This window comes from Pseudomonas sp. LB3P25 (assembly GCF_054897985.1).
Window position 1 is genome coordinate 4518653 of sequence record NZ_CM142711.1, and the last position, 55874, is coordinate 4574526.

Here is a 55874-nt window from a genome sequence, read left to right on the forward strand (position 1 = left end):
GCGACGGCGAAGATGATTGGTGTGGTGTCTGATCCGCGCGGAGGTCAGTTCTTTGCCGCGCTGGATCAACTCAAAGTGCCGCAGGATTTGCCGCGGATACTGGAGATCGCCGAGAGTTTCGGGGTTACGTTTCTGGTGCCGAAAAACGCCTGAAACCCGGCCTTCGCAGGGTAATGTAGCAGCTGGCGAAGCCTGCGTTCGGCTGCGCAGCAGTCGTGAAATCAGACGATGCGGTGTTTCAGGAAGACCGCAAATTCATGTTTTACGACTGCTGCGCAGCCGAACGCAGGCTTCGCCAGCTGCTACGGATTGTGTCGCTCCTAAACTGATTGGCATTAGCCTTCGCAGGGCCGTGATGATCGTTAGGCCACACCACCTTTGGCCTGCTGCTCCAGATGCACTTGCAGCTCCGGATCGATACTCAGCGCCGCAGCCAGTTCATCCAGATAGCTACGTTCGGCATCTTGCTGATCGTCCACCAGCATCACACTGGCCAGGTACATCTCCGCCGCCATGCCGGAATCCGTGGCCGACTGCGCCACATCGGCGGCGTCCAGTGGCCGTGCGACTTCGTCATCCAGCCATTGCTGGAGCTCTGGGTCATCCGTGTGGCGGCCGATTTCGGTGCTGATCATCTGCTTCTCGGCGTCATCAATCCGGCCATCGGCCTTGGCCGCCGCAATCAATGCACGAAGAATCGCATGGCTGTGGTCCTCGACTTCCGGGCCGGACAACAGGTCGACAGTGCGCGGTGCCTGTTGCGGCGCCGAGGCCTGGCTGCGTTGCCAGGCTTGATAGGCCTGGAATGCCATCATTCCGAGCGAAGCCAGCGCCGCATAGTTGGTGCCGCCACCCGAGCGAGTCTGGGTCGACCGGGTTTGGGTCGAACCGCCCATGGCGGAGCCACCGCCCAGCAGACCACCGAGCAAACCACCCAGGCCACCGCCCCCGGCGCTTGAACCGGCACCACCGCCCAACAGGCCACCGAGCAATCCACCGAGACCGCCGAGACCACCTTGGGCCGACGCGCCACCGCCGCCGCCACCCTGTTGCGACATTGAGCCTTGGCCGGCCCTTAGTAATTGTTCGAGCAAATCGCTGGTGTTCATGACGATGTCCTCATCGGTTGGAGTGATCCAGTCAGGCAACGATAGTCCTCGCCGGCAAATGCGCCACCACCGTTTGGCTGACATGAAACCCTTATTGCCCTTGACCCTGATGACCCTCGGCTGCGAGTGTTCTACCCTCGCTAACCCGATGCCCACAGGATCAACGAACACATGGACCGCCACCTGATTGTCGTCAGCGACGTCATCGAACCTGAAGTCGAGCACGTACTCAGCGCCGGGCTGAGTGCCTTCAATGGTCAGATGACCGGAATCAACGACCGTCAGTCGCTGGCGGTCACGGTCCGCGATCCGGATACCCATCAGGTGCTGGGCGGTATTACCGGCCGTACGTCGCTCGGTCTGCTGTTTCTTGATCTGTTCTACTTGCCCGAATCACTGCGCGGCTCCGGGCTCGGTTCTCGGCTGCTCAAAGCGTACGAGGACGAAGGCCGTCGTCGCGGTTGCCGCTCGGCGGTGCTCTATACCCTCAGTTTCCAGGCCCCGCAGTTCTATGAAAAACATGGTTGGCAGCGCTTCGGGGAAGTGCCCTGCGACCCGCCAGGCACCTGTCGGGTGTTCATGAGCAAGGCGCTGTGATTGAGCCTGTCTGCACCCGATCAATCCGGCAATCGCCACGTTTGAGTAATAGGTATCGCCCTGCGCCGATGTTTCATTTAATACCCCGAATTTATCCGGGGTATTTTTTTGCCGCACAGCTAAGATTTACAGAGGGTGAACCTTATCCCCGGATTCCCGGTCGATACATGCAACCTGACTTGGTTTGCCGACACCCCCCATTGAAGGGGTGATAACAGGCTTGCTTCACTTTCTGGAGAACGCCCCCGTGATATCGACCCTACACATTGCCAGGCTCAAAGCATGGGGCGCCCATGGTTTTACCGCTACCGGCGTGGTCACTGCCTTCCTCGCGACCCTCGCCCTGCTGGAAAACCAGGCCACAAACTGCCTGCTATGGCTGGGCGTCGCCCTGATCGTCGATGGACTGGATGGCGCGTTGGCACGCAAGGTCAATGTCCAGTCGGTGCTGCCAAGTTTCGATGGCTCGGTCCTCGATCTGGTCATCGACTACCTGACGTATGTGTTTATCCCCGCGCTGTTCATTTATCGTTACATCCCCTTGCCGGACTACACGCTGCTGCTGTCCGTGTCGCTGATTCTGGTCTCGTCGCTGTTTTGCTTCTGCAACGTCAATATGAAGAGCAAAGACAACTACTTTCAGGGCTTCCCTGCCGCCTGGAACGTGGTCGCCCTGTGTCTGTACATCATCGCCCCGTCGCCGTGGATCACCTTTCTCACCGTCATCGGCCTGGCGCTGTTGACCGTGACCCGGATGAAGTTCCTCCACCCGTTCCGCGTGCGCAAGTTCATGCCGATCAACATCGCCGTAACGGCCATCTGGCTGCTGTGCAGCTTGTCGCTGGTGGTCAACCATCCGGTGATCAACCCGATGGTGATGGGGCTTTGGCTGCTGATGTCGGCTTACTTCCTGGGGATCTGCATCTGGCGCACGGCGCTGGAGTGGTTCGAAAACTCGCGCGGATAAAGGACTGTAGAGCGTGGCCGATTTCTCCATCAAACTGCAGAAATCGGCCATATCCCGCCGGGTCTGTGGTTTTCAGTATAAGAAAAGAACAATCTCAGGGCTTTCTGCCAGATTTGAGAGGAAACACATCGACCATGCCCATCCATATCGTACGACTCGGTTCACCGCGCGTCGCCAATGAAGGCCTGCGCCTGGGCACGGTGCGTCGCCCGCCGCGTGGCGTGCCGAAGGCCGAGTTTGCCAGTCGTGATTTTTATGACGTGTGGCAGCCGCTGCTGTCTCCCAGTGCAGAGCTGGTTGCAGAAGCCAAAGCGGCGGAAGACGCCAAGGCGTGGGAAGCCTTCAAGCGCAAATTCAAGACCGAAATGAACCACCCGGCGCCCAGCCAATTGCTCGATTTGTTGGCGGCGTTGTCCCATCAAACGTCACTGGCCATTGGCTGTTATTGCGAAGATGAAGCGCATTGCCATCGGTCGGTATTGCGGGCGTTGTTAGAGGCGCGTGGTGCGCAGCTCAAATAGTCGCTGGCGCAGGCTACTCTGGCTCAAGATCGGGCTGAAGGATGTTGTTTAGGCATAAGACACAAGGATTGGGGTCTTCAAATGAATAACCAGATTCGACTCGCCACCCCTGACGATGCGGCAGCCATTAGCCAGGTCATCATTCAATCACTGCGCCAGTCCAATGCCCTGGACTACCCACCCGACGTCATCACACGGGTAGAGAAAAGCTTTTCTACCGAGGCCATCAGCGCCTTGTTGAGCCAACGCAAGGTCTTTGTCGCCACCATCGATAAGCGTGTAGTCGCCACGGCCAGTCTTGATCAAGACGTTGTGCGCAGCGTATTCGTTGACCCAAGCCATCAGGGGGGCGGACTCGGCAGGCAGTTGATGGCAACGATTCAATCTGTCGCCCAAGAAGCAAAAATCGAGGTACTGCGCGTCCCTTCCTCCATCACCGCAGAAGCCTTTTACTTCAAGCTGGGTTATCGAAAAATCCGCGACGAATTTCACGGGGCCGAGCGCACGATCATTATGGAGCGGCGTCTGGCGTCCATTGTCGACGCGTCAAACTAACGCCAGCGAATGCCCGCCACAGACCTTACGAAGCGCTCCTAAACAGCCTGTTGCGCGAACAATAGACATGTTCACGAACAGGCTAGCGAAAGTGACGACACTCAGGGCGATTCACTTGGTAATGAAGATGAATGACCCGGCCCGGTTGATGCCGTACCTGAAGCTTAGGCTGGCTTGAAACAGTACGCGGCCAGCTTATTACCGTCGAGGTCGCGGGCGTAAGCGGCATAGGCGTTGGGTGCCCAGCCTCGTGGGCCCGGCGCACCTTCGTCAGTGCCACCGCTGGCCAGGGCTGCGGCGTGGAACGCGTCAATGGCGGCTCGATCCGGCGCTTCAAAGCTGACGGTGACGCCGTTACCCACACTGGCCGGGGCGCCGTTGGCCGGTTTCAAGACGAAGAAGGAGGGAGCGCTCTCCCCCCAGATTGAACCATTGTCGTCAAGATCGGCAATGCGCTTTTGGCCCAGCGTACCGAGTACGTTGTCGTAAAAGTCGCGGGCTTTTTGCAGATTGTTGGTACCGACGGTGACGTGAGTGAAGATGGTCATCTAAATGTTCTCTTTAGTAGAAGCGTGGTGGATGGGTATTGCAGTTTTGCCAGGGCGAGACTCGCCCTGGCGGCTATCGCCAGGCAGGTTGAGTCAGCGATCGAAATGAACAACGGTGCGAATGCTCTTGCCTTCGTGCATCAGGTCAAAGGCCTTGTTGATGTCATCCAGACCCATGGTGTGAGTGATGAAGATATCCAGCGGGATTTCACCCTGTTGAGACTTCTCGACATAGCTGGGTAGTTCGCTGCGTCCTTTCACCCCGCCAAATGCCGAGCCGCGCCAAACGCGGCCGGTCACCAGCTGGAACGGTCGGGTACTGATTTCCTGGCCGGCGCCGGCGACCCCGATAATGACCGACTCGCCCCAGCCCTTATGACAGCACTCGAGGGCCGCACGCATCAGGTTGACGTTACCGATGCATTCGAAGGAGTAATCCACACCACCCTCGGTCAGCTCGACGATCACCTCCTGGATCGGCTTGTCGTAGTCCTTCGGATTGATGAAGTCGGTGGCGCCCAATTGCCTGGCGATGTCGAACTTGGCCGGGTTGATATCGATCGCGATTATTCGGCCGGCCTTGGCCATGGTGGCGCCGATAATGGCTGCGAGGCCGATGCCGCCAAGACCGAAGATGGCCACGCTGGCGCCCTCCTCCACCTTGGCCGTGTTGAGCACCGCGCCAATACCGGTCGTTACACCGCAACCGAGCAGGCAAACCTTCTCTAGCGGTGCTTCCTTCGGGATTTTGGCCAACGATATTTCTGGCAGTACCGTGTACTCGGAGAACGTCGAAGTACCCATGTAGTGAAAGATGGGTTGGCCCTTGTAGGAAAAACGACTGGTGCCATCCGGCATCAGGCCTTTGCCTTGGGTCGCGCGAATTTTCTGGCAGAGGTTGGTCTTGCCGGACGTGCAGAATTTGCACTCCCCGCATTCCGGGGTGTACAGCGGGATCACGTGATCGCCCACCGCCACTGAAGTGACACCCTCGCCGATGGCCTCGACGATACCGCCGCCTTCGTGACCCAGAATGACCGGAAAGAGGCCTTCAGGATCAGCGCCGGACAGGGTAAAAGCATCGGTATGGCAGACACCGGTTGCGATGATACGCACCAGCACCTCCCCGGCTTGTGGTGCAGCCACATCGACTTCGACAATTTGCAGGGGTTGGTTGGCTGCAAAAGCTACGGCAGCTCGTGATTTGATCATATTCATAATTCCCGGGCGCAAAGAGGGGCCGCCTCTTTGTAGAAACAAGAAAAATCGGTCTGAGATTGTGTTTACGCAGATGAAGCTGAGGGACGTTACACCGGGCAGGCGTCCTTGCCCTTTTGCCGATTAGAGCGATGCGTCGATTTTTTTCGCGACGGCTTCACTGACCCAGGCGTGCCACACTTCCGGGTGTTCCTTGAGGAAAATCCTGGCCAGTTTGGGGGATTCGATGCGTTCCTTGGTCATCCTCGCCAGGTTCTGATTCAACAGATCGATGGGGATGTTGACCTTCTCCAGAACCGCAACCAGTTCTGGCGCCTGCTCATGAAAAGCTTTGGAGAGTCCGACTTTAGTGATGACGTTTTTGTCGACCCCCGGTTTCTCTTCCAGTCTTATCGCATCGATCTGCCCCATCAGCGGCGTCGGTGACCAGTAGTAGAACAGCACAGGTTCACCACGCTTGTAGCTGGAGAGCACGGCCGCATCCAGTGCAGCGCCGGTCCCCGGGCGAAAGTTGGTGTAGGTGCTTTCAAGACCGTATTCTTTCAGCATCTCGGTATTGTCCTGTTCACAAATCCAACCCGCGGGACAATTGTAGAAACGTCCTTTGGAAGGCTCCTCCGAGTCTCGAAAAACCTCTGGGTATTTGCTCAGGTCGGCCACCGTCTTGAGGTCTGGAGCGCGAGCGGGTTTATTGCGTTTAGCATCCCCCTCAACCACATAGCGCGGCACGTACCAGCCCTGGACTGCACCGATGATCGGTGAGCCAACGGCAATGACCTTTCCGGCGGCCGCGGCTTTCTTCCAGACTTCGCTACGTTCCATCCACTCTTCGCCAAATACTTGAATGTCGTTGCTGGCCAGAGCGGTCTCAAGAATGATGGTGTTACCCACCAACTGGTCGGTTTCGCAGCCGTAACCATCCTTGAGAACAATCATCATGATGTCGGTGAGGAGCATCCCGCTCTCCCAATTCAGACCGGCAAATTTCACCGATTTGCCTGACTCACACCACCCTGAAGCCTGACTTGAAGCGCTACCGACGAGTAAGCCTAAGGTGAGTAACGAGGCCAGCAAGTTCTTCTTGTATTTCATGATCAGACGCTCCGAAACAGTATTGGGGGCAGGGAGCTCTTGCTTGCTACAAAAGAGGCAAGCGAGTGCCATCAGATCTAACGTGGACAGGTGCCTGTGCATACACGTGAAGCGATGGAGTGAGTGAATAGCTTTATTGTTGATTGGGTAACTTAATTCAAAGGCTCTACCGTGGTACGCCCGTAGAACAATTGACGGGCATAGGCGCTGAACTCGACATTGGGCTGATCCACATAAGCAAATACAGCGTTGAGTCTTAACCTGTCACCCACCACCGGCGTAACACGATGCAGTGAATAGCGGCCGCGAAACAATGTCAGTGTTCCAGGCACTTGAGGCAGAACCTCTATCTGCTGGGTGTCGGGGTTATCAAGGAATTTCCTGACCGCGTCATAACAGTCGTCGCCCTCATTGCGAAGCATGCGTACATATTCAAAATCCCCGCCGGCGCTGGCCGCCTGGAGTGACAGCGTGACGCTGAAGTCGGACCGATCAAAGTGCCAACCCAATTGCTGTCCTGCCGTAAAGCCCTGCAAGTTAAGCGCTGCTAACGGATCTGCATGGCGATAGAGCGTGTCCAGACCCAACACATCTTTGATGAAAGAAAGCACTTCGTCCGATTCATAGATCTGCCTGATCAAGTTGTCGGCAGGAATATCCGCGTAGGCGACAGTATCTTTTTCAGTTTTCATCAAACGTCGCAGGGGATGCTCTGAATCAACGCTTTCCTCTTGAGGTTTGAAATAAACCGTGTGGTTTTCCCGGAAGTGAAACATACGCGGGTGCAGTGCAAGCGTTTGATCCGCCATCGTCGCAACCGGCTCATCACGGACAAATCCCGGGAAGATCGCGACGCCTTCCTGCCCGAGCAATGATTGGCTATGAGTGACCAGCGCCCGATAAGCAGGGTCGGTTCGATCGGTAATGGGATAACGCTGGAGGTCGATGACATCGCCCAGGGTTATGGCGGGTGTGAGAGGCAGCATAGGCATGATTATTGGTCTCCGGTGGCTCTTGCTGGAGTCAGATTGCATCGGAGGCAAAAACAAGTCACGCTCATATTTTTACGCTATTTTGTGAATTATTTTCAGGTCGTGCCCTATGAGACTCACCCTGGATCACCTCGTGATGCTGCAAACCCTGTCGGAAGTCGATTCGGTGACCGCTGTGGCCGAGCGTCTATGGCTGACGCCTTCAGCCGTCAGTCATCGCATGCGGGAGGCGGAACGCCGGCTTGGCGTGACCCTGACAGAGCGCTCAGGGGGAAAGTTGCGACTCAGCCCTGCGGGTGTGCGCCTGGAGCGAGCAGCAAGAGACATCATCGCGATTCTTAACGAAGCGGAGGCGGAGGCCAGATCCATGGCAGGTGGGGTCACAGCCTTTGTACGTATGGGGGTCACCTCATACGGGCCGTTTCGCTGGATTCCAAAATTTATCAAGCATTACTCCAGTCTTCGTCCAGACATCGAAATAACACTGGTGACCGTGCCCCGTAACGACGTTTATGCCAGCCTGATGCAAGGCAGGCTCGATGTATCGATTATTGATGACGGTATGGTGCCTAGTGGCGTAGCCAAGTTGCCGCTTTTCCGTGACGACCTCATTGCGATCATGGCAACGGATCACCCGCTGGCGCAGAGGAAAAACATTTATGCCGAAGACTTCAAAACTTATAACCTGGTGACGTATTCAACGGACCGCGCAAGCGGCTGGGAATATGACCGGTTCTTCGCGCCCGCGAGTATTTTGCCGCGCCGAATGATTACCGTGGAATTGATTGAAGCCATCGTCGAACTGGTGCGCTCGGGATACGGAATCAGCATATTGCAACGCGACTTGGTGACGCCCAGCCTTGAGCGCGGAGAGCTTGCATGGGCAGCCCTGAATGACGGCCTGGATATCGCCTGGAACGCTATTATTCGCCCCTCCGAGCCCGAAGGCAGTGAAGTCAATCAACTGGTCACCGAGCTGACCAGCTGGATTAAACAGGCAGGGAAATCCGAGAATGGCTATGCATAGCCAGAAGCCCGAGACGGGCGTGGGCAAAATAGTCAGTGGCCGGTCTCCTCCACCGGCACCTGCAACCATGACGATTGAAGATGAGGATGCCGTCAACGCCATGCGCATGCTGGCGCGAGGCAGTGATCGGGACGTTCCGCTGGTGGCCGGTGAGTCGGCGGTGGCCGGGCTCGCGGGGTTGATCCAGTTGCTCAAGTCGCCACACCTGGCCGCTGAAGTGGGTATTGATGAACACTCACGGATTCTGCTCATCAGCACCGAAGGCGCCACGGCTCCGGCCGTTTACAACGAACTGGTGGGAGAGACGGCTCAATCGGTGCTGCAACGCCAGCACATCTGGCTGCAACGAAAATAAGGTGATGGCAGGGGGTTATCAACTTGTCAGTAGAATGGGGTGCCATTCAAAACAGGTAGGAGTTGATCGATGCGCATCGCCTTGCTGTCAGACATCCATTTGTCCGTCAACGCGTTACCTTTTCCCGATGTGGATGCCGATATTGTCGTCCTCGCCGGAGACATCTCCCGACCGACTACGGCCATTGAGTGGGCCAAATCGTGCCCTGTTCCGATCGTGTACGTGGCAGGGAATCACGAGTTTTATGGCAGTGACTTGATCTCAACCTACGAGCACTTGAACAGGCTGTCGCAAGGTACACAGATCCACGTATTGGAACGCTCGGAATATGTCCACAACGGCGTGCGGTTTTTGGGTTGCACGCTGTGGGCTGACTATCGTCTTTTTGATTCTGCAGAGGATCGGGCACAGGGTATTGATCTGGCGACGAAGCTCATGCGGGACTTCACCCACATAAAAATCTCGCCCGATTTTCCAGACCTGTTCAGCCCGGCAATTTCCCAACTCATTTTTTTACAGACTGTCGCCTGGCTGGAAGACTGCTTCACCCGCAACAGAACCATTCCCACGGTGGTGGTTTCCCATTTCGCACCGACACGGTTAAGCATCAGCCCGTTTTTTGAGGGTTCACCGATTAACTCGAGTTATGTTTCAGACCTCGAAGACCGGATCAAAGACTGGCAGCCGGCACTGTGGCTGCATGGCCATACCCACGGGAGCTTTGACTACCAGGTGGGCAAAACCCGCGTCATTTGCAACGCCCGGGGCTATGCAAAAGAGGGCATCAATGAAAACCCTCAATTTAATGACTCATACGTGATTGACCTGGATATCTGAGGCTACGCGGCCCTGCGTCCTGGAAACCGGCTGCAGAAAACCGAGCAAGGCCTGCCGGGTGTCATGCCAGGCCGCCGGGTGTTCCATATCGAGGAAGTGCCCAGCGTTCTTGATGGTATGGAACCGGGACTGAGGCGCGTGATCGGCAAAAAGCCGGGCGTCTTCCACCGAGGTGTACTCATCCCATTCGCCGTTGACAAACAGCAGCGGGATTTCGATGGCATTGGCACAGGCGACATAGCAATGGGTGTCTTGGGTCAGCACCTCATTGACGTGGAAATGCATCTGCCTGTACTCGTGTTCGGCCAGACTGCTGATATGGCGGTCATTAAAGCGTTTGAACAGCGATGGCAGGTGCTTGCCGATCGTGCTGTTGATCAAGCGACCGACATTGAGGCGGTCGCAGGCCTGGAGATGGTTCAGGCCGCTTTCCAGGTAATCGCGCATCGGTGTATTGATCCGCGCTGAGAATGAATTGATCACCGCCTTCTCGATTCGTCGCGGCCGCTGGGCCAGCGCCAACAAAGTAGCCGCGCCACCCCAGGAAAAGGACAGCACGTGGTGCACACCAAAGTGTTCGATTAATTCCAGCAGTATCGCTGCCTCGTCTTCCTTTCGGATCGGTTGGCCGTGGAGGTTGTGTTGCTTCGACTGACCGGCGTAGGGCTGGTCGTAGAGAACCACATTGAATCGCGGCTGCAGGTAACGCACCGTTTGGGCAAAGGATGCGGTTGTTGCCAGTGAGCCGTTGACCAGAATGATGGTCTTGTCAGCGGCGGTGTTGAGATAGTGCTCGGTATAAACCTTGTACTTCTTGCAGGTCTCGACGATGGCAGTTTTCGGCATCATATCTTTTTCTTCCTTGAACCCATTGGACTAAGCGCACAGCGTGAGGGACGTCCACAGGGCCATATCGCAGAAAGCAGAACACGCGAACCTGACCGTGAAGTGCCAGGCCAATACATTAATAATTCAGGGCGATTTTCAAGCGTCAACGCATAGGCCTCCTCGGGTTTAACCTGGCAACACGGACAAACAACAACAGCGCGAGGGTGCCCGGATGGCTACCGTGACCACTTAGTCACTGACTGACCATAGGCTCAGAGTTAAGCAGGAATTTCCCCGTCTGCAAGAACGAAGACGAGTTATTGCGTCGAACCGCAAGCGCTGAACTGGCTCAGATCCCGGTATTCATGCACCTCTGACCCGCAGATCCCATGGACGACCATTGAACGCGTGCCCTCGCTCCCCAATTCTCGCCTTCAAGCATTCGCCACCTGCTCCGGCAGCGCGGTCGTCGATGGCGTGGCGGGCCAGTCCTGGCGAACCTACCCTTCGCAAGCGACACGCTACACTTCTCTGGTTGCGCCGCAGCGCCTGAGCGGCCAAAGCCCCTGTCTCCTGATCTGGAGGTGTCCAATGAGCGATAGCACCGAACTCACGACTTTCACCGGCTGGGCCGCAACGGCGGCCGGCGCTCCACTGGAGCGCTATAGCTACGATCCCGGTCCATTGGGGGACGAGGAGGTGGAAGTCGCCGTGGAATATTGCGGCGTCTGCCACTCCGACCAGTCGCTGATCGATAACGACTGGGGCATTAGCCACTACCCCTTTATCCCCGGCCACGAGGTGGTCGGCAGTATCGTGCGAGTGGGCGCGCAGGTACGCGGTCTCGAAGTGGGACAACGGGTGGGCATTGGTTGGTACAAGGGCAGTTGCATGCATTGCTCCTCGTGTATCGGAGGCTCCCACAATCTGTGCAGTACAGTTCAACCCACCATCATCGGCAGCAACGGGGGCTTTGCCGACCGCCTGCGTTCACACTGGGCCTGGGCCCTTGCGATACCGGACGGACTCGACCCGGCTATGGCCGGGCCACTGTTCTGCGCCGGCTCGACGGTGTTCAACCCGCTGGTGGAATTCGACGTCAAACCCACTGACCGGGTCGGTGTGGTGGGCATCGGTGGCCTCGGTCATCTGGCACTACGCTTCCTCAACGCCTGGGGCTGCGAAGTCACGGCCTTTACCTCGTCGTTGAGCAAGCAGGACGAAGCCAGACGCCTGGGCGCGCACAACGTAGTCGCCTCGACCGACAGCAATGCGCTGAAATCCATTGCCGGCACCCTGGATTTCCTCTTGGTCACCGCCAACGCCGACCTTGACTGGCCGGCCATGCTCGGCACCCTGCACGGCAAGGGGCGCCTGCATTTTGTTGGCGTAGTGCCCGGTGCTATTCCAGTGCACGTGTTCGACCTGCTTCCCCAACAAAAGAACTTGTCCGCCTCCCCGGTCGGCTCGCCCGGTACCACGGCGACCATGCTGGAATTCTGTGCACGCCATCAGATCCTGCCGCAGGTTGAGCACTTTCCCATGAGCCGGGTCAACGAAGCCATCGATCACCTGCGCAGTGGCAAGGCGCGCTACCGCGTCGTGCTGGACGCCAGCAAATGACAGACTGGCGCGTCGGATAACGCCGCACGCGCCTTCTACTGCTACGACAGCAAGCCCCCCCCTTCATCGTCCCAAGCGGAGCAGGCCCGACCTCATCGGCTACTCGCAAGATGCCCGATCACGGACATCTACGTCCGAAATGTTCGGACCTCTAGCGCAATTTTTCCCGACTGCATCTATTCCTACACTGGGTCCATCACTTTTCCGCAGTTGGAACACCATGGACTCAACCCAATTCATCAAGGGCAAACGGCCGCTGTATTGGCTGGCCTTAGGCACGTTTGCCGTCGGTACCGAAAGCTTCATGATTGCGGGTTTGCTTCCCGGCATGGCGACAGATCTTGACGTTAGCGTCGGCGTGGCGGGCCAGTTGGTCACTGTATTTGCACTGGCCTATGCACTGAGCTCTCCGGTGCTGGCTGCGCTGAGCGGGAACCTGAATCGACGCAGGCTGCTGATCGGTGCCATGGCGTTATTTGCGGCGGCCAATCTGCTGGCGTTTGCGGCCAGTGGCTACTGGTCGTTGATGGCCGCGCGGGTGGTATTAGCACTCGCGGCGGCGGTGTATGTACCCGGTGCGAATGCGCTGGCCAGCGTGGTTGTGCCACCCGAGCAGCGTGGCCGCGCCATCGCTATCGTCAACGGCGGCCTGTCGCTCGCCATCGCCCTCGGTGTTCCGGCGGGCACCGTGCTGGGTGCAGCAATGGGCTGGCGTGCCACGTTCGCCAGCGTCGCGATCATTTCCGCGTTGGCCGTCGTCGGTTTGCTAATGGGACTTCCACGTGAAATAGGGGCCGGCCTTGCCACCGCCAGCCTGCGCCAACGCGTTTCAACCGCGGCTCAGCCAGCGGTATTGCGTACGTTGCTGATCACCACGTTGTGGGCGATGGCCAGCTACACCACTTACACCTACCTCGCTCCGCTTTTGGAAGCCACCACCCTCATAAATGGCCCGGCGATAGGTTTCGTGCTGTTTGGCTGGGGTGTTTCAGCCGCAATCGGCCTGGCCATCAGTGGCCCGGCGGTAGACCGCAAAGGTCCGCGCGCAGTGATCCTGCCGGCGTTGGCGACATCCACTACGGCCTTCATCGTCTTGTCACTGGCGCCGCACGTTGTCGGCAAGCAGATCGTGGTCGTGCCGATTGTCCTCGCTATCGCTGCCTGGGGCGTGGCGCACTGGGCTTTTTATCCTGCCCAGCAAACCACGCTGGTCGGTGTGGCTGGCGTCGCGAGTGCGCCGGTGGTGTTGTCGCTCAATGCCTCCTTCATGTACCTCGGCTTCTCACTGGGTGCGGGTCTCGGCTCCCTGACTTTGCGCTACAGCTCGTTGGCCAACCTTGGCTTCGTCAGTGCCTTCTGCGCGGCGGCGGCCTTGACCTTGGCCTATGCCTCCGGCCGCCGGCCAGCACCGCAACCTTACCCTTCAAACTAAGCTCAGGAGCTTTGCATGACCATGTCATCTAAAATTCGAGTGGGTCTCATTGGCGTCGGTCATTGGGCCGAGTACGGCCACTTACCTGCCCTCAAGCTGCTTCCCGACTACGAACTGACGGCAGTCCACAGTCGCGACCCGGCCAAAGCCGCCCAACTGGCGCAGCGCCACGGCATCCGCTTTGCGCTCGATTCCGTGGAAGCGCTGGTGAACCATCCGGAAGTGGACCTGGTAGTCGTGCTTAACACGGCACCGCAGCACGAGATCACCGTGCGGGCAGCCATCGCAGCCGGCAAAGATGTGTACTGCGAATGGCCGCTGACACCCAGCAAGGCCGTGTCGCAGGAACTGATGGCGCTTGCGCAGAAAGCCGGCGTTCGGCATCTCATCGGATTGCAGCGGCGACTGAACCCGGACTATCGCTACGTGCGCGATCTGTTAAAGGACGGCTACATCGGGGAACTGCGTTCGGTGCGGCTGCATATCAGCGTCGAATACTTCCAGCGGGAACGCATGGCCGCCCTGCACTTCACCATCCCCCCGGAGAACTTCTCCAGCCTGCTCTCCATCTATGGTGGTCACTATTTCGATGCGGTGTTCACCCTGCTGGGCCATCCGGACAGCATCAGCGCTCTCACTGTCAACCAATTCCCGGAAGTGACACTGATCGAGACGGGTGAAGTGTTAAAACATACGACCGCCGACCAGATCGTGGTCAACGGAACCTTCTCCAATGGCGCGGTGCTGACAGTGCATATCGAAGCCGGGAAGCGAAATAACTATGGCATGCAACTGGACCTGACCGGCACCCAAGGCGATCTCAAGATCTGGAACACCACCAGCTTCGGCAACGAATTCAACATCATCGATGCGGCCCAGGGAGACTCGCAGCCCATGCGCACCCTCAAGGTCCCGCCGCGCTACAACTGGTTGCCAGAGAACAACCTGGGAGGCAGCCAGCAGGAACTGGCCAATTTGTATGCCGCCTACGCAAAGGATGCGCGCGACGGTACACACCTGGCGCCCACCTTCGCAGACGCCTTGCGCATGCACGAATTGATCGACGCCATCGAGATCTCTAACCGCGACGGCGTGCGCCTAAGGCTGGAGGCGTGAGGAATCAGATGCGCAAGTGCGCACTCATGTAGTCAATGAAAACGCGCAGCTTGGGCGAGGCATAACGGCTGGCTGGCCACAGCATCCAGAAGACGACTTGGCGGTCCATGTAGTCGTCCAGCACGGTGACCAGTTGGCCGCTTTCCAGCGCTTCGCGCACCAGGAAGGTAGGCAGAAAGGCAATACCCCTGCTCTGGATTGCGGCATAGGCAAGGGGCTCGACGGTGTTCGCAGTCATGGTCGCGGGTAGCACCAATTCGGACTCGGAGGCCACGAGCTGCAGCGGCCAACGCTCCAGCTTTCCCGTTGCGGGAAACTTGTGTTGCAGGCAGAAATGGCTTTCCAGTTCACGCGGATGGGCAGGTACACCATGGCGCTTGAGATACGTGGGCGACGCCACCAGCACATGTGCGCAAGAACCCAAGCGACGCGCGGACAAGCGTGAATCGGTTTGCTCGCCGGTCCGAATCACCGCGTCGAAACCTTCTTCGATCACATCGACCATACGGTCGGACATATCGATATCCAGCTCGATCTCTGGATACCGCTCCATGAACCCGTCGAACGCCGGCATTAGCAGGTCGCCCAGTTGCGGCGTGCCCACGCGAAGCCGACCACGCGGGTTGCCGGCCAGGCCTGACAACTCGGATTCGGCAGCGGCCACTTCGCTCAGGATGCGGCGGCATCGCTCCAGGAACAGGGCCCCCTCGGCAGTCAGCGTGACACTGCGTGTGCTGCGATGAAACAGCCGTACACGCAACCGCTCTTCCATCCTGGCGATGGCCTTGCCCACGGCCGAGGAGGAAACCCCCAGCTGCCGACCGGCCTCGGTAAAGCTGCGCGTTTCGGCAACTTGCACGAACATTGAGATGCTACTCAGGCTGTCCATCACATTTCCTGTCGGCAAAACCGTCGATTTTTTAGCCCCACATAGTGCTCCCCCCACAACGCTGGATTACGGAAAAACTGTCCGAAATGTTCGGCATCGCGAGATATTTTTCTTCAACCGTCGTGCGCCTATATTGCTCACATCCCACCTCAGACAGGAATTGATGACATGTCCAAGCTGCACACGAATATCCAAATAGGCCCTTATCAAATTGCCCATCGCGTCGTTTTAGCGCCGCTTACCCGCATGCGTGCCGAGCCGGGCGACATCCCTGGCCAGTTAATGGCCGAGTACTACGCCCAGCGTACCACCGCCGGTGGCCTGCTGATCGGCGAAGCCACTATCGCCGCACCCAATGGCAATGGATACCTCGGTGCTCCCGGTCTGTATGACGACAGCCAGATCGCTGGCTGGAAGCTTGTGACCGACGCCGTCCATGCCAAGGGCGGGAAAATCTTCCTGCAGCTCTACCATGCAGGGCGACAGTCCAATAGCCAACTGCAGCCGGACGGCAGTCAACCGGTGGCCCCTTCCGCCGTGGTCCACGGCGGTGTGGCCTACACCGAAGCCGGTTGGGTGCCCAATACCCCGGCGCGCGAACTGACTATCTCTGAAATCCGCGGGCTGGTGGACAGCTTCCGCGCCGCGGCCGAACGCGGTGTTGCGGCGGGTTTCGACGGCGTGGAATTGCACTCGGCCAACGGCTACCTGTTTGACCAGTTCCTCCAGGACGGTAGCAACAAACGCACTGACATCTATGGTGGATCATTCGAAAACCGCAGCCGGTTCCTGTTGGAAACGGTAGATGCCGTGACCTCCGTCTGGGGAAACAACCGGGTGGCCGTTCGTCTCGGTCCGAGCGGTACCTGGGGTGATATGTCCGACAGCGACCCGGATGGCCTGTTCACGTATGTCGCGCGCGAACTGGACAAACTGAATCTCGGCTACCTGCATCTGATTGAGCCGCGCATCGCTGGCAACGTCGAGGACGAGAGCAAGAACCAGAATCCGCTGGCGGCCCAACTCATCCGGCAGCACTACAAGGGCATCATCATTGCAGCGGGCGGCTTCGCTGGTGAATCGGCGAAGGCGATCCTGGAGGCCGGCGATGCCGACCTGGTTGCTTTTGGCCGCCACTTCATCGCCAATCCTGACTTGCCAGAGCGCCTGCGCAACGGCTGGCCGCTGAACCCGTACGACCGCGAGACGTTCTTCGGTGGCACGGAGGTGGGTTACACGGACTATCCTTTCCATACCGAAGCTGCCTGATAATCCGCACCGCTGACAGCTGGGGTCGTAGTACCCCAGCTATCCAAAAAACCTGTCCTCCAACCCCGTTCCAACTGAATAGCAGGCCTCCCAATGAGTACTCCTGTTTACCCCGTAGAAACGTCCGCTCTTATTCTCGTCGATGTTCTGAACGATTTTCTGGCTGACGACGGAAAGCTGAACGGCATGATCGAACCCATGTTGAAACAGTTGAATCTCAAGGAAAACCTGCAACGCCTTCTTGAGGGAGCAAGAAGCGCCGGAGTGAAGATTTTCTTCTCTCCCCATGGCCTTGATGAACACAGCTTCGATGACGTCAAGCACCTCCATCCCCGCTTCAAGCAAGCGCTCGAGAACAAGGTCTTTTGGAAAGGCAGCATTGGAGGACAGTTCTTCCCCCCCCTGCGTCCACGCCCCAATGAGTTCGTGGTCAGCCACCACAGAATTTTCAGTTCCTTTCATGGCACTGACTTGCACAAGCAACTTCAGGAGCAAGGGATCGAGAAAGTCATTATTGCTGGACTGACGTCACAGACCTGCGTGGAAGGCACTGGGCGAGATGCCCTGGAGGCTGGTTATCACGTGACCTTTCTTAAGGACGCCGTGGCTGATTTCACTGAGGAGGCACATCGCGCAGCTCTTGAGATTTCCTACCCCACTTTTGGCCACGAGACATTGACCATCGACGAGTTTCTGAATGCAGTCCAGGGCGACTGATCTCACCTCTTTTATGCCCTTCGTTATGCCGGCCGTACTACCTATCTATTCAGTAAGGAATGTCCCATGCCATTAGCCAGAATCGATGTTGCTGCCCAAACCACACCGGAAACTGTCGCGGCCATTGGTGATGTCGTTTATGAGGCGATGATCAACACGGCCAGCGTTCCTGAGCACGACAAATTCCAGATCATCACTCGCCACGCCAAGGATGAATTGGTCTACCCGCCCGAGGGTTATCTCGGCCTGACCTACACGCCAGGAATTGTTTTCATCCAGGTCACTTGGGTTGGCGGTCGGTCGATTGAAGTGAAAAAGGCTTTCTACAAGGCGATCGCAGACGGAATTCATTCAAAAACCGGACTGCGCAAGGAGGACGTCTGGATCAGTTTGATCGATGTGAAGCGTGAAGATTGGTCGTTCGGCAATGGAGAGATGCAATACGCACCGAAGGATTGATCCGGATCTTCAAATAAAGGGGATGTAGCATCGAATGCTGCATCTCCTTTTACGGCTGAAGTTAATAATGAGCTGGAATAGCAAACCTTTTTCGTGCCACCAAGCGGGGGCTTAAGGCCAATGCTGCGGGACATTGCACCGCCGGCAACCGGGGCCATAGTGCCCCAGTTGTCCAGAAAACCTGACACAACGGGGCCTGGCGGGCCCAAGGTGCATTCTGGCTGATGGGAGGTGCCAGGTATATGAAGGACCTTTTCACCTACAGGCTTTTCACAAGGGTGGCGCGACTGGGCAGTTTTTCGGCCGCGGCACGCGAAGTGGGTCTTTCTCAATCCCAGGTTTCCAGGGTTGTGGCCGAACTCGAAGCCGATCTCGGCACCCTGCTTTTGGCGAGATCGACACGCGCGGTCGTGCCCACTGAGGCAGGGGCGGATTTTCTGTCGCGCATAGAGCCCATCCTTGCAGCGGTGGAAGAAGCTGAGCAGAGCGTTCGCGGAGGTGGAGAGCTGCGTGGTGTCGTGCGGATCAGCATGCCAACGAGCATCGGCGTCAGGGAAATCATTCCGCGTTTAGCGCCGTTCGCGGCAATACATCCCAACCTGCATATCCAGGTCCTGCTCGCCGATCACTGGCAGGATCTGGTCCGCGAAAATATCGATGTTGCGATAAGGCTGGGGCAGCTCTTGGATTCCAGTGCAACGAGCCGTCAGATCATGACAATCAAGAGATTCATTCTCGCCTCCCCCTCCTACTTGCGCGCCGCTGGAGAGCCGACCACACCGGACGACTTGCAATCACATCGAATCATTGCAGGTCCGGCCTCGACTGTTCCGAGTGGCTGGATGTTCACGCGCAATGGAGAGACCAGGACCATTCAGCTCGAGGCTCACTTCTCGACCGACGAAAATGAGGGCGCTGTCGCAGCCGCGGCCGCTGGGTTGGGGATCACGTCGACAACGGCCTGGGCGTGCCGGCGTGAGCTTGAAAGTGGTGAACTCGTCACACTGCTCACCGATTGGGAGACCGAATCCGTACCTGTTCATGCCTACTTCCCCCATGGCTCGCGAACCCGGAGTGCCGGCCGTGCCTTGATCGAGCATCTTGTTGCCAATCTTCTTGGTGAGGGCTGTAACACGTCGAGCGTGTAGGTTGATGACGTTCGATTTATGCATCCCTTGCATAGAAGATAGCGAAAAAGAGTGGCTACTCAGATCCCGCCGAAGTTGCCAATTTAGTGCCACCACCCTGCACGACGCATCGGTCGACCTGTTCATCCGGGCGGCGCGCTGGACGGCCTTTATTTTCATCCATCCAGGAGAAGTGTCATGCGTATGACCGGCAATACTATCTTCATCACTGGCGGCGGCTCCGGCATTGGCCGAGGCCTGGCCGAAGCCTTCCACACGCTCGGCAATCAGGTGATCATCTCTGGCCGGCGTATGGAGCGGCTACAGGAGACGCTCGGTGCCAATCCGGGTATGGCCGCCATTGAACTCGATATTACCGACCCGGACAGCATCCAGGCGGCAGCGCAGAAGCTCATTTCCAATTACCCGGACGTGAATGTGCTGATCAACAATGCCGGCGTCATGATGCTGGATCACGCAGACAAGCCAGTGGACGATGCGCTCGCACTGTCGACCGTCACCACTAACCTGCTCGGCCCGATTCGCATGACCTCGGTCCTGATTGAGCATCTGAAGGCGAAGCCTGATGCGGTGATCGCCAACGTCTCCTCAGTTCTCGGCTTCGTGCCGATGGCAGTGACGGCGGTCTATTCGGCGACCAAGGCAGCCCTCCATTCCTACACGTTGTCACAGCGTTATCTGCTGCGCGAACAGGGCATCCAACTGATCGAAATCGCGCCGCCTTGGGTACGCACCGAGTTGCTCAATAGCAGTGAGGAAGAGCGCGCCATTCCTCTCGACCAGTTCATTACGGAAGCGATGAAGCAGTTCGAGAGCGGCGTGGACGAAATCCTCGTCTCACCAGCCGAAGCAATGCGTGCCAACCCTGGCCCGAATGAGCATGTCTGGATTAATCAGTTCAACGACATGATCGCAAACGGGCCGACTCTCGGCTGACCGCTACCGCGTCGGGCGGCCTCAGCGGTCGTCTACCCCTCATATTGCTAACAGGACCAAGACTATGACCGCACGCACACCAACCGAGAACAAGGCAATCGTTCTCGAAGGATTCGACACCCTATTCAACCGCAAGGATTTGGCTGCGGCCGAACACTTCTGGTCGCCCTCTTATATTCAACACAGTGCTCATATGCCCCCAGGCCGCCAGGGCCTGTTCGATCTGGTCGCCGCGGGGTCGCCCACACTGCGTTACGAATGCCAGCTCGCGGTGGCGCAAGGCGATTTCGTCATGCTGCACGGCCGATTCTCTGGCCTCGGCCAGCCGGTGAACTGGGTCGTGGTCGACATCCTCCGCCTCGAGAACGGCGTGATGGTCGAGCATTGGGACGTCATCCAGGACGAGGCCACGCGCGACAGCTCCGCGGGCGGCCATCCCATGTTCGGAGATCACTTCCCGGGCTGACGCTCCCCCGAACAACCACTCGGTGGTTTTTTCGGCGATTGGCCCGAGCCTTGCTTTGGCATCTTTTGCGTGATGGGCATTACAGGGCGTGTAACTCAGGATGTTCAGCCTCTGGACGCTCTGGCATCTACACCAATCCATAGGGTGCTGATGGTGCTGATGCAGACCGCAAGCCTGGCGACGATCTTGGAGTTTATGCTGCACCTGAACAGGGTGTTGATTGTGGCAAGCCTATAGGCAACAGGCCGCCCCACTTTCAGGAATTCCCCCAAAGTTGGGGACTTTCATCCTCTAAGGCTAGCAGGCTTATTAATTGCCAAACTTCAATAAGGGCAGGTTGACCGCGCTCCACGCATTAATCAAAAAAAATAAAAAACAAGGGGAATCCAACCTTGAAAATTTCAACACTCTGCGTCGCGGGCAACCTTTTGGTTTCGTTCGCGGCTTTTGCTACAGGGACTATTCCCGCCATCGACCTGGACTTCACAAGGTCAGCTGCTGAAACGCTGAAAAAACGGGGCATCAACGACGCTTGTATTGTTGCCGCTTCAAACCCTAAAACGTTCACCTATTGCCGAGAAGGATCGTCAACGCTCTGGAAGTATCAGGCTTTAGATCTGGAACAACAGGCGGCGATCCTGAATGGCGAAAAGCAGCACTTGACAGACTACGGGCAAATCACCGTCGCGCAAGTCGATAGCGCAGCCTGCCAGCAAGATAACCCGATGCCATTCGTTAAACCGGCTATTACTCGTGGGCTGGCCCTCGGCCTGATCACCCTGTTTCTGTTGATTGGTTTGCGATCTACCTACCGGGCAAGTCGCCGCCCCTAACCAAAACATGATAGGCAAAGCGTCGAAAACGGACGCTTTAGCTCCCTTAATACGACTTAATGATGACGGCTTAAATCTGCGCAAATCACGAGTAGGCACAGACTCAAAAAGTAGCTTTATTTGACGAGTCGCGTTTCCTTGGAAGGTCTGTATCCGAAGTACGAGCTATAGCACTTGCTGAAGTGGCTGGGCGATACAAAGCCACACGCAACCAACACGTCCACCTGGGACAGCTCCGTGTGCTGGAGCAGTCGACGCGCTTCGGTAATTCGCAGCTCCATGTAATACCGTTGCGGCGTTGTGCCCAGTTGCTCCTTGAACAAGCGCTCGAGCTGTCGACGAGAACGGCCTGCGTAGACCGCCAACTGCTCCAGCTCCAGAGGCTCTTCGAGGTTGGCATCCATCAGCTTCACCACCTCGCGTAATGGCGCGCTCACGCAGATATTTTCAGTCGGCTTTATGCGCCGATAACGCGACTCCTCGAAAGCAAGGATGTCCTCAATCCCCTCGACGAGGGCTTTGTCGTGCAATCCTTTGATCCAGTCCAACGCCATGTGGAATGCCCCCGAGGGACTGGAAGCCGTAAGCCGGTCTCGATCAATGACGTAGGGCTCACTGGTGACATGCGTCGCCTTGGAGATTTCCGCGAGTGCGGGGCGATGTTCGGGGTGAATCGCGCAACGATATCCGTCAAGCAAGCCGGCCCTCCCCAGGAACCACGCACCATTCCACAACCCGGCCAGACTGACACCCTGGTCTGATGCAGCCCTCAATAGGGAGATGAGTTCATCCGTCGCTTTGAGTTCTGTCCTGTAGCCGCCGCAAATGACCAGAAGATCCAGGTCCTGGATCGTTGAGCCATCGAAACGGGTATCTGGCCGAATGACCAGGCCCAGGTCACTGACGACCTCCTCATTGGTCAAGCCGAACGTTCGGGAAGAGAACAACCCGGGTCGCAGAAGATTCGCGGTGACAATCGTATCCAGTGCTTGCGTGAATGCGGGCAGCGAGAAATGCTCGAGCAACAGAAAGCCTGCCCGGACCATTTGAGTCTTCTCGTTGGGGTTCTCATTCAGATAGCGGAGATTTTTCCCCTTCATGCCTCCGCTAAATTGGCGTCGCTCGATCAATGTTCGACCTACTCGGTTACGTTACCCAACAGCTCGTTGGGTGCGTTGATAAACCTCAATGCTAACTGCAGAAGTTTCAAAACCACTAGCGCCATTTTGCGATTGATCAGGTCAACTGAAAGCCGTGACGCCGGGTAAAAAACCAAGAGGATTACTCCTCGGCGAGCCGTGTCACTTTCGCTACGGCTCGCAACTGAACCACCTGTGATTCCTCGCTCACCGTCGAGGTGACCATCGTTGCAATAATTGACTTGAGCGCCAACTGCCCCACCGGCTGACCTTGATTGTCAGTGACCACCAATTCGTCGAGTCCCGCTTCAACCAGTCGCTTGACCGCCGACTCGAGTGACGTCCCCATGGTTACTGCCAGCGTTGCTCCAGCCTTCACCCGAGCAAACGGCCGCATGATGGCCTCGACGCTGATCACCCGGCCCCGGTTCACTTCCTTGACGAAGTTGGCAATGTAATCGTCGGCAGGGCTCATGACGATCTCCTGCCGGGTGCCTTGTTGCACCACCTCACCGTCACGCAAGATAGCGATGCGATCACCGATGCGCAGCGCCTCATCAAGATCATGGGTAATGAACACGATGGTCTTCTTGATCTCTTTTTGCAGGTCCAGGAGCACCGATTGCATGTCCATGCGGATCAGCGGATCAAGGGCCGAGAAGGCTTCATCCATCAACAGAATCGGCGCATCACTGGCCAGTGCCCGGGCCAGGCCGACTCGCTGCTGCATGCCGCCGGAAAGCTGATTGGGATAGTGACGCTCGTAACCTTTGAGCCCTACCCGATCCAGCCAGCCCCTGGCGATTTCTTCTTGTTTGCCACGGGGCAATCCCTGGATCTCCAGCCCATAGACCGCATTGTCAAGCACGGTCCGGTTCGGCAGCAGCGCGAACTTCTGAAACACCATGGAAATTCTATGCCGGCGAAACTCTCGCAGATCGTTCTGGCTCATCTTGAGCACATCCACACCACCGACGATGACTTCGCCGGCCGTGGGTTCGATCAATCGATTGATATGTCGGATCAGGGTCGATTTGCCCGAACCGGAAAGCCCCATGATCACCTGAATGCCCCCGGACGGCATGCTGATATTGATGTCCTTCAAACCCAGTACATGACTGTGAGTGGACAGCAGTTCAGCCTTGCTCATGCCCTTTTTGATCCGTTCGATACTCGCGTGCGCCTGGTAACCGAAGATCTTGTAGAGATGCTTGATCTCGATGCCGAAATCGTTGGTCAGATTAGTGGCCATGAACCCTCTCCAGGTGCTTTTGCAATCTTCTGCCGTAGGCTTGGCTGACCCGATCGAAGATCACCGCAATACCGACAATGGCCAGGCCGTTGAACATGCCCAGGGTGAAGTATTGGTTGGAAATGGCCTTGAGCACCGGTTGCCCGAGCCCCTGAACCCCAATCATCGACGCGATGACCACCATGGCCAGGGCCATCATGATCGTCTGGTTGATGCCGGCCATGATCGATGGCAACGCCAGCGGTAACTGGACATTTTTCAGTTTCTGCCAACTGGATGAGCCAAAGGCGTCGGCGCACTCCAGCATCTCGGCGTCGACGTGGCGGATACCGAGATTGGTCAGGCGGATCATTGGCGGCAAGGCGTAGACCACGACCGCAATCAGCCCCGCGACCTTGCCGATTCCCAGCAACATCACCACCGGAATCAAATAGACAAAACTCGGCAGGGTCTGCATCACGTCCAGTACCGGGCTGACCAGGTTCTGCAGACGATTGGAGCGGGCCATCGCGATACCGGTCGGCAAGCCGATGACAACGGAGATCACCGTGCAGACGAAGATCATCGACAGGGTCTTCATCGTGTCGGACCACATGTCCAGATACCCGATAGCCATCAGCGTGAACACGCAACCCAGGACAATTTTCCAGCTGCGGCTGGCGAACCAGGCAATCAGGGCGACCAGCACAATGATGATCGGCCATGGCGTCGTGGTCATGAACCTTTCGGATTGATTAAGGAAAACTTGCAACGGCTGGAAAAACGCTTCGAAGCTATCGCCGTAGGTACTGGTGAAATTGCGAAAGGCACCGTCGATGGCCTTTTTCAAGGCCCGGAGTCTTTCGTCCTCCATATGTGGAAAGCTGAGTAACCACTCCATGACATTCCCCTTTCGTAGAAGACCGTAAGAACGCTGGCAGGTCATTTCAATACATGGGTGTTTTTATTGTTGTCTGCGCGCAGGGGTCGATGCAGCCTGTCGCAACGGGCTGCATTGACCCCTGGGATTAAAGCGCAGCCTTGATCTTGCCGGACGCTTCAGGCGTGACCCACTGACTCCAGAGCGCTTCGTTGTTTTTCAGGAAGTACTTCGCGCCTTCCTCACCGGTGGCCTGGTTATCGGTCATCCAGGCAATCAATTTGTTCACCGTCTCGTTGGACCAGGCGCGCTTGTTCAGGTACGCCATGACGGTTGGCGAACGAGCCGCGAAGGACTTGGTGGTCAAGGTATAGACCCGATCGACCGGCCAGCCATTGGGTTTTGGATCAGGACAGTCGGCGACCGTATTGCAACGTTTCCACTCCGCCGGATCGACAGCATGACCATTTTCCAGTTTCACCATCGGGTACTTGCCCAACAAGGCGGTCGGCTCCCAATAAAACCCCAACCAGGGCGCCTTGCGCTCGTAGGCTTTGGCAATGGAGCCGTCCAGCGCCGCTGCCGAACCGGTATCCACCAGCACAAACCCGGCCTTCTCGAAACCATAGGCCTTGTAGAACTGACTGGTCACCACGGTGCCGCCCCAACCTTGCGGGCCGTTGTAGATCGCGCCTTTTTTCTTGTCGTCAGGGGCCGGGAACAGTTCGGGATGCTTCTTCACATCATCGAAGCTCTTGATGTCGGGATGGGCGTCAGCGATGTACTTTGGAATCCACCAGCCTTGAGAACCGCCGTCGGATAAGGAGCTTGCTGCCTGAACCAGGTTACCGCTTTGAATACCCTTCTTCGCGACCTCTGGAACCAGGTCGATCCAGCCCTCGGGGGCGATATCGGGCCGACCCTTTTCAGCCATCGAAGTAATGGTTGGAACCGTATCGCCAGATACCAGATCGGCATTACAACCGTAGCCGGCATTGAGGATCAGCTTGTCGACATTGGCCATCACTTCGGCCGATTGCCAGTTCATGTTGGCGATCGTCACATCACCACACTCAGACGCTGACACCCAACCAGTGAAGGCAACAATCCCCAGTGCAAGTCCCGTCTTCGAGAAAGACTTTATATTCATAAACGCTAACCTCGATTGCGGCCAGAGTTGTGAAGGGCCAACTACCGCGTCATTGGACCTTCTTTCGTGTCAGCAGAATGGGCAAATGGACTCATGGAACTGGCGACTGAAGTCGCTGAATCCAGACCTGCTTTTATTGTTTTATCGAAGCCGCCGGCGATCATGGCTTCGAGGCCCGCCGCCGTGACGCCGCGGTAACTGATGAGCGCCTGCAAGAGTTCGTCGACGGAGTGCCCATTGCCGATCAGCTGGCTGGCATCCACTACCACCGCATTGGCTGCGCGGCGGGCAATGGCGGGAGGCAAGCCGCTGCTCACTGCCTGTTGGAACAGGCTGCGAGCCAGCAACGCCGGGTAAGCAGGTCCTGTTCCTACCAGCGCTGTCAGGTAGTTCAACTGGTGTTCGGTGAAGACTTCATCGGCGCTGCCGAAGGTTTCAAACAGCCGTTGGGCGAACGCTTTTTGCCCGTCGGTGACCTCTTGCGTGACCAACCAGGGCGTATAGGACTTACCGATTTCTGCGGCGGCATTGGCCATGGCGCGAATCACTTGCCGACTGCCCGTACGCTGCACCACTTCTTCCAGGGGCACGCCGGCCATCAACGAAATCACCAGCCGGTTTTCAGCGAAAATCTTTACGTCGACAAACTGCTCGGGGCGTACTGACACGATGACCACATCACAACGTTCCACCAGCGCCTGGTTGTCCCGCGTTACCGATACCTGCGACCACTTGGCACTCGGTAACGGGTTGCTGGCGCTGCGATTCGAAAGCACCAACGCACCGGGCTGGACAAAAGCCTTGTCGAGCATCGCCAGAGCAATCGAGCGGCCAAGCCATCCCGATCCACCGATAATGCCTATCGTGGGTTCGTCGAACATTTGAACCTTCCTTCGTCAGTCAGAAGTCGCGGTCAGTCAGGGGTTGGCGGTGAAACTTCATCCATCACATACCCATGGCGGGAGTAGAAGCGTTTCAATTCGCGCTCCAGGGGTTCCTGGCCGGTGAAGATCTTCACGTACTCGGGAATCCGCCGCATTCGCTCCCCGACATCCTCTCGGGTGTTGGTGCTGATATAGCCAATCTGCGTCAGGTAAATCGTTCGAGCCCGCACATCGGCGGCGTCAAATGCATAGTCGAAACGCACGAACATCCGGATAAGGGCTTCGCGCCTGGCAATGTCGGCCACCCGGATATGTTCGGCCACTTCAGCGGACTGCAAGGCCCAGCTGCGCATCGCAAATTCAAACTGTGAATCGAACAGTTCCGGGTTCAGCCAACAGTCGAAAACGTTGAGCATCGCCTCGGCAATGCTTTCGGCATAACACTCCGTCTGGGCGATCAGATTGCCGGTGTTCTTCACTCGCCAGCGCTCGATCAATGCGGCGAGCAGCTCTTCGCGATCCTTGAAAAACCAGTAAAAACTGGTTCTCGACAGCCCCAGTTTTTTGGCCAGCGGCATCACCCGCACCGTGTCGACACCGCACTCGGTCAGGCTTTCATACGCTGCATCGAGCCACCCTTCCAGGGACCCTCTCCAGCCGGTTTCTGCTGCTTTGGTGTGTTCGTTCATGGCTCGATCCTAGTCGCTCACCCGACACCGCGCAAGCTAAATGTACACCTGTGTCCAGCTTGTTGACACAGGTGTACATTTCGCCCTAACGTAATTTCAACGTAGGTCCTTGCCCTCTTCCGGAGAGTCTTGACGATGCTGAATGATCCGCTCCTCCAGCCCTATCAGTTGAAGCACCTGACTCTCCGAAACCGCATCATGACCACCGCCCACGAGCCGGCCTATCCCGTAGACGGCATGCCCAAGGACCTCTATCGCGCCTACCACGTTGAACGGGCGAAGGCTGGCGTGGCCTTGACCATGACGGCTGGGTCTGCTGCGGTTTCGCGGGACAGCCCACCGGTGTTCAACAACATCCTGGCCTACAAGGATGAGGTGGTCGGCTGGATGAGAGACCTCACCGACGCCTGTCATGAACATGGCGCTGCGGTCATGATCCAGTTGACCCACCTTGGCCGGCGCACGCGCTGGGACAAGGGTGACTGGTTGCCCGTGGTCTCGCCGTCATTCGAGCGCGAGGCCTCCCATCGCTCCTTCCCGAAAAAGATGGAAGACTGGGATGTCGAACGCATCATCAAGGACTATGCCGACGCCGCCGAGCGGATGAAGTTTGCAGGCCTGGACGGCATCGAACTGCAAGCCTACGGGCATCTGATGGATCAGTTCTGGTCGCCGCTGACCAACGACCTCGATGCCCCATATGGCGGCTCCATCGATAACCGACTGCGGTTTACCTTCGACATCCTCAGCGCCATTCGCCAGCGCGTCGGCCATGAGTTCATCGTCGGCGTGCGCTATACCGGCGACGAACAACTGCCCGGTGGACTGACCTCGGCCGATGGCCTGGACATCTCCAGGCGTTTGAAAGACAGCGGCATGGTGGATTTTCTTAACGTTGTGCGTGGACACATCGACACCGACGCTGGCTTGACCGACCTGATTCCGATCCAGGGCATGCGCAACTCACCGCATCTGGACTTCGCGGGAGAGATTCGCGCCGCCACCGACTTCCCCACCTTTCACGCGGCGAAGATCCCGGACGTGGCCACCGCCCGCCATGCCATCGCCTCGGGCAAGATCGACATGGTGGGCATGACCCGCGCGCACATGACCGATCCGCATATCGTGCGCAAGATTATCGAAGGGCGCGAAGAGGACATTCGTCCCTGTGTCGGCGCCAACTATTGCCTGGACCGGATCTACCAGGGCGGTGCTGCCTATTGCATTCACAACCCGGCCACCGGCCGTGAAACCAGCATGCCCCATGACATTCCGAAGGCGGCGAGCAAACGCAAAATCGTGATTGTCGGCGCCGGTGTCGCCGGGCTGGAAGCGGCGCGAGTGGCGGCCGAACGCGGTCATGAGGTGGTGGTGTTCGAAGCCGCCAACCAGGCCGGCGGCCAGGTTCGGCTCACCGCGCAATCGGAGCGGCGACGGGAAATGATCAGCATCGTCGAGTGGCGCATGGCCCAGTGCATCGCCCGAGGCGTCAGCTTTCGATTCAATACCTGGGCCGAGGCCAGCACTGTCTACGACGAAAACCCGGACGTGGTGATCATCGCCACCGGCGGCCTGCCCCACACCGAGATTCTCACCGCAGGCAATGAGCTGGTGGTCTCGGCCTGGGACATTATTTCCGGGGATGTGAAACCCGGGCGCAATGTCCTGCTGTTCGACGACGCGGGCGATCATGCGGGCCTGCAGGCCGCCGAGTTCATCGCCAAGAGTGGCGCAAAAATCGAGATCATGACGCCGGACCGGACCTTCGCACCGGAAGTCATGGCGATGAACCTGGTGCCCTACATGCGCTCACTGCAAGCCCTGGATACCACCTTCACCGTCACCTTCCGACTGCTCGCCGTAGAACGCGACGGCCAAGATCTGTTGGCGACCATCGACAGTGACTACGGCAATGCGCGCAAGGTCCGACGCGTCGATCAAGTGGTGGTTAACCATGGAACCCGACCGCTGGACGAACTGTATTTCGAGTTGAAACCCGTCTCCAGCAACGGCGGCGTGGTCGAACACCAGGACTTGATCGTCGGCAACCCACAAAGCGTGCTGACCAACCCGGACGGCCGATTCCAGTTGTTCCGCATTGGCGATGCAGTGGCTGCGCGTAACACCCACGCCGCGATCTACGATGCCTTGAGACTGGTCAAAGACTTGTAAACGAACCCAGGTGAAGAATCATGCCAAGAGATGAAACACCCTCGTGGAGAATTGCCGGAAAAAACGGCATTCAGGGACCGGTCGACGGTTCTCTCTATTACTCGTCCTCGATGGATGACTGGTTGCCGACAAAGGCTGAAGGCTTCTGGATCAAACCCCTGTTTGAGGACAGCGAGCGCGGTGAAAAAACCCTGTTGATGAAAGTCGACCCTGGTGCCCATGTCGCCAGCCATACCCACGAAGGAGAGCTTGAGCAACTGTTCGTGCTGCAAGGCTCATTCTTTGATCAGGATCGAACGCTGAACGTCGGCGACTACTGTTGCCGTGCCCCCGACGCGGCACACAGTGCGGGCTCGGTACAAGGGGCCATCCTGATGGTGATCTACACACGCCGATGATCAGAAGCCACGTGTGATGGACAGAAAACCTTCGATCGTTGTGTGTCACTCGCAAGCTGCGCCTAAACGATGGCGGGATACCCATCGACACTATCGGGCCAACGGGTCAAAACCTCGAAGCCGTCGTCAGTGACCGCGACCATATGCTCCCACTGAGCCGAAAGTGAGTGGTCCTTGGTGACCACGGTCCAGCCATCAGCCAGCGTTTTCACATGGCGTTTGCCAGCGTTCAACATGGGTTCAATGGTGAAGATCATGCCGGTTTTCAGTTTCAGGCCCTGGCCTGGGTAGCCGTAGTGAAGGACCTGCGGCTCATCGTGATAAATCTTGCCGATACCGTGACCGCAGTATTCACGCACGACGCTAAATCCGTCTCTTTCGGCCACCGTCTGAATGGCATGGCCAATGTCACCCAGCGTAGCGCCGGGGCGGACGACGCGAATACCGGCGCACATCGCTTCATAGGTCGTCTCTGCCAGGCGTCGGGCATCCGGGCCGGGCTCACCCACGAAGTACATGCGGCTAGTGTCGCCGTACCAACCCTCCTTGATAACGGCAATATCGATATTCACGATGTCGCCATCCCTCAGTGGCGTGGCCGAAGGAATACCATGGCAGACCACCTGGTTGACCGACGTACACACGGTTTTCGGGAAGCCGTGATAGCCGACATTGCCTGGAATGGCTTTCTGCACGTTGACGATGTAGTCGTGGCAGAGCTGATCAAGCTCGTCGGTGGTGACCCCCGCTTTGACGTGGGGAGCAATCATGGCCAGGACCTCGGCGGCCAGTGTGCCCGCAGCGCGAGACTTGGCTATTTCTGCCGGGGTATTGATAGCAACATTGGCCTTCATTGCTGGGCTCCTGGTGTTGCATCAACCTGGGCGTTTTGCGAAAAATCGGCGAGTGCGCACAGCTGCTTTAGATCAAGGCCTCCCGCCAGTTCGGCACGAATCAACAAACGACAGATGGCGCTGTGGTCCAGGTTGGGATGTAACTCCGCAAGCATTCCTATGCGCATCCAGTGCTCGGCTTGGGCGTTGATCGAGCGACTCAGCGCATCGCTGGCGACGCGCAGATTCTCGTGCATGGCTTCTGAAATTTTTACGATACCCACTGACTCATCCAATATGAAATGTATATGGACCGTATATTAGTCGGTAGGCGTGTGAGATTGCAATTTCACGATTTGTAGCCACGCCTGTAGCGCGGCAGCATAAAAAGTCACTGGGTGACTTGAAGTCCGACTTCAATAGCTGAGGGAATGAAGTGCTGAGCAATCATCGTTTGTACCCCTACTCGATGATGCTCAGAATTCGTGGCGCAGACGTTAGCCGTTGTTCTTCCAATTGATCGAGTCAGTACCTGCCAGAAAGAGAGCGACTCACCCTTTCACACCGCACCATTCGACTCAGGAGATAACAATGAATAAAACCATTTCTCGTCGTAGCGGAGGTCAGATATTGGTGGATGCCTTACGCATCCATGGCGTCAAAAGAGCTTTTTGTGTTCCGGGAGAAAGCTACCTTGCGGTTCTCGATGCATTGCATGACGTGCAAGAAGAAATCGACCTGGTGGTGTGCCGCCAGGAAGGTGGGGCGGCCTATATGGCGGAAGCCTACGGCAAACTCACTGGAGAGCCAGGCATCTGCTTCGTGACCCGAGGCCCGGGGGCAACAAACGCCTCTGTTGGCGTTCACACCGCGTTCCAGGATTCAACGCCGATGATTCTGTTCATTGGCCAGGTGGCTCGCGATCAGCAGTATCGCGAAGCCTTTCAGGAAGTTGATTTTCGCCAGATGTTTGGCCCCTTGGCAAAATGGGTCGTCCAAATAGACGACACCCGCAGAATTCCCGAACTGATCAGCCAGGCGTTCCACCGAGCGGTCAATGGCAGGCCAGGGCCAGTCGTGGTCGCACTGCCAGAAGACATGCTGACCGAAATGGCGGAAGTCAGTGATGCCGGGCCTTTCAAACGTGTGTTGATGACACCGGCAGCCGAGCAAATGGCCGCCCTGCAGCAACTGCTTGAGCGATCAGAGCGGCCATTGATGGTGTTGGGTGGCAGCGGCTGGGATACCGAGTCAGTGCACGACATTCGGCTTTTTGCTGAACAACAAAATATCCCGGTTGCAGCTTCTTTTCGCTGCCAGGACTTGTTCGACAACCGACACCCAAATTATGTCGGTGATCTTGGTTTCGCCGCGTCAGCGCAGCTGTCCTCAGCGGTAAAAAACGCCGACCTGCTATTGGTCGTGGGCTCCAGAATGGGTGAGGTTTCAACGGGCGGATATGCGGCCTTGGAGATCCCGGTCCCCAAGCAAACCTTGATCCATATTCACCAAGGCATCGAGGAATTGGGACGGGTTTACCAACCTGCGTTAGCGATCAACAGCAGCATGTCGACCTTTGCCAGATCAGCCGCAAAACTTCCGGCGGTGACCAGCCAAATAAAGAGTGAATGGACGAGCACCCTGAACAAAAACTACCGCGAAAATCTGCAACACTTGCCCTCCCCAGGCGATGTCCAAATGGCCGACATCATTGAGTGGTTGAATCGCAGACTTCCGGACGACGCGATCCTGACCAATGGCGCCGGAAATTATGCCGTCTGGCTTCAACGCTTCTATCAGTTCCGGCAGTACCGCACCCAGTTAGGCCCTACCAATGGCTCAATGGGCTACGGCGTTCCTGCGGCGGTGACCGCCAAACTGACGTGCCCGGATCGAGTCGTGGTTTCGTTTTCCGGGGATGGCTGCTTCTTGATGAACGGTCAGGAGATAGCGACTGCAGCGCAATATGGAGCCAATGTGATTTTCGTTGTGATCAACAACGGAATGTACGGAACCATCAGAATGCACCAGGAACGCAATTACCCTGGACGCGTTTCGGGCACTGAATTGCTCAACCCGGATTTCGCCGCACTTGCCCAAGCCTATGGACTGCATGGCGAGGTGGTCACAACGACGTCGGAATTTGCGCCAGCGTTTGAACGCTGCCTTGATATGTCCCGGCCATCCTTGATTGAGGTCAGAGTCGACCCTGAAGCATTGACCCCTCGACTTAGCCTGACCCAGATCAGGGAGCAATCAAGCAAGAAGTGAGCGGCAACCGTTTCTTCTGTTTTGGGCGCCTGATTCACGATTAAAAAGGCGCCTTTTTTTGATTGTTCCTCGCACGTCATTGTTCGTTTGCCCCCTACTGAAGTGACAACGTAGCGTGACCATTTCAGCGCAAAACCAGAGATTGCTGCTTGTGACTCGTGAGTTCATCGACCTGTCCCACCTACAACAGCAGTCGATCAATGGCCTGAACAGCATGCATCCGCTAAGACAAACCCTGCACAACGAACTGCACGCGCGCCCGTCACTGTATTTCGACGAGCCGGCCCATGTGTTTCATCTGGCCTTTCTCGGCGCAGACGCGCAGTGCAATGCGCTGCTGGAGCGCTGCTGCCCTGCTTCGATCGATCCTCATGCCGCCCAAGGCATTACCCAACTTGATGGCCACGCCCTGAAATGGGAACGCCACGCCGAGTTCTTCACCCTGACCCTGGTGGTCACTTCATCCAGTGATGAACTGTCCTGGACATCGCTGCCCGAAGTGCTGGCGCAAAAGGTCGAAGCGCATTTGCCGCAGCTGATCAACTCGGTGCAGATCGTCGTGCGTGGTGAAGCCGGCCTGGACCTCGCCGGCTACGGCTTCAAGGACCCGTGCGGTTCCTGCGTGGGCGGTGGCGATGCGGTGGTCTGGAGCGATTTTCGTCTCAGCGAGGACGGCAACAACCACATCCTGTTCATCAACCGGCGCCTCAACGCCTACCGCCAAGGGCGGATGATCCGCCGCCTGCTGGAAATCGAGACCTACCGCATGATGGCCTCGCTGTCTTTGACCACGGCCAAGACCTTGAGCGCGCAACTCGATGTCTTTGACAAGACCTTGGTCACCCTCTCCGAGCGTAACGCCGACGCTGACAGCGGCAACGCGAAAGCCCTGCTGGCGGACATCTCCAACCTGTCAGCCCAAGTGGTCAGCAGTACCGCGAAAACCCGCCACCGCTTCAGTGCCACCCAGGCCTATGCCCAACTCGTGTACGAACGCCTGGGCGAATTGCGGGAAAGTCACGTCGGCGATTGCCAGCGCCTCGGGGTGTTCATCGAACGCCGCTTCAAACCCACTGTCAGGTACTGCACCGCCACCGAACAACGGCTGGAGCACTTGGCCAAAAGCGTGGCCAACCTGGGCGACCTGTTGCAAGCCCGGGTTCAGGTAGAAATGGAAGAACAGAACTCGGAAATTCTCAAAAGCCTTAACGCCCGCGCCGATGCCCAGATCAAGATCCAGCGCGCCGTGGAAGGTCTGTCGATTATCGCCATTACTTACTACCTGCTGAACCTGCTCAAGCTTGGCTACTCAGGGTTGCACCTGCTCGGCGCCGAGGTGGCCCCGCGGGAGGCCATGCTGGCGATGACGCCCCTCGCGATCGCGATTCTTGCGCTGATTATTTTCCGCATCAAGAAGGTCAAAGAGCACTGAAACGGCGAATCGCAGGGATGCTGAATACCGCAAACAAGGGCTCTAGCAAGCGTCAGCGCCCGAAGCCTTTAACGCAGTGACTGAGTCAGTGCTTGAAGCAGAGACATTAAGAAAGGAATTCCACATCTCATAAGCATCGTGATGCCGTTTGGTTGCCTCTTCCCATTCTGGCCCTGAAACACGTTTGGAAGAGACCAGCGTCATCATGCCCATCGTTGCGGCGTCCAGCTCGATTAGGAAAGCGTGAGATTGGATCCTGAAGTCTTCGACCGATGGCATTACGTGTTCCCCCGGTGGATTACACCGCTATTCAGGAGCGACTGCTCCTCGGACGGTGGAGTATCGCCATCTGGAGAAATTCAGGCAGTCTGACCGCCGGTACACTTCGTCAGGTAATCGAGGAATGCCGACAAAAAATCTCGAACTCAAGCCATAGCGTTGAATCCAATGTTCAGGTCAATGGAGGTCAGCGATATGAACAGCGATGACAGTGTTAATGACGTCAAATCAAATGAAACGTCAAACGCCGAAAGAGATCTTGAGGACAGGGACACGGACGCCAAAGGTGTGGATGAAACCGTTACGCCCTCTTCAACTCGAACCACGGAACAGGAAGCTGAGGAACTCAGTCGGAAAATAGCGGAGATAGAACGGAAAGTGGCGGACGGTAACTAGCAAGATGCTTGACGTCAAAAGCGGCCATAGACCTAGATCGAGTTGGCCGCTTTTTCCATTGTTGGTGCGCGTAGCCGCTACAGATTTCCGTGATGCTTTGACGTCAACTCATCCAGTTCCCACCGTCGACATTGTAGGTCTGAGCCACTACATATTCGCTCTCGGATGAAGCGAGGAATATGGCCATTCCCGTCAGATCATCAGCCGTCCCCATCCGCCCAAAAGGCACCTCTTGACCCACGAGCCGTTTCTTTTCACCCAATGGCCGATTCTCGTATTTGGCGAACATCGCATCGACACCATCCCAGTGCTCGCCGTCTACCACACCTGGAGCGATGGCATTCACATTGATCCCATGCTTGATCAGATCCAGACCGGCTGATTGTGTAAGGCTGATCACTGCGGCTTTCGTCGCGCAATACACACCCACGAGCGCCTCCCCTCTGCGACCTGCCTGGCTGGCCATGTTGATGATTTTGCCGCCATGCCCCTGCCTGATCATCTGACGAGCCGCCGCCTGAAGGGTAAACAGTGCTCCTGCGACATTGATCGAAAACAAACGCTCGAAGCTGTCGCGGGTGATACCGACAATGGGCGCGAGATCAAACAACGCAGCGTTGTTGATCAGGATATCCAACTTGCCTGTCTGCGAAATCACAGCGGCAATCGCATCATCGATAGACGCTTGGTTGGTCACGTCCATCTCGACTGCGTAAGCGTTTGGCCCGAGCTCGGCAGCCGTGGCGCGGGCGCGTTCAAGGTTGATGTCAGCGATGGCTACCGTTGCCCCTTCATTCACATAGGCCTGAGCAAAAGAACGGCCAATGCCTCGGGCGGATCCGGTGACAAGCGCGCTTTTACCTTCTAGTCGTTTCATTGAGTGCTCATCCGTTTTCTTGAATGTCGGGTACGCCCAATCGAGGGCATTGGTGAGACTTGGAGATCAGGCGGCGAGACGCACCAACGGGGCGACAGCCTTCCCGTGCTCGTCGAACAAATGGCAATGCGCAACGTCCAGCGCGACCCACCGCTGCGCTCCATAAGCGACGTCGCAGTCGCCATTGACTCGTACGGTAAGTGCTTCACCGGACTTGGCGACGACGTGGCAGAAGGTGTCGCTGCCCAGGCGTTCGGTGACGTCCGTGGTGATGGGCAGTTGCCCTTGATCATCCAGGCTGAGGTGTTCGGGACGTATTCCCACGGTGACCTCGTTGCCCTTGCTCAACGTGCTGCCATCACGAGGGATGAGCAGACGTCGACCGGAGGCCAACTCGACCTCTACGCCCTGATGACTGTTGGCAACCACGGTGGCTTTGAGAAAGCCCATTTTCGGCGTACCCAAAAATCCTGCTACGAACAGATTGGCAGGCTGGTGATACAGTTCGAGCGGCGAGCCAATCTGCTCGATACGACCGCCGTTGAGCACCACCACTTTGGTGGCAAGCGTCATGGCTTCGACCTGGTCATGGGTCACGTAGATCATCGTGGCTTGCAGTTCTTTGTGCAGCCGGGATAGCTCCAGGCGCATCTGCACCCGCAGGGCGGCGTCGAGGTTGGACAACGGCTCGTCGAACAAAAAGATCTTGGGGTTACGCACGATGGCGCGACCGATGGCCACGCGCTGGCGCTGGCCGCCGGACAGTTGCTTCGGCTTGCGCTCCAACAGGCGTTCCAGCTCCAGGATCCGTGCGGCCTCAGTCACCTTGCGCTCGACGTCCTGCTTGTTATCACCCGCCAGATCCAGCGCGAAGGACATGTTCTTGCGCACCGTCATGTGCGGGTACAAGGCATAGGTCTGGAACACCATCGCCAGGTCGCGCTTGGCCGGGCTGACTTCGGTGATGTCGCGGCCATCGAGTTCGATGGTGCCGCCGCTGACTTCTTCCAGGCCGGCGATCAGTCGCAGCAGGGTGGATTTGCCGCAACCCGATGGGCCGACGAACACCACGAACTCGCGGTCGTTCACTTCCAGGTCGATGCCTTTGATGATGGAAAAGCCTTCGAAGCCTTTTTGCAGATTCTTGATTTTCAGGTTGGCCATGATGATGGGCCTCCACTTGTCGTTATTCAGTTGAGCCGGGCGGGCTTTTTTGTGGGAGCGAGCCTGCTCGCGAAGACGTCGATACTGACGACATCAATGCAAACTGACCTACCGCTTTCGCGAGCAGGCTCGCTCCCACAGGGGATCGCGCTGGATCGGCGATCTTCATTTCACGGCGCCGAACGACAGGCCGCGGACCAATTGTTTCTGGCTGATCCAGCCGAAGATCAGGATCGGCGCGCAGGCCAGCGTCGACACCGCCGACAACTTGGCCCAGAACAGACCTTCGGGGCTTGAGTACGAGGCGATCAACGCGGTCAGCGGCGCGGCTTTGGACGAGGTCAGGTTCAAGGACCAGAACGCCTCGTTCCAGCACAGGATCAGCGACAGCAGCACCGTGGACGCCAGGCCGCCCTTGGCGATCGGCAGCAGCACCCGGACCATTTCCTGCCACAGCGTGGCGCCGTCCAGGCGTGCGGCTTCGAGGATGTCTTTGGGGATGTCCTTGAAGTAGGTATAAATCATCCAGACCACGATCGGCAGGTTGATCAGCGTGTAGATCACGATCAGCGCGATGCGCGTATCGAGCAGGCCGAAACTCTTGGCCAGCAGGTAGATCGGCATCAGCACACCCACCGGCGGCAGCATCTTGGTGGAGAGCATCCACAGCAGCGTGCCTTTGGTGCGTTGGGTTTCGTAGAACGCCATCGAGTACGCCGCCGGCACCGCGATCAGCAGGCACAGGGCGGTAGCGCTGAACGAAATCACCACCGAGTTCCAGGCGAAGCTGAAGTAATCGCTGCGCTCGTTGATGTGCAGGTAGTTCTCCAGCGTCGGCGTGAAGATGAACTGCGGCGGCGTGGCGAACGCATCGATTTCGGTTTTGAAGCTGGTCATCACCATCCAGAAGATCGGGAAGAAGATCAGGATCGCGATGGCCCAGGCCAGGGTGCCGAGCAGCAGGCTTTGCAGACGGCGGGATTGTTGAAGGGTCATGGCGCAGGCCTCAAGGCTTGTCAGTCAGGTTTTTGCCGATCATCCGGATCAGCACGATCGCTGCGATATTGGCGATCACCACCGCGATCAAACCGCCGGCGGACGCCATGCCGACGTCGAACTGCACCAGCGCCTGGTTGTAGATCAGGTACGCGAGGTTGGTCGAGGCGTAGCCGGGGCCGCCGTTGGTGGTGGTGAAGATTTCGGCGAACACCGAGAGCAGGAAGATGGTTTCGATCATCACCACCACCGCAATCGGCCGCGCCAGGTGCGGCAGGGTCAGGTGCCAGAAAATCGCGATCGGCCCGGCACCGTCCAGGCGCGCGGCTTCCTTCTGTTCCTGGTCGAGGGACTGCATGGCGGTCATCAGAATCAGGATCGCGAAGGGCAGCCATTGCCAGGAGACAATAATGATGATCGACAGCAGCGGGTAGTGCGCCAGCCAGTCCACCGGTTGCGCGCCGAACAACTTCCAGACGTAGGCGAGGATCCCCGAGACCGGGTGGAAAATCAGGTTCTTCCAGATCAGCGCACCGACGGTGGGCATGATGAAGAACGGCGAGATCAGCATCACCCGCACGATGCCGCGACCGAGAAACTCACTGGCCTCCAGCAGCGCACTGATCAACACGCCGAACACCACGCTGATCAGCAGCACGCTGCCGACCAGCAACAAGGTATTGGTAGCGCCGGGCAGGAAACCCGAGTCGCTGAGGAAGTAGCTGAAGTTCTCAAGTCCCACGAACTCGTTTTCACCGGGATAGAGCAGGTTGTAGCGGATCAGGGAGAAGTAAACGGTCATGCCCAGCGGCACGATCATCCACAGCAGCAACAACGCCACCGAGGGGCTGACCAGGAACCAGCCGGGGTTGGCCAACCGGCTTTTACGCACCGGTTGGGGAATGTCCATGTGAGCTTTGGCAGTTGAAATATTCATGGCGTTAAACCGATTAAGAACAGACATACAAAGATCGAAATGTGGGAGCGAGCCTGCTCGCGAAGAGACCGGTACATCCGATGCATCTTTGGCGACTGGAACATCGCTTTCGCGAGCAGGCTCGCTCCCACATTGATTGCGTTAAACCTGTGGGAGCGTGGCTTGTCCGTGATGGAGGCAACGGTGTCCAGACAATCAGGACAGTCGCACCCACCGCACCGTTACTATTTGGGGTAACCGGCGCGCTTCATTTCACGTTCGGTGGAGGTCTGTGCGGCGGCGAGTGCTTGATCCACCGACATCTGTCCAGTCAGCGCTGCCGAAAACAGCTTCCCCACAGACGTGCCGATCGCCTGGAACTCGGGAATGGTGACGTACTGGATGCCGACATAAGGAACGGGCTGGATCGATGGGTGCGCAGGATCGGCGTGCTGCATCATCTGCAAGGTCACTTGCGCGAACGGTGCGGCCTTCAAATAGGCCTCGTTGTAGGTGGACTGCCGAGTGCCTGGCGGCACGTTGGTGATGCCATCTGTTTTAGCGACAAGCTGCACGTATTCTTTCGACGTTGCCCAGGTGATAAAGGCCTTGGCGGTGTCTTTGTGCTTGGAGGTGGCCGGTATCGCCAGCGACCACGCATACAGCCATGACGAGCCTTTGTCGGTGACCTCAGTCGGTGCAGGCGCAAAGCCCACACTGTCGACGACCTTGCTCTGCTCTTTATCGGTGGTGAACGAGCCCGCGACGCTGGCATCCACCCAGATGGCGCATTTGCCGCTGTTAAACAGGGCGAGGGTTTCATTGAACCCATTGCTCGACACGCCTGGCGGGCCATATTTTTTGAGGGTATCAACATAAAAGTGCGCTGCGGCTGTCCACTCTGGGCTGGACAGTTCCGGCTGCCACTTTTCATCAAACCAACGGGCACCAAAGGCGTTGGCCATGGTGCTCATCAGCGCAATGTTCTCACCCCAGCCGGCCTTGCCACGCAGGCACATGCCGTACTGCCCTTTATCAGGCTGGTGGAGCCTGGAAGCAAATTCGCCGAGCTGCGTCCAGGTCGGATGCTCCGGCATGCTCAGGCCTGCTTGCTTGAACAGATCGGTGCGGTAATAGGTGATCGTGCTTTCGCCATAGAAAGGCAACGCGTAGAGCGTGTTGTTGACCGACAGGCCCTGGCGTACCGATGGAAAGATGTCTTCCAGGTCGTACTCCGGTGGCAACTCCGTGATGGGCTCGAGCCAACGCTTGGCCCCCCAAAGCGGCGTTTCATAGGTACCAATCGTCAGCACATCGAATTGGCCGCCTTGTGTGGCAATGTCAGTGGTCAGGCGCTGACGCAGGACGTTTTCTTCCAGCACCACCCAATTGAGTTTCACATCAGGATGCTGCTGTTCAAACACTTTGGAGAGCCGCTGCATCCGGATCATGTCGCCATTGTTGACGGTGGCAATGGTCACTGTTTCAGCGGCTTGACTGACAAGGGCGAAGGATAGGCCAGCGGAAAGGAAAAGCGCTTTCGGGATGTTCATCGTAGTGCTCTCCGCTCCGCGCCTTGGACGACGGGAGCTATTATTTTTGTTTGTTAACCAGCGCTGATCAAATACGTCTGACCGGCAAGGGTGGACGACTGGATTACAGCAGCTTAAAAAGGCCCGGACAAACGCAGAGCGGATGCTCATCTGATACTTTTTTAACCGAGCGTGGATTAGCAGCCCAGGATCAAAAAAGTATCAGTGACAGGCAATACGTGAGCTAGCAGGTGCCGGCCGAGAAGGCGTATGTTGGTCGCATTCCAAGAACAAATAATTGAAAAGGGGCATGACATGCCTGATACCCGAGCAGCCCTGTTCGAGCAGCGACCCGCCGAGTTGGAGGTCATTCTTCCCGAGCCCGATCATAGCTTTCACTGGTACGAACACGACTACCCCTACTCCCTGGCTCGCTGGAACCATCACCCTGAATTCGAAATTCATCTGATCCGCCAAGGCAGCGGCAAGCTCGTCGCGGGCGATTACATCGGTGCGTTCGGTGCAGGTCATGTTGCACTCATCGGCCCCGACCTTCCCCATGACTGGATTGGGGATCTCGCTCCCGGTGAATACCTGACGGGGCGCGATGTGGTGCTGCAGTTTGATGGCGCCGCCATTTTGGCCTTACGCGCAACGATGCCTGAGCTTGGCGAGCTTCAACACCTTTTTGAACAAGCGCGTCGTGGCCTGGAGTTCACGGGGGCAACGGCTGTGCAAGCCGCGCGGCTGCTGGAAGACATAGGCCCCGCGCAAGGGCTCGAGCGTTTGATTCTGTTCCTGCAATTGATCAACGCGCTGATGAAAGCGCCCGCGCATGACGTTCACTTGCTCGCCAGCGCTTGCTACGCGCCCACCCTGGATGCCCGCAGTTCCGAGCGCATCAACAAGGCCTTTGACTATCTACTGACGGAGCTCACCGGCGACATTCGCCTGTCGGTTATCGCTCAGCGTCTGGAGATGAGCGAACCCGGGTTTTCTCGCTTCTTCAAAAGGATTACCGGCCACGGCTTCATCGATCTCATGCGCAAGCTCAGGGTTCAGCGTGCTTGCAGGTTGTTGCTGCAAACAGAGATGTCGGTGGCGGACATCTGCTTTGAGGTTGGCTATGAAAACCTGTCCAACTTCAACCGGCACTTTCGCATCGAAATGGAACAGACACCCAGCGAATATCGTCGCGAAACGGCGATGACGATGTTCAACCGCAACGGTGCTCACCCATCCCTGCCTTTCACCAGAACCCATTGAGTGAGGATGCCAGGCGGTCGACTCTGATCAGCCAGCAGCAATCGCTCTGAGAAATATTGAGGAAATGACCATGGTATTGCCGCGCGCAATCGTATTTGGCGAAGCCCTGACCGACCTTGTCCAAGGCATCCCCGGACAATGGAAAGGCTATCCCGGCGGCGCGCCCTGGAACGTTGCACGAGCGCTCAGTCGCTTGGGCGTCAGCAGCGCTTTCGCAGGCTCTATCAGCACGGACTCCCTGGGCGACGAGATCGCCCGGCAGTCAGAGGCGGCAGGTCTGGACAGGCGCTTTATCCAACGAGTAGACCGGGATCCGTTGGTGGCCATCGTTCCGTCGAGCCGGCCGCCACGCTACTTTTTTGCTGGAGATGCTGATCAGTTTTTCGATCCGGGCCTGATGCCGGACGGATGGATTGACCATGCCCAAGTCTGCCATTTCAGCTGCATCAGCCTGGCGCGTCAGCCGCTTGGCGACAGATTGGTAAAACTCGCTCAGCAGGCCAAAGGCGCGGGTAAACGGATTAGCTACGATCCGAACTGGCGTAATTTGATGGACAGCCGTTATCGGGAGCAGACGTTCCCGACGATGACCGCCCTGGCCGACATGATTAAGCTTTCCGACGAAGACCTTCGGCAAATATACCCAGGGCTGACTGAACAGCAGGCATTGGATGAGCTTCGCGCACTTAATCCAGTGGCTGAGATCCTGTTTACCCGAGGTGAACACGGCATGGTTCTCTACACCCCCGACAACCGGCACGAGCAACCGGCTATCGCCGTAGACGTGGCCGATACGGTCGGTGCAGGAGACGCTTGCATGGCCGGTTGGCTGGCATCGGACTTACTCGGAATCACCGATTTAGGGGAACGCTTGCGATTTTCTGCAGCCTGCGCGTCTCTATCCTGCCGTCATGCCGGAGCCCATGCTCCAACGTTGGCTGATGTGAAAGGTTTACTTAATGCGCCATAATCTTGAAGACACGCCGCTCCTTCGCCAATGTCTTTGCATTGACGTTGGACGGGGCTAGACCGGTTCCGGTGCTACGCTTTCATTTCGTCTAATAGAGAACGAAGCGATGTCCACCGAACTCTCAATCCCCACACGTTCACGACTGTAGCCATGAAACGGATCCTGATCGGTGGTATCGCCGTAGCGATTATCGGCACGATGACGTATGGATTTTTCCAATGGAAAATCGTCGAAAGCCAAAAACACGAAATGCTGTGTGGAGAGGCCAAGCAGACGCTGAAAGGCGTGGAAATGCGAGCGCGGGCGTTGGCTGCCGGCCTGTCTGTAGACGCCTATGCCAAGTCTGAAGAAGACGAAGTGGCGACACTCATTGTTGCGCTCGATGCCGCCAAGAGCGACGCTGAGGTCGACTCGGTCATAGAGGCTCATGCTGCCGCCCTGGAAGCGGTGGATGCGGCTATTGACGCTCAGGTTGATACCCGAGGCGATCAGACATTCCTCGAACAGCGACTCGTGAAACAGCGGATACCTGTCGACGTTAAACAAGAACTGCAACGCGCCGCGAAGGCCGTTAGCGTCATGTGTAGTTAGTGTTCAACTGTGCCCTACCCCCACCGCCCCCAAATAATACACCTGCGCCCATCCGCCACTCGCTGCCGTTGATGTTCTGCCTCAAAAAGAACCAAAAAGCATTAACAAATACAAAAACAGTATTTATCGTTATAAAAATATCCACGTACTCTCACTTCATCCCGTCATTCATCACCACAGTGAAGTGCCCCATGAATCCGACTGACAACCTCATCGACTTCGCCAGCTACCGCAAACGCAAACAGGCTCAGCAACGGGCACGGGCCATGTGGGAAATGTACGCACGCAATGCAGGCTTGCAGGCCTTTCACTGGGTGCAAGCCGCTAAAGCCACCGAGACGCGTCACGCATGAACGCGCAGCAACCCTCGCGCTTTCTGGCGAGCGCCGACGAACCCGTGCTGGATTTGAATAACCTGGAACCACTGGAAGAAGACCCGATCTGCGAACGGGTCGCACAGAACCTGCAACGTCTGCGCGGCAAGCGTCATCTGTCCCTCGACGCCCTCGCCCGACAGTGCGGTGTAAGCCGGGCAATGCTGGCGCAGATCGAATCCGGGCGCAGCGTGCCGTCCATCAAGGTGCTGTGCAAAATCGCCAAGGGCTTGAAAGTGTCAGTGGCCGCATTTCTTGAGCATCGGGCCTTCGAAGGGGTGGCGGTGCTGTCGGCCAGCCAGAGCAAACGCCTGGTCAGTGCCAGCGGTGCCTTTGTCAGCCGTGCGCTGTTCCCGTTCGACGTAGCACGACAATCAGAGTTTTACGAACTGCGCCTGAGCCCGCTAGGTGAAGACGTCTCCGAGGGGCATGGCCCCGGCGTACAGGAAAACCTGGTGGTGTCGCAGGGCGTGCTGGAAATCAGCGTCAACGACGAGCGCTACCTGCTCTCCACCGGCGACTCGATCCTGTTCTATGCCGACCAGCCCCACCGCTACCGCAACCCGGCCGACAGTGAGGCGGTGGCCTATCTGGTGGTGACGTACCCGGAACGCCTGGACTGAACGAAAACCAATGTGGGAGCGAGCCTGCTCGCGAAAGCGCTGTGTCAGTTAACAAGTTTATTGAAAGTTAAGCCGCATTCGCGAGCAGGCTCGCTCCCACAAGGATCTGAGGTGTCTGCTGGAATGAAAAAGCCCCCGTGGCCATAGGACCGCGGGGGCTTTTTTTTTGTGCTGCCCGGGATCAGCAGGTGCAGCACATCAGCGGCATGCCATTGCAGCTCATCATCATCGGCATGCTGCAGTCGTTCATCATTTTCATCATCAGGGTGCAGCAGTTTTTCATCATGTCCATGTTCATGCCGGCCATCGGCATGATTTTGCACATCATGCAGTCGGCCATCAGCGTGCATTCCATCACGCACTTCATCGACGGCATCGGCATGCCCATCATCGGCATTGGCATCATGGTGCTCATCATCGGCATCGCCATGCTCGCCTGGGACATGCACATCATGCTCATGTTGCCGCAATGCATCATCATCGGCATGCCGCAGTTCATCATCATCTGCATCATTTCAGCGCTGTTCTTGAACATGGCCATGTCCATGCCCGCCGCCGGCATCATCTTGCACATCATGCCATCGTCCATCATTTCGCAGGTCATGGTCGCCATCATCATCGGCATGCCCATCATCGGCATCATTGGCATGGTGGTGTTCATCGGCATTTGCATCTGCATGGCATTCATCTTGGTGCTGCTCCCTGAAGGATTTAATAGTTGGACGAAGCTGATGGAACGAATTCTAAGCAATGGCCCAAGCGCAACAAGATGACGATCAAACAGCCGGAAATAATGCTGAAGCAACCTTAATGGGGCGAACAGGACACGGATATCTGTCCTAACAAGCGTTCGGCTTTGATGACAGACACCCTTAGCGTCGCAGCGTGTTTTGTCTGGTTATGGATATGCGACCAAAGCCTATATAAATAACCGAAAGAAATAATCGTTCTAAACAGCACCGTGTATTTTCAGCCAAGCCCTTCGGCACGGACTACTGGGTGGAAGTTGACCGGCTCAATGCCAGAGACTCGGCAGAAAACACTTGAGCGTCGGTCAGCTTTTCCACGTCGACGCGATGGGGAAAGATCTTCTTTTCCACAAACAAATCGTCGACTTGCTGCAAGGCCTGCACATCCCTCGGCTCCACCGGCAACAGCGACTCGTCGCCCCAACTGCGCAGCCGCTGCGAGACTTCAAGGGGGATATCGTTGACCTTGGCGAAGACCCGAGCGTACTCGTCGGGGTTCGCTCGGGCCCATTCGAAGGCCTTGGCGAAACGCTGTAACACGTCGCTGAGCGCCTTGCGCTTGAGCGGGTCGGTCAGGACTTCATCGGATGCCGTGATGAACGTCAGACCGGTGTTGATGCCCTCGCCGCTGATCAACACTCGGGCACCTAGCTGTTCGGCGAACGCCTGATAGATACCGAATGTGGCCCAGGCTTCGATCTTCCCGGCATTGAACGCCGATAAGGCGTCGGTCGGCAGGACGAAACCGACGTTGACGTCTTTCTCATCGACCCCGGCATTGGCCAGTGCGCGAATCAACAGGTACTGGGAAATGCTGCCTCGGGCTGAAGACACCACGACATTGCGGCCTTTCAAATCCGCGACGCTATGAATAGGCGAATCGGCTGGAACCAGAATCGCAATGCCTCTTGATTGGCTGCGCCGCACCGCAACGATGCGCAAGGGTGTGCCACCGGTTGCGGCGGCGAGCACCGGCGTATCACCAGCCGGCCCAAGATCCACCGCGCCGGCGCGCAAGGCTTCAAACAATGGCGCGGCGCCCTGAAAATTGGCCCACTCAATCTTGTAGTCAATGCCCTCAAAGGCATTCGCCGCCTCGACCACCGTGCGCAAGCCCTTGGCCTGATCGCCCAGCACCAGCGTGACGCCAGACACATCTGACTGGGCGGTGGATGGGGCGTTGGTCTCGACGGCATCGCCGCAGCCGCTGAGCAGCAACGCCGCGCCAGACAGCATCAACATTGCAGATCTCCAGACACGTATTGGCATCGCGCAACCTCCCTGTTTCAAATGATCAACCATGGGCAAACCGCCGGACCGTGCTGTTCGTGGCCTGACGCTCAGCCACCGCAACGGCTTCCACCTCAACCCCCAACAGACTCAGCAGCCGTGCACGAATGGCCTGAAAGCCCTCCTGCCCCGTGTCCCGGGCTCGCGGCAGGTCGATCGTCAGTTGCTCGGCAATCTTGCCGTTGGCCAGCACGATGACCCGATCGGCCAGCAGGATCGCTTCGTCCACGTCATGGGTCACCAGCAGCACGGCCGGCGTGTGTTTACGCCACAACTCAATGATCAGCCGATGCATGCGAATCCGGGTCAGCGCATCGAGTGCGGCGAATGGCTCGTCGAGCAGCAACAGCTTGGGCTCGCGCACCAGACCGCGGGCCAGCGCCACGCGTTGCGCTTCGCCGCCGGAGAGCGTGGCCGGGTAGGCTTCCAACCGATGGGCCAGGCCCACTTCCGTCAGAGCCTGCACCGCACGCGCCTTGGCGTCCGGGATGTGCAGCCCGAGAATCACGTTCTTCCAGGCACGTTTCCAGGGCATCAACCGAGGCTCCTGAAACACCGCTGCCCGTGCCTTGGGCACCAACAACTGACCGCTGTCGATACTGTCCAGCCCGGCCAGGCTGCGCAGCAACGTCGTTTTGCCGGAACCGCTGGCCCCGAGCAGCGCGACGAATTCGCCCGGTGCGATGTCCAGGTCCAGGCCGTCGATCACCCGCTGTTGGCCAAATTGGCGCACGACATTGCGCAGTTGTACCGGCGCCGCTGAATGCGCAGGGTTCGACGCTTCCAAAAGATCGATGCTCGACATATCAGGTCCTCACAAACGTTGGGCGCCAGGCCAGGGCAAAACGCTCCAGCGTGCGGATCAGTCCGTCGATCAATAAGCCGAGGACACTGTAAATAAGCAGGCAGATCACGATCACGTCAGTGCGCATGAAGTCCCGCGCATCACTGGCCAGAAAACCGATGCCGGCGGTGGTATTGATTTGCTCGACAAACACCAGCGCCAGCCAGGAAATCCCCAGGGAGTAACGCAAGCCGACAAAGAATGAAGGCAAGGCGCCCGGCAGAATCACGTGCCAGATCAACTCGCGACGGTTCAGGCCCAGGGTGTTAGCGGCCTCGATCAGTTTGGGGTCGATATTGCGAATGCCGGCAAACAGGTTCAGGTACACCGGGAAGGTCGTACCCATCACGATCAACGCGACCTTGGTGAACTCGCCGATGCCGAACCAGAGGATGAACAACGGCACCAGCGCCAGCGAAGGAATGGTGCGCAGCATCTGCATCGGCGAATCGAGTATCACCTCGCCGCGCTTCGACAGGCCGGTGATCAGTGCCGCGACGACACCGACGCTGACGCCGATACTCAAGCCCAGCAGCGCTCGCTGCAGTGACACCAGCAAATGCTTGCCCAGCTCCCCGGAAACGATCATCGCCCAGAGCGTGCCACCGATCTGCGACGGCGCCGCGATGATCCGTTGCGGGATAAGCCCCGGCTGCGACGCCAGTTCCCACAACAGCAGCAGTGCGATCGGGCTCACCAGGCGCAACAACACTTCGGGTGTTCGCCAGTTGCGCAGCCAGTTGGGAATCAGCGTTGACGCCCCCTGCAGATCATCGGTGAGGCGAATGGCCTTATTGACGGAAAACGAGCTACTGGCGCTCTGTGTATCGAAAGACTTTTCAGTCATCAGGCTTCCTTCCTTCTAAAGAACATGGCCGGAGGCGCCATGTATCAGCTGCATAATTCATGCTATTCGCATAAAAAACCTCAGTGAAATTCTTTTTGGGAATAACCTAATATGATTAAAAATCAGATAGGAAATAATCCAGATAAATTATTTGCATAGTAAATACCCTCAACTCTCACGCCTCGCAGCCTGCATGGCGGGCCCTGATTAAAATGCCATTACCTGATATCAGCGACTTCTCATGATTCATTTATTTAATAATTAACTTAGAACAAATCGGCATTTCACAGCCCTGCTCGCTGCGCCTACCTTCGACACCACTGACCGACCCCAATGCCAGGTGGAGGCTTGAATCACGCTATCCAACGACAAGGAAATCCCATGAGTATTGAATTCATCGGCTACATTGCCGGCCACCATGCTTCGGAAATCCACCCCCGCAGCGGCCCCGTGTTACAGCCCGATTACGTGGAAAAAGTCGCCCGCGCTCATGACGAGGCGGGGTTCGACCGCGCACTGGTGGCCTTCCACTCCAACAGCCCGGACAGCACGCTGATTGCCTCGCACGCGGCCAGCGTGACGAAAAACCTGAAGTTCCTCATCGCCCATCGACCGGGTTTTGCGGCGCCCACCCTGGCTGCGCGCCAGTTCGCAACCCTCGATGTCTTCAATGGCGGACGCACCGCCGTGCACATCATCACCGGCGGCGATGATCGCGAACTGCGGGCCGACGGCAGCTACATCGGCAAGGACGAGCGCTACGCGCGCACCGATGAATACCTCGACGTGCTGCGCCAGGAATGGACCCGCGAAAAGCCTTTCAACTATGAAGGCGAGTATTACCAGTTCGAGGGCGCGCACTCACTCGTGAAGTCGCCACAACAGCCGCACATTCCGCTGTATTTCGGCGGCTCATCTGCGGCCGCCATTGCGGTCGCGGGCAAGCATGCGGACGTTTATGCACTGTGGGGTGAGACCTACGAGCAAGTGCGCGAAGTGGTGAAACAGGTACGCGCCGAGGCCGCCAGACATGGCCGCAGCATTCGCTTCAGCCTGTCGTTGCGACCGATTCTGGCAGACACCGAAGCGCAAGCCTGGGAACGTGCCGAACGCATCCTGCAACAGGCCACCGCCCTGGCGGAACAGAATGGTTTTGTGCGCCGCGAGCCACCGAACGAAGGCTCCCGACGCCTGCTGGCAGCCGCCGCTCAAGGCTCGCGCCTGGACAAGCGACTGTGGACCGGGATCGCTGGCCTGCTGGGGGCACAAGGCAACTCGACGTCATTGGTCGGCACCCCAGAACAAGTGGCCGAAGCCCTGCTCGACTACTACGACCTGGGCATCACCACCTTCCTGATCCGCGGTTTCGACCCGCTCGACGATGCCATCGACTACGGCAAGCGTTTGATCCCCCTGACCCGCAAGCGGGTGGCCGAGCGTGAGCGGCAAGCGGCTGAAAAAGTGGCTTGAAAGCATTGAGTATCTAATGTGGGAGTGAGCCTGCTCGCGAATACGGCAGCACATTCAGCAGAGATGTTGACTGGCAGGCCGCTTTCGCGAGCAGGCTCGCTCCCACATTTTGATCGGCAGTGATCCACAAGCTTTATGTCCAACACATTCCCCTGTGGGAGCGGGCTTGCCCGCGAAGACGGCAGCACATTCAATATCAATGCAAGCTGAACCTCCGCTTTCGCGAGCAGGCTCGCTCCCACCTTTTGCTCCGGGTGTTCACAAGGACTGTGTTCACCACGGATCCCTGTGGGAAAGGCTTAATTCTTATAATCGATATCGGTCCGCTCCAACTGCCGGATCAGCGCATTCCAGTGCCGCGCGACACCCGGCCCGTCGCCGCTCTTGAACATCTCGGCCTGCTTCTCGACCTTGGCCACCACTTCGGCCGGCGGGAAGATCAGTTCGGCATTGCCGCCGGCCTGGGCGGCGATCTGAATGTTGCAGGCGCGTTCCAGCACGTGCAGCTGCTGGAACGCATGTTCGACGCTGATGCCTGCGGTCAACAAACCGTGGTTACGCAGGATCAACACACTTTTATCGCCCAGATCGGCCACCAGACGCTCGCGTTCGTCCAGGTCCAGCGCCACGCCTTCGTAACCGTGGTAGGCCACCCGCCCGGAAAAACCAATGGAGTGCTGGGAAATCGGCAACAAACCTTCGCGCTGGGCGGACACTGCAATGCCGTCACGCGTGTGAGTATGCAAGACCGCTTGCAGGTCGGGGCGCGCACCGTGAATGGCACTGTGGATCACGTAACCGGCGTAGTTGATGCCCAGCCCTGTCGGGTCGTCGACGACAGTGCCGTCGATGTCGACCTTGACCAGGTTGGAGGCGGTGATTTCCTCGAACAGCAGCCCGAAGGCATTGATCAGGAAATGCTCGTCGGGCCCCGGTACCCGCGCCGAAAAATGCGTGTAGATGTGATCAGTCCATTTGAACAGGGCCGCCAGCCGATAGGCCGCGGCCAGTTTCACCCGCACGTCCCATTCTTCGGGGCTGACGCGCTGGCGAACATGTTTCGAGACGCTGGATAACGGGCTGACGCTGCTCATGGCAAAACTTCCTGGATGGCCTTAAGGTCTCCAGTAAGCCTATGGGACGCCAAAAAATAATAAAAAGCACATTTTAATCTAAGCTAATTATCATTTTTTTTTATTATGTTTCAGCCGCTCCATTCATGCCGCGCTCAACTCTTGACCTGTTGGTTCCTGCCGTAGACATCTTCCAGGCGCTCGATATCGTCCTCGCCCAGGTAACTGCCGGACTGCACCTCGATGACTTCCAGCGGAATTTTGCCGGGGTTGGACAGGCGATGCACCGAAGCGATCGGGATGTAGGTGGACTGGTTTTCAGTGAGCAGGAAGACCTTTTCGTTGCACGTCACCTGGGCGGTGCCGGAGACCACGATCCAGTGTTCGGCGCGGTGGTGATGCATTTGCAGGGAAAGTTGCGCGCCAGGTTTCACGGTGATGTGCTTGACCTGGTGGCGGGTGCCACTGTCCACCGAATTGTAGCTGCCCCAAGGGCGATACACCGCGCAGTGGCTCTGGGTTTCCGAGCGACCTTGGGCATCGAGCGCATTAACCAGTTTTTTCACGTCCTGCACGGTGTCGCGGTGCGCGACCATCAATGCATCCTTGGTTTCTATCACGACCAAATCGTCCAGCCCTAGCAGGGTCACCAGCTTGCTACTGCCATGCACGAAGCAATTGCGGCTGTTGTAGCTGACTACATCGCCCTTGAGCACATTGCCGTCGACGTCTTTGTCGTGCACATCCCACAGCGAAGACCAGCAACCGACATCACTCCAGCCAGCGCTTAGCGGGACGACCCAGGCACGGCTGGTACGCTCCATCACCGCATAGTCGATGGAGTTGTCCGGGCAGCATTCAAAGGTGACCCGATCGATACTGGTCACGCCTTCGCTGCTGCGGCTGCGCTCCAGGGCCAGCACGCAGGTGTCGTACATGTCGGGTTCGTGAGTGCGCAACTCGTCGAGATAGCGGCTGGCACGGAACAGGAACATGCCGCTGTTCCAGAAGTACTCGCCGGACCGGACAAATTCGCTGGCGGTTTGCTGGTCGGGTTTCTCGATAAACTTCTCGACCTTGAAGGCGCCGGCGCCAGCATCGCTGCCGGCGGCCTTGATATACCCAAAACCGGTCTCCGGACGCATCGCCGGAATGCCGAACAGCACCATATTGCCTTTGAGCGCCTCTTCCTGCGCGTGTGACAGCGTGGCGCGCAAGGCGGGCACGTCACTGATCACATGATCGGCCGGAAGCACCAGCAGCAGCTCATCGCGGCCTTCGGCGATCAGTTTGAGGGCCGCCAGCGCCACCGCCGGCGCGGTATTGCGGCCGAAGGGTTCGAGCAGTATCGCCTGCGGCGTACAGCCGATGGCGGCGAGTTGTTCATTGACGATAAAGCGATGCTCCTGATTACAGACCACGATCGGCTTGCCAACCCCCTCGAACGCCAGGCGCTGCAGGGTCTGCTGAAACAGCGATCCCTCGCCTGCCAGACTCAGGAATTGCTTGGGATACAACTTGCGCGACAACGGCCACAACCGCGAACCACTGCCGCCGGACAGAATGACTGGAATCATTACGCTTACCTCCCATACCTTGATCATTCGATATGAAGGCTCTTCAAACAGCGAAGGATGGCCCTCCTCTTTTACAACACATAGGTATCTACACACCTTTTGGGTCTGGCTCTCGTAGCAGCTGCCGAGCCTGCGAGGCCGTGGCGAGGGGATTTATCCCCGTTCGGCGGCGAAGCCGTCGTAATCCATTGGATGCGGTGTGGCTGGAAAAACAGGGCCGCTTCGCAGCCCAACGGGGCGGTGCGACGTTTCGCTAAATCCCCTCGCCACGGCCTCGCAGGCTCGGCAGCTGCTACGGAATCAGCCCTACGCCGCATGGCCCCACCTTGTATCCAGGGCATGCTGGCCGTTGCATCTACTCCTTCTGGTCAGCAAATAGCTGGGTGATGTCGCCGCCCAGTCGGTAGGTTTTCATCGGTTCGATCGATTGGCGCCAGCGGTTGGTTTGCGCCGAGCAGTCGTACAGCGCGCAGTAAGGTTCCAACCAGGCAAACTTGCCATCCTCGTTGAGGTCCTCGAGTGCTTGCTTGTAGCCGGTCTTGCGTTCAAACGAGCTTGGATCCTTGATCCCCTCCTCCACCCGCGCCGCCAGACGCCGCATGGCACCGTGGTTTTCTTCGCGCAGGTCGATGTCATTGGCTCGGGCAAAGGCAGCGATCATCATCAGCGGCCCCATCGCGTAATTGTGGTAAGCCAGTGCGCGGGTTTCGCGGCTCAGTTCGTTGGGCAGATAGCCGTCTGCATCGACCTGGGAAGCGCCGATGCGAAACTGCGCTACCGACCAGTCGAACAGGTCGCGCCGGTCGACCACCACCGAGGCCGCCATGACGGCCCAGGCCGCCCAATACTGGTGATTGTTCAGCCGGTCCAGCGGTTGGTCGCGCCAGTCCCGCACCACCTGATCGGCGACCTGGCCGATCCAGACCTCGATCGGCCGGGTCTGCGCCTCATGCCCCCTCAATGGCTGCGAACGCGAATACTTGAGCCGCAAATAGGCCGAAGAAATACTGCCCAGCGCCCATTTGCGCATCGACTTGCCGGTATGGGTGTAAGTGGTACTCAGCAGCGCCTGCGCCTTGGCCCAATCGCCCAGCCAACTCAGGGTGCAGTCCACATAGCCGGCGCGGCCGAGCCGTAAATAGGCGGCGACTTGTTTGTTGACGCCCTTCTCCAGTTCGTTGATATCGGCTGACATTTGCTTGTAGCGTTGGTTGGATTCCACGTTGAGCTGATCACGTGCCTTGCCCGAGCCCTCGTACTTACTGGGGATCAACAGATCACCGGTATAGGGTTTGGGCGCCGCCGGACAACTCGGCACGTCGCCCTTCTTGTCCTCGGCCGGCGCGTAATAGCCCTGCGGCGGGCGCAGTTGAGCAGCCGCCTGCACGGTCGGCCCCATCAGAATGAAGGCCACGCCAATGGCGGCCCAGTGCCCCTGTCGCATCAGTGTCCCTCCGTCTGCGCGGTGCGCAGGGAAGGTGTCGCCGAGATGACGGGCTTGGCACACAAGCGGGCCGAGAGTTCCATGGAGGTCGGTCCAGGCGGTGGCTGCACCTCCATGGAAAGAAACGTCAGTTCGTCCCAGTCCGCATCGGCGCGCAACTCGAAGACGAAGCGGCCCTGGGTATTGACGGTCGGCGCACGGCTCAAGTTGATGTTTTCCTGGCGGCCGTTCATGTAGGTCAGGGTCGCGCTCATCAGGTGCACGCCGGGATCGGCGAACGTGAGGTCGACCTGATAGCGATTGCCCTTGATCGGATACACATTGCCGCCACCGCCGTTGAACAACACCTGATTGCGCCCGCTGTGCAGGGTCGAATGGCTTTTGAGCAGCGGCGCCTGGTTGTCGCAGCCATCGCTCAGCGCCGCCATCGCCTGCCGGTAGAAGCTGGATTTGCCCAGGCTGTCGAGATTATCGGTTTCCCACACCAGCACCGTCGGCGGGCGCTTCTGGAAGTCGTCGCCGAGCAGGTAGGCGATCAACGAATCATCGTAGCCACCGCCCGGCACACTGAAGTTGCTGACCGGCGTCTGCAGATACTGTTCGAGGAAGCCGGCAAAATTGAACGCCTCGCCGCTGGCGCTGGTACCGATCAAGGCGACCTTGGCGGGGACCTTGGCGTCGCCTTGGGCCCGGGTTTGATAACGGGTGACAAACTGCGCCGCATAACCGTTGCCGCAGATCTGCGCGGCGGCTTTTTGCAACGTGCCAGAGCGTCCCAACAAGCCGATCGGCTGGCTGGCGAAGACCTGGTGCGGCAACGCCTTGAGCACATCGTTACCGCTGAGCGTCTGGGCCACCAATTGGGCGCTGCGTTCGGCGCCATAGGGCGTCCAGTTGTGGTCGCCCTTGAAGTAGAAAGGCTGCCCGGTTGGCTGCGGCGCACCCAGCAGGCTGGTGAAGTCGGGGACCAGAATACGTAAGTCGCGCACCCGGTCCAGCGTTTGCAAGTAGTTCTGCCGGGCCTTGGCCTGATCGAAGTTGGCCAGTTCCAGCGGCGTCAGGCGGTCGGCATGCAGCAAGCCGCGGCTGGGTGGCAACACCAGCATCAGCTCGACCCCGCGTTGGGCCAGCCCGTCGCGCAGGCGCTTGAGAGCTTTGTAACCGCTCTCATCGAGGCCGAAGTCAGTGCGAAAATCGCTTTGGCTGCGAAAGAGCCACTGGTCCTTGGCCTCCACCAGGGTCGCGTAGTTTTTCAACTCCGGCTGCTCGTAAAGTGTTGCCTGCGCCGCTTGTGGGCACAGCTGACAGCAGGCCTCGGCCGTGTACTGCGGCGGCTCCTGTCCCCACGCCGGCACAGACAGCAGGCACAGGGCGGCAAATCCATGGAGGGTGTTCATCGGCAGGCTCCTCACAGTGTCTCGGGCAGAATCAACGCGGCGGCATGGCGGCGCAGGAGAATGTCCATCAAGTCGCCCTGCACCTCCCCCAGCAAACCGGTGAAGGCAAGGCCGTCCTGTTTCTGCGGCGCCAGAAAGGTCAAGTCATAGAGTTCCAGACGCGAGGGTGAAAACACCGTGATGGGACTGGAACCGTTGCCGATCAGCTTGCCGCCGACCACGGTGAGCGACAGCCTGGCTTCGTAGGGGTCTTCCTTGAGGTCGCGGTCGCTGCCGCGCAAATCCTTGGTGTGGCCGTAGATACCGGTCAGGGCATTGGCCATCAGCTCGTTTTCATACAGCCGCACACCGGTACTGTTACGCACCCGGATCCCATGCCGGTCATTGTCGACCGCGCGGTTGCGCCAGAGCAGGTTATTGCCGCTCTCATACAGGGTTATACCGTCGGAGAGGTTCTTGTAGGTCTCGTTGTAGGCCACCAGGTTATTGACGCTGGAACGGTCCAGGACGATGCCCGACAGGTGGTTGTTGTAGGCACGGTTGTAGATGATCCAACTGTCGTTGACCTCGCGTGAGAGGATAATGC

General features: G+C 57.9%; 57 protein-coding genes and 1 pseudogene (2 of these 58 running past the window's edge). 29 read left to right on the forward strand and 29 right to left on the reverse strand.

Annotated elements, in window-relative coordinates; genetic code table 11:
* Positions 1-153: the end of a cupin domain-containing protein gene (locus ACYZTW_RS20570; RefSeq protein ID WP_462001554.1), read on the forward strand. Its footprint begins 291 nt before the window's first position; the window shows 153 of its 444 coding nt (coding positions 292-444); the start codon falls outside the window, past its left edge; it ends in the stop codon at positions 151-153.
* Between the two features lie 209 nt (positions 154-362).
* Here ACYZTW_RS20570 and ACYZTW_RS20575 read toward each other — a convergent pair whose 3' ends face one another.
* A complete protein-coding gene (locus ACYZTW_RS20575) occupies positions 363-1109 on the reverse strand; it encodes a tellurite resistance TerB family protein (RefSeq protein ID WP_462001555.1) in 747 nt (248 codons plus the stop codon).
* A gap of 171 nt (positions 1110-1280) precedes the next feature.
* Between ACYZTW_RS20575 and ACYZTW_RS20580 the strand changes: the two genes are divergently transcribed.
* The 4 genes from ACYZTW_RS20580 to ACYZTW_RS20595 all read left to right on the forward strand — a co-directional run bounded on the left by ACYZTW_RS20580 (position 1281) and on the right by ACYZTW_RS20595 (position 3749).
* Positions 1281-1706: a GNAT family N-acetyltransferase gene (locus ACYZTW_RS20580; protein ID WP_462001556.1), complete on the forward strand. Its 426-nt coding sequence runs from the start codon at positions 1281-1283 to the stop codon at positions 1704-1706.
* Positions 1707-1953: 247 nt separating this feature from the next.
* Positions 1954-2673, forward strand: a complete 720-nt coding sequence (gene pcsA / locus ACYZTW_RS20585; protein ID WP_462001557.1) for a phosphatidylcholine synthase — start codon at positions 1954-1956, stop codon at positions 2671-2673.
* A 134-nt stretch (positions 2674-2807) separates the two neighbouring features.
* Entirely contained in the window at positions 2808-3194 is a 387-nt protein-coding gene (locus ACYZTW_RS20590) for a DUF488 domain-containing protein (RefSeq protein WP_462001558.1), read from the forward strand.
* An 81-nt stretch (positions 3195-3275) separates the two neighbouring features.
* Positions 3276-3749: a GNAT family N-acetyltransferase gene (locus ACYZTW_RS20595; protein WP_462001559.1), complete on the forward strand. Its 474-nt coding sequence runs from the start codon at positions 3276-3278 to the stop codon at positions 3747-3749.
* Positions 3750-3913: 164 nt separating this feature from the next.
* On the opposite strand, the gene ACYZTW_RS20600 is transcribed toward ACYZTW_RS20595, so the two are convergent.
* From ACYZTW_RS20600 to ACYZTW_RS20615, 4 genes are all read right to left on the reverse strand, one after another.
* Entirely contained in the window at positions 3914-4297 is a 384-nt protein-coding gene (locus ACYZTW_RS20600) for a VOC family protein (RefSeq protein WP_462001560.1), read from the reverse strand.
* Positions 4298-4390: 93 nt separating this feature from the next.
* A complete protein-coding gene (locus tag ACYZTW_RS20605; RefSeq protein WP_462001561.1) occupies positions 4391-5509 on the reverse strand; it encodes an S-(hydroxymethyl)glutathione dehydrogenase/class III alcohol dehydrogenase in 1119 nt (372 codons plus the stop codon).
* A gap of 129 nt (positions 5510-5638) precedes the next feature.
* A complete protein-coding gene (locus ACYZTW_RS20610; protein WP_462001562.1) occupies positions 5639-6607 on the reverse strand; it encodes an ABC transporter substrate-binding protein in 969 nt (322 codons plus the stop codon).
* A gap of 152 nt (positions 6608-6759) precedes the next feature.
* Positions 6760-7599 carry a HalD/BesD family halogenase gene (locus ACYZTW_RS20615; RefSeq protein WP_462001563.1) on the reverse strand — a complete coding sequence of 280 codons (840 nt, stop codon included), beginning with the start codon at positions 7597-7599 and terminating at the stop codon, positions 6760-6762.
* Positions 7600-7708: 109 nt separating this feature from the next.
* On the opposite strand from ACYZTW_RS20615, the gene ACYZTW_RS20620 reads away from it, so the two are divergent.
* From ACYZTW_RS20620 to ACYZTW_RS20630, 3 genes and pseudogenes are all read left to right on the forward strand, one after another.
* Positions 7709-8626, forward strand: a complete 918-nt coding sequence (locus ACYZTW_RS20620) for a LysR family transcriptional regulator (protein ID WP_462001564.1) — start codon at positions 7709-7711, stop codon at positions 8624-8626.
* 67 nt (positions 8627-8693) lie between these two features.
* Positions 8694-8981: pseudogene (locus ACYZTW_RS20625) on the forward strand (diaminopropionate ammonia-lyase); the annotation flags it as partial.
* Positions 8982-9050: 69 nt separating this feature from the next.
* A complete protein-coding gene (locus tag ACYZTW_RS20630) occupies positions 9051-9818 on the forward strand; it encodes a metallophosphoesterase (protein WP_462001565.1) in 768 nt (255 codons plus the stop codon).
* On the opposite strand, the gene ACYZTW_RS20635 is transcribed toward ACYZTW_RS20630, so the two are convergent.
* Positions 9792-10667: an alpha/beta fold hydrolase gene (locus tag ACYZTW_RS20635; RefSeq protein ID WP_462001566.1), complete on the reverse strand. Its 876-nt coding sequence runs from the start codon at positions 10665-10667 to the stop codon at positions 9792-9794. The genes ACYZTW_RS20630 and ACYZTW_RS20635 overlap by 27 nt on opposite strands.
* Before the next feature lie 570 nt (positions 10668-11237).
* Here ACYZTW_RS20635 and ahr point away from each other — a divergent pair.
* The 3 genes from ahr (at position 11238) to ACYZTW_RS20650 (ending at position 14817) form a co-directional block, all read left to right on the forward strand.
* The gene (ahr, locus tag ACYZTW_RS20640) at positions 11238-12269 is read left to right on the forward strand and encodes an NADPH-dependent aldehyde reductase Ahr (RefSeq protein WP_462001567.1); all 1032 of its coding nucleotides are present in this window, start codon (positions 11238-11240) and stop codon (positions 12267-12269) included.
* A 220-nt stretch (positions 12270-12489) separates the two neighbouring features.
* Positions 12490-13701, forward strand: coding sequence for an MFS transporter (locus ACYZTW_RS20645; RefSeq protein WP_462001568.1), 1212 nt, complete (start codon positions 12490-12492; stop codon positions 13699-13701).
* A 15-nt stretch (positions 13702-13716) separates the two neighbouring features.
* Positions 13717-14817 carry a Gfo/Idh/MocA family protein gene (locus ACYZTW_RS20650; RefSeq protein WP_462001569.1) on the forward strand — a complete coding sequence of 367 codons (1101 nt, stop codon included), beginning with the start codon at positions 13717-13719 and terminating at the stop codon, positions 14815-14817.
* A 4-nt stretch (positions 14818-14821) separates the two neighbouring features.
* On the opposite strand, the gene ACYZTW_RS20655 is transcribed toward ACYZTW_RS20650, so the two are convergent.
* On the reverse strand, positions 14822-15706 hold the full coding sequence (locus ACYZTW_RS20655) for a LysR family transcriptional regulator (protein WP_462001570.1): 885 nt from the start codon (positions 15704-15706) through the stop codon (positions 14822-14824).
* Between the two features lie 168 nt (positions 15707-15874).
* Between ACYZTW_RS20655 and ACYZTW_RS20660 the strand changes: the two genes are divergently transcribed.
* The 7 genes from ACYZTW_RS20660 to ACYZTW_RS20690 all read left to right on the forward strand — a co-directional run bounded on the left by ACYZTW_RS20660 (position 15875) and on the right by ACYZTW_RS20690 (position 21534).
* Positions 15875-16975, forward strand: a complete 1101-nt coding sequence (locus tag ACYZTW_RS20660) for an alkene reductase (RefSeq protein ID WP_462001571.1) — start codon at positions 15875-15877, stop codon at positions 16973-16975.
* A gap of 93 nt (positions 16976-17068) precedes the next feature.
* Positions 17069-17692 carry a cysteine hydrolase family protein gene (locus tag ACYZTW_RS20665; protein WP_462001572.1) on the forward strand — a complete coding sequence of 208 codons (624 nt, stop codon included), beginning with the start codon at positions 17069-17071 and terminating at the stop codon, positions 17690-17692.
* A gap of 66 nt (positions 17693-17758) precedes the next feature.
* Positions 17759-18151 (forward strand): tautomerase family protein, encoded by a 393-nt coding sequence (locus tag ACYZTW_RS20670; RefSeq protein ID WP_462001573.1) that lies wholly within the window; start codon positions 17759-17761, stop codon positions 18149-18151.
* 242 nt (positions 18152-18393) lie between these two features.
* Positions 18394-19299: a LysR family transcriptional regulator gene (locus ACYZTW_RS20675; protein ID WP_462001574.1), complete on the forward strand. Its 906-nt coding sequence runs from the start codon at positions 18394-18396 to the stop codon at positions 19297-19299.
* A gap of 177 nt (positions 19300-19476) precedes the next feature.
* Positions 19477-20235 carry an SDR family oxidoreductase gene (locus tag ACYZTW_RS20680; RefSeq protein ID WP_462001575.1) on the forward strand — a complete coding sequence of 253 codons (759 nt, stop codon included), beginning with the start codon at positions 19477-19479 and terminating at the stop codon, positions 20233-20235.
* 64 nt (positions 20236-20299) lie between these two features.
* The gene (locus tag ACYZTW_RS20685) at positions 20300-20701 is read left to right on the forward strand and encodes a nuclear transport factor 2 family protein (RefSeq protein WP_462001576.1); all 402 of its coding nucleotides are present in this window, start codon (positions 20300-20302) and stop codon (positions 20699-20701) included.
* 392 nt (positions 20702-21093) lie between these two features.
* Positions 21094-21534, forward strand: coding sequence for a hypothetical protein (locus ACYZTW_RS20690; protein WP_462001577.1), 441 nt, complete (start codon positions 21094-21096; stop codon positions 21532-21534).
* Positions 21535-21650: 116 nt separating this feature from the next.
* On the opposite strand, the gene ACYZTW_RS20695 is transcribed toward ACYZTW_RS20690, so the two are convergent.
* From ACYZTW_RS20695 to ACYZTW_RS20720, 6 genes are all read right to left on the reverse strand, one after another.
* Positions 21651-22664, reverse strand: coding sequence for a GlxA family transcriptional regulator (locus tag ACYZTW_RS20695; protein WP_462001578.1), 1014 nt, complete (start codon positions 22662-22664; stop codon positions 21651-21653).
* A 151-nt stretch (positions 22665-22815) separates the two neighbouring features.
* Positions 22816-23925 (reverse strand): quaternary amine ABC transporter ATP-binding protein, encoded by a 1110-nt coding sequence (locus ACYZTW_RS20700; protein WP_462001579.1) that lies wholly within the window; start codon positions 23923-23925, stop codon positions 22816-22818.
* Positions 23915-24778, reverse strand: coding sequence for an ABC transporter permease (locus ACYZTW_RS20705; protein ID WP_462005807.1), 864 nt, complete (start codon positions 24776-24778; stop codon positions 23915-23917). The genes ACYZTW_RS20700 and ACYZTW_RS20705 overlap by 11 nt, the downstream gene beginning before the upstream one ends.
* A gap of 154 nt (positions 24779-24932) precedes the next feature.
* The gene (locus ACYZTW_RS20710) at positions 24933-25934 is read right to left on the reverse strand and encodes an ABC transporter substrate-binding protein (protein ID WP_462001580.1); all 1002 of its coding nucleotides are present in this window, start codon (positions 25932-25934) and stop codon (positions 24933-24935) included.
* 41 nt (positions 25935-25975) lie between these two features.
* Entirely contained in the window at positions 25976-26815 is an 840-nt protein-coding gene (locus ACYZTW_RS20715; protein ID WP_462001581.1) for a pyrroline-5-carboxylate reductase family protein, read from the reverse strand.
* 32 nt (positions 26816-26847) lie between these two features.
* Positions 26848-27507: a TetR/AcrR family transcriptional regulator gene (locus ACYZTW_RS20720; protein WP_462001582.1), complete on the reverse strand. Its 660-nt coding sequence runs from the start codon at positions 27505-27507 to the stop codon at positions 26848-26850.
* A gap of 135 nt (positions 27508-27642) precedes the next feature.
* On the opposite strand from ACYZTW_RS20720, the gene ACYZTW_RS20725 reads away from it, so the two are divergent.
* Together ACYZTW_RS20725 and ACYZTW_RS20730 are read left to right on the forward strand one after the other, a co-directional pair.
* A complete protein-coding gene (locus tag ACYZTW_RS20725; RefSeq protein ID WP_462001583.1) occupies positions 27643-29679 on the forward strand; it encodes an oxidoreductase in 2037 nt (678 codons plus the stop codon).
* A gap of 20 nt (positions 29680-29699) precedes the next feature.
* Positions 29700-30077: a cupin domain-containing protein gene (locus ACYZTW_RS20730; RefSeq protein ID WP_462001584.1), complete on the forward strand. Its 378-nt coding sequence runs from the start codon at positions 29700-29702 to the stop codon at positions 30075-30077.
* Positions 30078-30139: 62 nt separating this feature from the next.
* On the opposite strand, the gene map is transcribed toward ACYZTW_RS20730, so the two are convergent.
* The gene (gene map / locus ACYZTW_RS20735) at positions 30140-30931 is read right to left on the reverse strand and encodes a type I methionyl aminopeptidase (protein ID WP_462001585.1); all 792 of its coding nucleotides are present in this window, start codon (positions 30929-30931) and stop codon (positions 30140-30142) included.
* A complete protein-coding gene (locus ACYZTW_RS20740) occupies positions 30928-31194 on the reverse strand; it encodes a ParD-like family protein (RefSeq protein WP_462001586.1) in 267 nt (88 codons plus the stop codon). The genes map and ACYZTW_RS20740 overlap by 4 nt, the downstream gene beginning before the upstream one ends.
* Positions 31195-31501: 307 nt before the next feature.
* On the opposite strand from ACYZTW_RS20740, the gene ACYZTW_RS20745 reads away from it, so the two are divergent.
* The 3 genes from ACYZTW_RS20745 (at position 31502) to ACYZTW_RS20755 (ending at position 35288) form a co-directional block, all read left to right on the forward strand.
* Positions 31502-33181, forward strand: coding sequence for a thiamine pyrophosphate-binding protein (locus ACYZTW_RS20745; RefSeq protein ID WP_462001587.1), 1680 nt, complete (start codon positions 31502-31504; stop codon positions 33179-33181).
* A 214-nt stretch (positions 33182-33395) separates the two neighbouring features.
* The gene (locus tag ACYZTW_RS20750) at positions 33396-34613 is read left to right on the forward strand and encodes a DUF3422 domain-containing protein (protein ID WP_462005808.1); all 1218 of its coding nucleotides are present in this window, start codon (positions 33396-33398) and stop codon (positions 34611-34613) included.
* Positions 34614-35087: 474 nt separating this feature from the next.
* Entirely contained in the window at positions 35088-35288 is a 201-nt protein-coding gene (locus ACYZTW_RS20755) for a hypothetical protein (protein ID WP_462001588.1), read from the forward strand.
* Between the two features lie 103 nt (positions 35289-35391).
* On the opposite strand, the gene ACYZTW_RS20760 is transcribed toward ACYZTW_RS20755, so the two are convergent.
* The 5 genes from ACYZTW_RS20760 to ACYZTW_RS20780 form a co-directional block, all read right to left on the reverse strand.
* On the reverse strand, positions 35392-36165 hold the full coding sequence (locus ACYZTW_RS20760; RefSeq protein WP_462001589.1) for an L-iditol 2-dehydrogenase: 774 nt from the start codon (positions 36163-36165) through the stop codon (positions 35392-35394).
* Positions 36166-36231: 66 nt separating this feature from the next.
* Positions 36232-37329 (reverse strand): ABC transporter ATP-binding protein, encoded by a 1098-nt coding sequence (locus ACYZTW_RS20765; protein WP_462001590.1) that lies wholly within the window; start codon positions 37327-37329, stop codon positions 36232-36234.
* Between the two features lie 165 nt (positions 37330-37494).
* Positions 37495-38325, reverse strand: coding sequence for a carbohydrate ABC transporter permease (locus ACYZTW_RS20770; protein WP_046047128.1), 831 nt, complete (start codon positions 38323-38325; stop codon positions 37495-37497).
* Positions 38326-38335: 10 nt separating this feature from the next.
* The gene (locus ACYZTW_RS20775; protein WP_462005809.1) at positions 38336-39235 is read right to left on the reverse strand and encodes a carbohydrate ABC transporter permease; all 900 of its coding nucleotides are present in this window, start codon (positions 39233-39235) and stop codon (positions 38336-38338) included.
* A gap of 251 nt (positions 39236-39486) precedes the next feature.
* Positions 39487-40794: an ABC transporter substrate-binding protein gene (locus ACYZTW_RS20780; RefSeq protein ID WP_462005810.1), complete on the reverse strand. Its 1308-nt coding sequence runs from the start codon at positions 40792-40794 to the stop codon at positions 39487-39489.
* A 294-nt stretch (positions 40795-41088) separates the two neighbouring features.
* Between ACYZTW_RS20780 and ACYZTW_RS20785 the strand changes: the two genes are divergently transcribed.
* The 5 genes from ACYZTW_RS20785 (at position 41089) to ACYZTW_RS20805 (ending at position 44597) form a co-directional block, all read left to right on the forward strand.
* A complete protein-coding gene (locus tag ACYZTW_RS20785) occupies positions 41089-42039 on the forward strand; it encodes a helix-turn-helix domain-containing protein (RefSeq protein ID WP_462005811.1) in 951 nt (316 codons plus the stop codon).
* A 70-nt stretch (positions 42040-42109) separates the two neighbouring features.
* Positions 42110-43009, forward strand: a complete 900-nt coding sequence (locus ACYZTW_RS20790; protein WP_462001591.1) for a carbohydrate kinase family protein — start codon at positions 42110-42112, stop codon at positions 43007-43009.
* Positions 43010-43159: 150 nt separating this feature from the next.
* Positions 43160-43600 carry a hypothetical protein gene (locus ACYZTW_RS20795; protein ID WP_462001592.1) on the forward strand — a complete coding sequence of 147 codons (441 nt, stop codon included), beginning with the start codon at positions 43160-43162 and terminating at the stop codon, positions 43598-43600.
* Positions 43601-43791: 191 nt separating this feature from the next.
* A complete protein-coding gene (locus ACYZTW_RS20800) occupies positions 43792-43953 on the forward strand; it encodes a hypothetical protein (RefSeq protein WP_462001593.1) in 162 nt (53 codons plus the stop codon).
* Positions 43950-44597: a helix-turn-helix domain-containing protein gene (locus tag ACYZTW_RS20805; protein WP_008156932.1), complete on the forward strand. Its 648-nt coding sequence runs from the start codon at positions 43950-43952 to the stop codon at positions 44595-44597. Before ACYZTW_RS20800 ends, ACYZTW_RS20805 begins: the two co-directional genes overlap by 4 nt.
* 181 nt (positions 44598-44778) lie before the next feature.
* On the opposite strand, the gene ACYZTW_RS20810 is transcribed toward ACYZTW_RS20805, so the two are convergent.
* The 4 genes from ACYZTW_RS20810 to ACYZTW_RS20825 all read right to left on the reverse strand — a co-directional run bounded on the left by ACYZTW_RS20810 (position 44779) and on the right by ACYZTW_RS20825 (position 48327).
* On the reverse strand, positions 44779-45285 hold the full coding sequence (locus tag ACYZTW_RS20810; RefSeq protein WP_462001594.1) for a hypothetical protein: 507 nt from the start codon (positions 45283-45285) through the stop codon (positions 44779-44781).
* Between the two features lie 304 nt (positions 45286-45589).
* Complete coding sequence (locus ACYZTW_RS20815; RefSeq protein WP_462001595.1) at positions 45590-46615, reverse strand: ABC transporter substrate-binding protein; 1026 nt, start codon at positions 46613-46615, stop codon at positions 45590-45592.
* A 25-nt stretch (positions 46616-46640) separates the two neighbouring features.
* Positions 46641-47441, reverse strand: coding sequence for an ABC transporter ATP-binding protein (locus tag ACYZTW_RS20820; RefSeq protein WP_462001596.1), 801 nt, complete (start codon positions 47439-47441; stop codon positions 46641-46643).
* A 1-nt stretch (position 47442) separates the two neighbouring features.
* A complete protein-coding gene (locus ACYZTW_RS20825) occupies positions 47443-48327 on the reverse strand; it encodes an ABC transporter permease (RefSeq protein ID WP_462001597.1) in 885 nt (294 codons plus the stop codon).
* Between the two features lie 381 nt (positions 48328-48708).
* On the opposite strand from ACYZTW_RS20825, the gene ACYZTW_RS20830 reads away from it, so the two are divergent.
* The gene (locus ACYZTW_RS20830; RefSeq protein WP_462001598.1) at positions 48709-49797 is read left to right on the forward strand and encodes an LLM class flavin-dependent oxidoreductase; all 1089 of its coding nucleotides are present in this window, start codon (positions 48709-48711) and stop codon (positions 49795-49797) included.
* 299 nt (positions 49798-50096) lie between these two features.
* On the opposite strand, the gene ACYZTW_RS20835 is transcribed toward ACYZTW_RS20830, so the two are convergent.
* The 5 genes from ACYZTW_RS20835 to algG all read right to left on the reverse strand — a co-directional run.
* Positions 50097-50891 carry a class II aldolase/adducin family protein gene (locus tag ACYZTW_RS20835; RefSeq protein ID WP_462001599.1) on the reverse strand — a complete coding sequence of 265 codons (795 nt, stop codon included), beginning with the start codon at positions 50889-50891 and terminating at the stop codon, positions 50097-50099.
* A 134-nt stretch (positions 50892-51025) separates the two neighbouring features.
* On the reverse strand, positions 51026-52447 hold the full coding sequence (locus ACYZTW_RS20840) for a mannose-1-phosphate guanylyltransferase/mannose-6-phosphate isomerase (protein WP_462001600.1): 1422 nt from the start codon (positions 52445-52447) through the stop codon (positions 51026-51028).
* A 355-nt stretch (positions 52448-52802) separates the two neighbouring features.
* On the reverse strand, positions 52803-53891 hold the full coding sequence (locus ACYZTW_RS20845) for a mannuronate-specific alginate lyase (RefSeq protein ID WP_462001601.1): 1089 nt from the start codon (positions 53889-53891) through the stop codon (positions 52803-52805).
* The gene (locus ACYZTW_RS20850; RefSeq protein ID WP_462001602.1) at positions 53891-55288 is read right to left on the reverse strand and encodes an alginate O-acetyltransferase AlgX-related protein; all 1398 of its coding nucleotides are present in this window, start codon (positions 55286-55288) and stop codon (positions 53891-53893) included. The genes ACYZTW_RS20845 and ACYZTW_RS20850 overlap by 1 nt, the downstream gene beginning before the upstream one ends.
* A gap of 11 nt (positions 55289-55299) precedes the next feature.
* On the reverse strand, positions 55300-55874 hold the end of the coding sequence (gene algG / locus ACYZTW_RS20855) for a mannuronan 5-epimerase AlgG (RefSeq protein WP_462001603.1). 943 nt of this gene lie beyond the right edge of the window; only the last 575 of its 1518 coding nucleotides appear in the window; its start codon lies beyond the right edge, outside the window; it ends in the stop codon at positions 55300-55302.

Excerpts from the sequence above, each read along its gene's own strand:
- ACYZTW_RS20575 (WP_462001555.1), bottom strand. The coding sequence starts at position 1,109 with ATGAACACCAGCGATTTGCTCGAACAATTACTAAGGGCCGGCCAAGGC.
- ACYZTW_RS20580 (WP_462001556.1), top strand. The coding sequence starts at position 1,281 with ATGGACCGCCACCTGATTGTCGTCAGCGACGTCATCGAACCTGAAGTC.
- ACYZTW_RS20590 (WP_462001558.1), top strand. The coding sequence starts at position 2,808 with ATGCCCATCCATATCGTACGACTCGGTTCACCGCGCGTCGCCAATGAA.
- ACYZTW_RS20595 (WP_462001559.1), top strand. The coding sequence starts at position 3,276 with ATGAATAACCAGATTCGACTCGCCACCCCTGACGATGCGGCAGCCATT.
- ACYZTW_RS20600 (WP_462001560.1), bottom strand. The coding sequence starts at position 4,297 with ATGACCATCTTCACTCACGTCACCGTCGGTACCAACAATCTGCAAAAA.
- ACYZTW_RS20605 (WP_462001561.1), bottom strand. The coding sequence starts at position 5,509 with ATGATCAAATCACGAGCTGCCGTAGCTTTTGCAGCCAACCAACCCCTG.
- ACYZTW_RS20610 (WP_462001562.1), bottom strand. The coding sequence starts at position 6,607 with ATGAAATACAAGAAGAACTTGCTGGCCTCGTTACTCACCTTAGGCTTA.
- ACYZTW_RS20615 (WP_462001563.1), bottom strand. The coding sequence starts at position 7,599 with ATGCCTATGCTGCCTCTCACACCCGCCATAACCCTGGGCGATGTCATC.
- ACYZTW_RS20620 (WP_462001564.1), top strand. The coding sequence starts at position 7,709 with ATGAGACTCACCCTGGATCACCTCGTGATGCTGCAAACCCTGTCGGAA.
- ACYZTW_RS20630 (WP_462001565.1), top strand. The coding sequence starts at position 9,051 with ATGCGCATCGCCTTGCTGTCAGACATCCATTTGTCCGTCAACGCGTTA.
- ACYZTW_RS20635 (WP_462001566.1), bottom strand. The coding sequence starts at position 10,667 with ATGATGCCGAAAACTGCCATCGTCGAGACCTGCAAGAAGTACAAGGTT.
- ahr (WP_462001567.1), top strand. The coding sequence starts at position 11,238 with ATGAGCGATAGCACCGAACTCACGACTTTCACCGGCTGGGCCGCAACG.
- ACYZTW_RS20645 (WP_462001568.1), top strand. The coding sequence starts at position 12,490 with ATGGACTCAACCCAATTCATCAAGGGCAAACGGCCGCTGTATTGGCTG.
- ACYZTW_RS20650 (WP_462001569.1), top strand. The coding sequence starts at position 13,717 with ATGACCATGTCATCTAAAATTCGAGTGGGTCTCATTGGCGTCGGTCAT.
- ACYZTW_RS20655 (WP_462001570.1), bottom strand. The coding sequence starts at position 15,706 with ATGGACAGCCTGAGTAGCATCTCAATGTTCGTGCAAGTTGCCGAAACG.
- ACYZTW_RS20660 (WP_462001571.1), top strand. The coding sequence starts at position 15,875 with ATGTCCAAGCTGCACACGAATATCCAAATAGGCCCTTATCAAATTGCC.
- ACYZTW_RS20665 (WP_462001572.1), top strand. The coding sequence starts at position 17,069 with ATGAGTACTCCTGTTTACCCCGTAGAAACGTCCGCTCTTATTCTCGTC.
- ACYZTW_RS20670 (WP_462001573.1), top strand. The coding sequence starts at position 17,759 with ATGCCATTAGCCAGAATCGATGTTGCTGCCCAAACCACACCGGAAACT.
- ACYZTW_RS20675 (WP_462001574.1), top strand. The coding sequence starts at position 18,394 with ATGAAGGACCTTTTCACCTACAGGCTTTTCACAAGGGTGGCGCGACTG.
- ACYZTW_RS20680 (WP_462001575.1), top strand. The coding sequence starts at position 19,477 with ATGCGTATGACCGGCAATACTATCTTCATCACTGGCGGCGGCTCCGGC.
- ACYZTW_RS20685 (WP_462001576.1), top strand. The coding sequence starts at position 20,300 with ATGACCGCACGCACACCAACCGAGAACAAGGCAATCGTTCTCGAAGGA.
- ACYZTW_RS20700 (WP_462001579.1), bottom strand. The coding sequence starts at position 23,925 with ATGGCCACTAATCTGACCAACGATTTCGGCATCGAGATCAAGCATCTC.
- ACYZTW_RS20705 (WP_462005807.1), bottom strand. The coding sequence starts at position 24,778 with ATGGAGGACGAAAGACTCCGGGCCTTGAAAAAGGCCATCGACGGTGCC.
- ACYZTW_RS20710 (WP_462001580.1), bottom strand. The coding sequence starts at position 25,934 with ATGAATATAAAGTCTTTCTCGAAGACGGGACTTGCACTGGGGATTGTT.
- ACYZTW_RS20715 (WP_462001581.1), bottom strand. The coding sequence starts at position 26,815 with ATGTTCGACGAACCCACGATAGGCATTATCGGTGGATCGGGATGGCTT.
- ACYZTW_RS20720 (WP_462001582.1), bottom strand. The coding sequence starts at position 27,507 with ATGAACGAACACACCAAAGCAGCAGAAACCGGCTGGAGAGGGTCCCTG.
- ACYZTW_RS20725 (WP_462001583.1), top strand. The coding sequence starts at position 27,643 with ATGCTGAATGATCCGCTCCTCCAGCCCTATCAGTTGAAGCACCTGACT.
- ACYZTW_RS20730 (WP_462001584.1), top strand. The coding sequence starts at position 29,700 with ATGCCAAGAGATGAAACACCCTCGTGGAGAATTGCCGGAAAAAACGGC.
- map (WP_462001585.1), bottom strand. The coding sequence starts at position 30,931 with ATGAAGGCCAATGTTGCTATCAATACCCCGGCAGAAATAGCCAAGTCT.
- ACYZTW_RS20745 (WP_462001587.1), top strand. The coding sequence starts at position 31,502 with ATGAATAAAACCATTTCTCGTCGTAGCGGAGGTCAGATATTGGTGGAT.
- ACYZTW_RS20750 (WP_462005808.1), top strand. The coding sequence starts at position 33,396 with ATGCATCCGCTAAGACAAACCCTGCACAACGAACTGCACGCGCGCCCG.
- ACYZTW_RS20755 (WP_462001588.1), top strand. The coding sequence starts at position 35,088 with ATGAACAGCGATGACAGTGTTAATGACGTCAAATCAAATGAAACGTCA.
- ACYZTW_RS20760 (WP_462001589.1), bottom strand. The coding sequence starts at position 36,165 with ATGAAACGACTAGAAGGTAAAAGCGCGCTTGTCACCGGATCCGCCCGA.
- ACYZTW_RS20765 (WP_462001590.1), bottom strand. The coding sequence starts at position 37,329 with ATGGCCAACCTGAAAATCAAGAATCTGCAAAAAGGCTTCGAAGGCTTT.
- ACYZTW_RS20770 (WP_046047128.1), bottom strand. The coding sequence starts at position 38,325 with ATGACCCTTCAACAATCCCGCCGTCTGCAAAGCCTGCTGCTCGGCACC.
- ACYZTW_RS20775 (WP_462005809.1), bottom strand. The coding sequence starts at position 39,235 with ATGGACATTCCCCAACCGGTGCGTAAAAGCCGGTTGGCCAACCCCGGC.
- ACYZTW_RS20780 (WP_462005810.1), bottom strand. The coding sequence starts at position 40,794 with ATGAACATCCCGAAAGCGCTTTTCCTTTCCGCTGGCCTATCCTTCGCC.
- ACYZTW_RS20785 (WP_462005811.1), top strand. The coding sequence starts at position 41,089 with ATGCCTGATACCCGAGCAGCCCTGTTCGAGCAGCGACCCGCCGAGTTG.
- ACYZTW_RS20790 (WP_462001591.1), top strand. The coding sequence starts at position 42,110 with ATGGTATTGCCGCGCGCAATCGTATTTGGCGAAGCCCTGACCGACCTT.
- ACYZTW_RS20795 (WP_462001592.1), top strand. The coding sequence starts at position 43,160 with ATGAAACGGATCCTGATCGGTGGTATCGCCGTAGCGATTATCGGCACG.
- ACYZTW_RS20800 (WP_462001593.1), top strand. The coding sequence starts at position 43,792 with ATGAATCCGACTGACAACCTCATCGACTTCGCCAGCTACCGCAAACGC.
- ACYZTW_RS20805 (WP_008156932.1), top strand. The coding sequence starts at position 43,950 with ATGAACGCGCAGCAACCCTCGCGCTTTCTGGCGAGCGCCGACGAACCC.
- ACYZTW_RS20810 (WP_462001594.1), bottom strand. The coding sequence starts at position 45,285 with ATGAATGCCATGCAGATGCAAATGCCGATGAACACCACCATGCCAATG.
- ACYZTW_RS20815 (WP_462001595.1), bottom strand. The coding sequence starts at position 46,615 with ATGCCAATACGTGTCTGGAGATCTGCAATGTTGATGCTGTCTGGCGCG.
- ACYZTW_RS20820 (WP_462001596.1), bottom strand. The coding sequence starts at position 47,441 with ATGTCGAGCATCGATCTTTTGGAAGCGTCGAACCCTGCGCATTCAGCG.
- ACYZTW_RS20825 (WP_462001597.1), bottom strand. The coding sequence starts at position 48,327 with ATGACTGAAAAGTCTTTCGATACACAGAGCGCCAGTAGCTCGTTTTCC.
- ACYZTW_RS20830 (WP_462001598.1), top strand. The coding sequence starts at position 48,709 with ATGAGTATTGAATTCATCGGCTACATTGCCGGCCACCATGCTTCGGAA.
- ACYZTW_RS20835 (WP_462001599.1), bottom strand. The coding sequence starts at position 50,891 with ATGAGCAGCGTCAGCCCGTTATCCAGCGTCTCGAAACATGTTCGCCAG.
- ACYZTW_RS20840 (WP_462001600.1), bottom strand. The coding sequence starts at position 52,447 with ATGATTCCAGTCATTCTGTCCGGCGGCAGTGGTTCGCGGTTGTGGCCG.
- ACYZTW_RS20845 (WP_462001601.1), bottom strand. The coding sequence starts at position 53,891 with ATGCGACAGGGGCACTGGGCCGCCATTGGCGTGGCCTTCATTCTGATG.
- ACYZTW_RS20850 (WP_462001602.1), bottom strand. The coding sequence starts at position 55,288 with ATGAACACCCTCCATGGATTTGCCGCCCTGTGCCTGCTGTCTGTGCCG.